This window comes from Neisseria montereyensis (assembly GCF_024834045.1).
GTDB lineage: Bacteria > Pseudomonadota > Gammaproteobacteria > Burkholderiales > Neisseriaceae > Neisseria > Neisseria montereyensis.
Genome location: NZ_JANUXW010000014.1, coordinates 1 through 43,672 on the forward strand (window position 1 = coordinate 1; position 43,672 = coordinate 43,672).

General features: G+C 46.3%; 30 protein-coding genes, 3 tRNA genes and 1 pseudogene. 14 read left to right on the forward strand and 20 right to left on the reverse strand.

All coding sequences use genetic code 11. The features are described 5' to 3' along the window. The coding region (locus NXS09_RS10380) for a right-handed parallel beta-helix repeat-containing protein (protein WP_259292449.1) at nt 1-2,756 on the forward strand (2,756 nt) is incomplete at its 5' end. A gap of 258 nt (nt 2,757-3,014) precedes the next feature. Here NXS09_RS10380 and dsbD read toward each other — a convergent pair. The 3 genes from dsbD to rsmA all read right to left on the reverse strand — a co-directional run bounded on the left by dsbD (nt 3,015) and on the right by rsmA (nt 6,567). Then, nucleotides 3,015-4,838 carry a protein-disulfide reductase DsbD gene (dsbD, locus tag NXS09_RS10385; protein WP_259292450.1) on the reverse strand — a complete coding sequence of 608 codons (1,824 nt, stop codon included), beginning with the start codon at nt 4,836-4,838 and terminating at the stop codon, nt 3,015-3,017. 196 nt (nt 4,839-5,034) lie between these two features. After that, the gene (locus NXS09_RS10390) at nt 5,035-5,763 is read right to left on the reverse strand and encodes an amino acid ABC transporter ATP-binding protein (RefSeq protein ID WP_259292451.1); all 729 of its coding nucleotides are present in this window, start codon (nt 5,761-5,763) and stop codon (nt 5,035-5,037) included. A gap of 24 nt (nt 5,764-5,787) precedes the next feature. Then, nucleotides 5,788-6,567: a 16S rRNA (adenine(1518)-N(6)/adenine(1519)-N(6))-dimethyltransferase RsmA gene (rsmA, locus tag NXS09_RS10395; RefSeq protein WP_259292452.1), complete on the reverse strand. Its 780-nt coding sequence runs from the start codon at nt 6,565-6,567 to the stop codon at nt 5,788-5,790. A 213-nt stretch (nt 6,568-6,780) separates the two neighbouring features. Here rsmA and NXS09_RS10400 point away from each other — a divergent pair, with 213 nt between their 5' ends. Next, complete coding sequence (locus NXS09_RS10400) at nt 6,781-7,287, forward strand: hemerythrin domain-containing protein (protein WP_259292453.1); 507 nt, start codon at nt 6,781-6,783, stop codon at nt 7,285-7,287. A 25-nt stretch (nt 7,288-7,312) separates the two neighbouring features. Here NXS09_RS10400 and NXS09_RS10405 read toward each other — a convergent pair whose 3' ends face one another. Continuing rightward, nucleotides 7,313-8,104, reverse strand: a complete 792-nt coding sequence (locus tag NXS09_RS10405; protein WP_259292454.1) for a Cof-type HAD-IIB family hydrolase — start codon at nt 8,102-8,104, stop codon at nt 7,313-7,315. A gap of 61 nt (nt 8,105-8,165) precedes the next feature. Further along, the gene (locus tag NXS09_RS10410; protein ID WP_259292455.1) at nt 8,166-9,560 is read right to left on the reverse strand and encodes a 3'-5' exonuclease family protein; all 1,395 of its coding nucleotides are present in this window, start codon (nt 9,558-9,560) and stop codon (nt 8,166-8,168) included. Between the two features lie 102 nt (nt 9,561-9,662). Between NXS09_RS10410 and NXS09_RS10415 the strand changes: the two genes are divergently transcribed. From NXS09_RS10415 to NXS09_RS10425, 3 genes are all read left to right on the forward strand, one after another. Further along, nucleotides 9,663-9,739 (forward strand) — tRNA-Arg (locus tag NXS09_RS10415). Between the two features lie 17 nt (nt 9,740-9,756). Beyond that, a tRNA-Glu gene (locus tag NXS09_RS10420) sits at nt 9,757-9,831 on the forward strand. 147 nt (nt 9,832-9,978) lie between these two features. Further along, nucleotides 9,979-10,470: a c-type cytochrome gene (locus NXS09_RS10425; protein WP_259292456.1), complete on the forward strand. Its 492-nt coding sequence runs from the start codon at nt 9,979-9,981 to the stop codon at nt 10,468-10,470. Nucleotides 10,471-10,574: 104 nt separating this feature from the next. Here NXS09_RS10425 and NXS09_RS10430 read toward each other — a convergent pair whose 3' ends face one another. Then, on the reverse strand, nt 10,575-11,522 hold the full coding sequence (locus NXS09_RS10430; protein ID WP_259292457.1) for a CysB family HTH-type transcriptional regulator: 948 nt from the start codon (nt 11,520-11,522) through the stop codon (nt 10,575-10,577). Nucleotides 11,523-11,977: 455 nt separating this feature from the next. Here NXS09_RS10430 and NXS09_RS10435 point away from each other — a divergent pair, with 455 nt between their 5' ends. The 4 genes from NXS09_RS10435 to apaG all read left to right on the forward strand — a co-directional run bounded on the left by NXS09_RS10435 (nt 11,978) and on the right by apaG (nt 14,862). Further along, the gene (locus tag NXS09_RS10435; RefSeq protein ID WP_259292458.1) at nt 11,978-12,718 is read left to right on the forward strand and encodes an OmpA family protein; all 741 of its coding nucleotides are present in this window, start codon (nt 11,978-11,980) and stop codon (nt 12,716-12,718) included. Between the two features lie 299 nt (nt 12,719-13,017). Next, the gene (gene thiL / locus NXS09_RS10440; protein ID WP_259292475.1) at nt 13,018-13,977 is read left to right on the forward strand and encodes a thiamine-phosphate kinase; all 960 of its coding nucleotides are present in this window, start codon (nt 13,018-13,020) and stop codon (nt 13,975-13,977) included. Next, entirely contained in the window at nt 13,970-14,464 is a 495-nt protein-coding gene (locus NXS09_RS10445; protein ID WP_259292459.1) for a phosphatidylglycerophosphatase A family protein, read from the forward strand. Before thiL ends, NXS09_RS10445 begins: the two co-directional genes overlap by 8 nt. 29 nt (nt 14,465-14,493) lie before the next feature. Then, nucleotides 14,494-14,862 (forward strand): Co2+/Mg2+ efflux protein ApaG, encoded by a 369-nt coding sequence (gene apaG, locus NXS09_RS10450; protein ID WP_259292460.1) that lies wholly within the window; start codon nt 14,494-14,496, stop codon nt 14,860-14,862. 91 nt (nt 14,863-14,953) lie between these two features. Here the strand turns inward: apaG and NXS09_RS10455 are convergent, their stop codons facing one another. Next, complete coding sequence (locus NXS09_RS10455) at nt 14,954-15,814, reverse strand: IS3 family transposase (RefSeq protein WP_353617960.1); 861 nt, start codon at nt 15,812-15,814, stop codon at nt 14,954-14,956. Then, the gene (locus NXS09_RS10460) at nt 15,754-16,101 is read right to left on the reverse strand and encodes a helix-turn-helix domain-containing protein (protein ID WP_259292461.1); all 348 of its coding nucleotides are present in this window, start codon (nt 16,099-16,101) and stop codon (nt 15,754-15,756) included. The genes NXS09_RS10455 and NXS09_RS10460 overlap by 61 nt, the downstream gene beginning before the upstream one ends. 309 nt (nt 16,102-16,410) lie before the next feature. Here NXS09_RS10460 and NXS09_RS10465 point away from each other — a divergent pair, with 309 nt between their 5' ends. Then, nucleotides 16,411-17,790: an alanine/glycine:cation symporter family protein gene (locus NXS09_RS10465; RefSeq protein ID WP_259292462.1), complete on the forward strand. Its 1,380-nt coding sequence runs from the start codon at nt 16,411-16,413 to the stop codon at nt 17,788-17,790. Between the two features lie 140 nt (nt 17,791-17,930). Then, nucleotides 17,931-18,173 carry a DUF1289 domain-containing protein gene (locus NXS09_RS10470; RefSeq protein WP_259292463.1) on the forward strand — a complete coding sequence of 81 codons (243 nt, stop codon included), beginning with the start codon at nt 17,931-17,933 and terminating at the stop codon, nt 18,171-18,173. Between the two features lie 98 nt (nt 18,174-18,271). On the opposite strand, the gene NXS09_RS10475 is transcribed toward NXS09_RS10470, so the two are convergent. The 11 genes and pseudogenes from NXS09_RS10475 to NXS09_RS10525 all read right to left on the reverse strand — a co-directional run bounded on the left by NXS09_RS10475 (nt 18,272) and on the right by NXS09_RS10525 (nt 39,742). After that, the gene (locus NXS09_RS10475; protein ID WP_259292477.1) at nt 18,272-18,658 is read right to left on the reverse strand and encodes an OmpA family protein; all 387 of its coding nucleotides are present in this window, start codon (nt 18,656-18,658) and stop codon (nt 18,272-18,274) included. 21 nt (nt 18,659-18,679) lie between these two features. After that, nucleotides 18,680-19,099: pseudogene (locus NXS09_RS10480) on the reverse strand (outer membrane protein assembly factor BamE); the annotation flags it as partial. Between the two features lie 54 nt (nt 19,100-19,153). Then, nucleotides 19,154-30,736, reverse strand: coding sequence for a YadA-like family protein (locus NXS09_RS10485; protein ID WP_259292464.1), 11,583 nt, complete (start codon nt 30,734-30,736; stop codon nt 19,154-19,156). A gap of 973 nt (nt 30,737-31,709) precedes the next feature. Then, complete coding sequence (oppF, locus tag NXS09_RS10490; protein ID WP_259292465.1) at nt 31,710-32,696, reverse strand: murein tripeptide/oligopeptide ABC transporter ATP binding protein OppF; 987 nt, start codon at nt 32,694-32,696, stop codon at nt 31,710-31,712. Continuing rightward, nucleotides 32,693-33,679, reverse strand: coding sequence for an oligopeptide ABC transporter ATP-binding protein OppD (gene oppD / locus NXS09_RS10495; protein WP_259292466.1), 987 nt, complete (start codon nt 33,677-33,679; stop codon nt 32,693-32,695). Before oppD ends, oppF begins: the two co-directional genes overlap by 4 nt. A 73-nt stretch (nt 33,680-33,752) precedes the next feature. Continuing rightward, nucleotides 33,753-34,667 carry an oligopeptide ABC transporter permease OppC gene (gene oppC / locus NXS09_RS10500; protein ID WP_259292467.1) on the reverse strand — a complete coding sequence of 305 codons (915 nt, stop codon included), beginning with the start codon at nt 34,665-34,667 and terminating at the stop codon, nt 33,753-33,755. A gap of 79 nt (nt 34,668-34,746) precedes the next feature. Next, nucleotides 34,747-35,667 (reverse strand): oligopeptide ABC transporter permease OppB, encoded by a 921-nt coding sequence (oppB, locus tag NXS09_RS10505; RefSeq protein WP_259292468.1) that lies wholly within the window; start codon nt 35,665-35,667, stop codon nt 34,747-34,749. A 227-nt stretch (nt 35,668-35,894) separates the two neighbouring features. Beyond that, nucleotides 35,895-37,556 (reverse strand): ABC transporter substrate-binding protein, encoded by a 1,662-nt coding sequence (locus NXS09_RS10510; protein ID WP_259292469.1) that lies wholly within the window; start codon nt 37,554-37,556, stop codon nt 35,895-35,897. Between the two features lie 252 nt (nt 37,557-37,808). Beyond that, nucleotides 37,809-38,216, reverse strand: coding sequence for a hypothetical protein (locus NXS09_RS10515; protein WP_259292470.1), 408 nt, complete (start codon nt 38,214-38,216; stop codon nt 37,809-37,811). Nucleotides 38,217-38,249: 33 nt separating this feature from the next. Continuing rightward, complete coding sequence (gene lpxB, locus NXS09_RS10520; protein ID WP_259292471.1) at nt 38,250-39,431, reverse strand: lipid-A-disaccharide synthase; 1,182 nt, start codon at nt 39,429-39,431, stop codon at nt 38,250-38,252. A 235-nt stretch (nt 39,432-39,666) separates the two neighbouring features. After that, a tRNA-Lys gene (locus NXS09_RS10525) sits at nt 39,667-39,742 on the reverse strand. Nucleotides 39,743-39,935: 193 nt separating this feature from the next. Here NXS09_RS10525 and NXS09_RS10835 point away from each other — a divergent pair. Both NXS09_RS10835 and dnaJ read left to right on the forward strand, forming a co-directional pair. Then, complete coding sequence (locus tag NXS09_RS10835; RefSeq protein ID WP_353617959.1) at nt 39,936-40,475, forward strand: hypothetical protein; 540 nt, start codon at nt 39,936-39,938, stop codon at nt 40,473-40,475. 295 nt (nt 40,476-40,770) lie between these two features. After that, nucleotides 40,771-41,916, forward strand: a complete 1,146-nt coding sequence (gene dnaJ / locus NXS09_RS10535) for a molecular chaperone DnaJ (RefSeq protein WP_259292472.1) — start codon at nt 40,771-40,773, stop codon at nt 41,914-41,916. A 185-nt stretch (nt 41,917-42,101) separates the two neighbouring features. Here the strand turns inward: dnaJ and NXS09_RS10540 are convergent, their stop codons facing one another. Further along, a complete protein-coding gene (locus NXS09_RS10540) occupies nt 42,102-42,533 on the reverse strand; it encodes an META domain-containing protein (RefSeq protein ID WP_259292473.1) in 432 nt (143 codons plus the stop codon). A 170-nt stretch (nt 42,534-42,703) separates the two neighbouring features. Between NXS09_RS10540 and murU the strand changes: the two genes are divergently transcribed. After that, nucleotides 42,704-43,411 (forward strand): N-acetylmuramate alpha-1-phosphate uridylyltransferase MurU, encoded by a 708-nt coding sequence (gene murU / locus NXS09_RS10545; RefSeq protein WP_259292474.1) that lies wholly within the window; start codon nt 42,704-42,706, stop codon nt 43,409-43,411. Nucleotides 43,412-43,672: the final 261 nt, after the last annotated feature.

Below are 43,672 nucleotides of genomic sequence, written 5' to 3' on the forward strand. Positions count from 1 at the left end.
CCAATAAACAGCCGGAAGAAAACCAGGCTGTTCAACCACCGTTAGAAACTGAAAAAAACGATACAACCGCAGAACAAACCGAGCCTGCTGTTTCTGCTAAATCTGAAGATAAAACAACCAATCAATCCTCAGATACAGAAAATGTACCTGAAACACCTGATACAAAACAGGAAAATACTACACAACAGCCGTCTGAAACCAATAAACAGCCGGAAGAAAACCAGGCTGTTCAACCACCGTTAGAAACTGAAAAAAACGATACAACCGCAGAACAAACCGAGCCTGCTGTTTCTGCTAAATCTGAAGATAAAACAACCAATCAATCTTCAGATTCAGAAAATGTACCTGAAACACCTGATACAAAACAGGAAAATACTACACAACAGCCGTCTGAAACCAATAAACAGCCGGAAGAAAACCAGGCTGTTCAACCACCGTTAGAAACTGAAAAAAACGAGACAACCGCAGAACAAACCGAGCCTGCTGTTTCTGCTGAATCCGAAGATAAAACAACCAATCAATCTTCAGATTCAGAAAATGTACCTGAAGCACCTGATACAAAACAGGCAAGTGCTGCACAACAGCCATCTGAAAATATCGTAGAAACTCCTGTTGCAAATACTGAAGAAGCAGCCTCTACACCGACCTATCAAACCGGAAACTATGGCGACTATTATCTATATACCCATCCTGTATACGGTAAATATATTGATGCCGCCCAATTCGGTACCGATCCCACCGGTCAGCAAGATAGTCTGCAAGCCATTAATGCCGCCCTTGATGCCGCCCACAAAGAAAATGCCGCCGTACATTTAAGCGGTCATCTTTATATTTCTGATCAAATTGTATTGAATCAGAACAATTCCGGTGTTACCGGTTTGTTTGGCGACGGCATGGGTAAAACAGAGATTTCTTTCGATAAAGCACAAAAAGGTATCTTCAACTCCAACTCTAATGAAGACGATATACGCGAATATGCAGGTATTCTGATTGACGGACAAAACCACAAAACCATTGCCGACCTGTCCGTCAAATATACTAATCCTGACTTTTACAGAAAAGGTGAGAGCTATTTCGGCAAAGTCAGCGGTATTTTGGTCAACGATGCCGACTATACTTTAATCAGCAAAGTAGAAGCATCGGGTGCCAATCGTGCCGGTGTTCACTTCACATCAACCCAAACGTTGGAGTCCGATCCCCATAGCAATACCGGCAGAACCTATAAAGTTAGGCTCATGCGCAATGAAGTAGACGAACATTATGAACATCTGCCTTTGGGAGAAAACAACCGCATTATCGATAGCTACCTACACCACAACCGTGTAGCAGGTGCCTTAATCGCATATCAAAAAGACTTTATTGTCGATGGCAATACGCTCTCTTGGAACGGCCATAAAGCAGACGGAGGAACAGGCTATGGCGTTTCAAGCATGGCCGGCAGCTATAACTATGGCGTCACATTTAGCAACAATACAACCGACCATAACTACCGCAAAGGTCTCGATGTACATGATGGCGATAATATTCTTATTGAAAACAATACATCAATCGGCGACCGTCTATATGGCATTGCCGTTTACAACCGCCAATTCAACATGGATACGGTTAAAATTATTAATAATACTATTACACAAGATACCTCTTTCCGTTTACCGGAAGATGATAACCCCAAATTATCACCCCGCTACCACGGTTATTCCGGTATTCAATTGCAAACCAATACCCAATTGAGAGACTTTCATCATGCAGAAGACGGATCATTCAAAATCGAGGGCAATACTATTAAAAATCTAGAAGTCTATAAAGACTCATACCAAACATACGGTATCGAATTCCGAAACCACGAAAATAAAATGGACTACCAGCTTGATATTACGGGAAATACTATTGAAGGTACTTCTAGTAAATATGCTATTGCAACTATCAGCAATACCCAATCAAAAACCGGTGTAAAAGGCAGCGGCACAGCCCTAATCAATATTACCGATAATGATGTCAATATCGGTGAGATTGTCACAGGTACCATGCCCATTTTTATTAACGACTACAACCATGATGGAAACCTACGTGGCTCGGTAACCGTTAGTAACAATGACATTAAAATAGCGGAACATTCAAACGGAAGTATTGAAGGAATCCAAATGATTGGCAATGCGGAATCTTATCTGGTTACTAATAACCGCTTCGAGCTGCATGGAGAAATGAATAAGGCTATTGTCAGTTTGCTTGGTCGCGATCTCAACGATACCCCCGACTTACATGTAACCGGCAATGATTTTTTTACCGATTTAACAGGGCCCTTGTATAAAAACTGGATTGAACGTAAAAATGCCAACGTATATGCCGAAGATAATACCCACAATACCCAAACACTACCTCAAGAAGGACAGGCTGCAAAACCTTCTGCAGGTACTACGCCGAATGATGAACATACGGATTCGGAAACAGATTGGGATATCGGCACGGATACCATTGCGGGAAAACCGCTAAATACCGAGCATGATATCCACACTATCGACCGTTCTGAATCTGTTGTATTGCAACAAGCTGATAATGATCATATTTTCGATACGGATGCGGTAAACACCCCAGCTTTAAATGATTTATTATCAGCTCCGGCTTTGGAATTATCCGGTGTATTGGGTGTGCCCGCTCATAATATTCCTTCTAATGATGCAAATATAATAACATACGCGCAATCATGGGATATTCAGGATGAGTATATATCTAATGAAGCACCTGCATACATTATGTAGTCTTGATGGTTAAGTTATTATAGTAAAGGTCTTAGGCCGTCTGAAAACCACTTTCAGACGGCCTTTCTTCATCATTTCATATTCATATAGACAGATAAATCCCATCTAGCTCAAACCATCATTATCCTGCTAGTCAATAAAGCTTTTCCAAACTATCGCTAAATACTTATCGATACATATCCCATAAAATTAAGCCAAACGGAAATCCCGTTTGGCTTAGGTAAATAAAAGCATGAAAAGTTACTTCAAAAGTCCCCTTTACTGCTCGTTTTGCCGATACCATTGCACAAAAGCATCCGGTTTCACGAAGCCCAATAACGCATCACTACGGCTGCCATCGGCATGAATAACAAAAATTCCCGGCGGCCCGAATAAGCCATACTCTTTTAACAACGCCTGATGTTCGGGGGTATTATCCGTTACATCGATTTGGAAAAAACGGCTCATATCTACTGCATCCTGAACCTGGGATTGATTCAAAGTATATGCGGCCATTTCTTTACAACTAATACACCAATCTGCATAGAAATCAAGCATAACAGGTTTATCGGGATTATTTTTCAAAGCTTGCTGCATAGCTGCTTTTAATAACGAAGCATCGGCATAGATATTTTCATGCTTATCCCCTGCAACCGTTTCCGAAGCAGGCGGGATTAATGTTAGAAAATGATGCAATGTAGTCGTCTGCCGTTCCGCACTTTGATATGCAAACCACACACTACCCACAAGTAATACCCCGCCCAATACCGCAGATACCGCTTTCAGACGGCCTGATGATTTTGTCACATTCACCAACAACCATACGGCAGGTACTAACATCAGCAATGTATAAAGCGCAATCACAAAGCCATATGGAAGATAAGGTGTGGCCAAATAAACCGCTACTGCCAATAAAATAAAACCAAAAGCATATTTAATACCGTTCATCCAACTGCCCGCTTTAGGCAGAATATGACCGCCAAAGGTACCGATCAACACCAACGGCACACCGGTACCCAACGCAAGCATATATAACGCCAGCCCACCCAATACTCCGTCACCGGTTTGGCCAATATAGCCCAAAGCAAAAGCCAATGGCGGCGCCACACACGGGCCGACAATCAGAGCGGAAAGCATACCCATCACAAAAACCGATGCCATTTTACCGCCGCGGAACTTACTGCTCCGCTCTTGAAAATAGCCTTGTATCGTCGCAGGCAACTGCAAAGTGAACACACCGAACATCGACAATGCCAACACAACCATAATCGCCGAGGCGGCAAGCACAACCCACGGCTGTTGCAACCATACCGTCAACAACGCACCGGTTAACCCGGCGAAAACACCCACAATCGTATAAGTTAAGGCCAAGCCCTGAACATAAACCATAGAAAGCGCAAATGCACGGCCTTTACCGGCTTTTTTATCACCGACGACAATACTGGAAACAATAGGCAGCAAGGGATACATACAAGCAGTAAAGCTTAAGCCTATCCCTGCTAGAAAAAACGCCAACAAATTGGCGTTTAAAGTATCCCACGAAAGTTTGAAACGATTTTGAATCGAACCACTACTTTCAGTAGGATTATTATTGAGGCCGTCTGAAACAGAAGACATTAGAAAGGGGTTATTTGCACCATCCTGCGTATCAACAGCCGGCTGGTATAAGCCGCTACTATTGATATTAAAGGTTGTTTCTGTAGGCGGATAGCAAACCCCCACTTCCGCACAACCCTGATATTGTACAACCAAACGGTAATTGCTTACCGTTTCCGGATGGCGATATGGCCAGTTTACTTGAGCGGCATGGTGATAAACCATTTGCTTACCGAAAAACTCATCTTCTTTCTCTTCGCCCGGACTAAATTGGCCGTTACCAAACAATCCATCCGGATCCGTTTCCACCATGATTTTCGATTGATAGAGATAATAGCCATCGGCAATAGCAAACTGAACATTAATACCTTCGTCGGCAACATTAACCTGCGGTATAAAAGCCTTTTCGACAGGCAGCAGTTTAGATGCATCTACTTCGGCATAAGCATTGCCGACCAGCATCAGCATTGAGAATAGTGTGGTTAGAAAATACAGTATTTTTTTCATTTTATTATTTAACCCTTTTCAGACGGCCTATACATCACAACCTAGCTGAAGCAGGTATTTCTTTTCAAATCCAGATAAAATTATCACATATACCATAACACAGTAGAAGTTATTCATACTATAAAATGTGACAATCTTATCCTTAATGAATATTTTGTCTATTCAAAGCAACATTACCCTGAGTCTACTCATCCGTTTAATGTTTCATCACCTGCTGTAAAAATTGTTTGGCACGCTCATGTTTCGGGTGTGTAAAAAATTCTTCCGGTGTCGCTTCTTCAATAATCTGACCATGATCGACAAAAATCACCCGATCGGCCACTTCACGCGCAAAGCCCATTTCATGAGTCACGCACATCATAGTCATACCGCTCACGGCCAAATCTTTCATCACTCTCAATACTTCGCCGACCATTTCCGGATCCAGCGCCGAAGTCGGCTCGTCAAACAACATCACGCGTGGTTCCATCGCCAAGCCGCGGGCAATGGCAACACGCTGCTGCTGACCGCCGGAAAGCTCGCCGGGCATGGCATCTTTTTTATGTGCCAACCCTACCCGCTCCAATAGTTCCATCGCTTTCTTTTCCGCCTGCTCACGGCTTTGCTTTTTCACTTTCATCGGTGCCAGAATAATATTTTCCAACACACTCAGATGCGGATAAAGATTGAAACTTTGAAACACAAATCCGACTTCCTCGCGCACTTTATTCAAGTCGGTTTTCGGGTCGGCCACATTCATACCGTCCACCCAAATTTCACCGCTTTCAATGCTTTCAAGCTGGTTAACGGTACGGATCAATGTAGATTTACCACTGCCGGACGGGCCGCAAACCACCACAACCTCGCCCTGCTTCACTTCCAAATTCACCCCGTTAATCACATGCAGGTCTTTAAAGTGTTTATGTACGTTTTTAAATTTAATCATAATGGTTTATCTGTTCCGTTTTTTTCAGACAGCCTTTGCAACAAGATGATTGCTCAAAGCCACATATAACTCAGGTGCAATATGTTCCGCACGATCTTGCGGGGATATACCCACCGCCTGCAAATCATCTTCACCGGCCAATTCTTTTAAATTATTGCGTATGGTTTTTCTACGCTGATGAAAAGCCTGTTTCACCAATTTGGCAAAATGGTCGAAATCATGCGCCACACCGATACGGTGCTTCACCGGAATCATCCGCACCACCGCCGAATCCACTTTCGGTGCCGGGCTAAACGCTTCCGGCGGGACATCAATCAATAATTCCATATCAAAGAAATATTGAAGCATCACACTCAAGCGGCCATAATCATTGGTTTTAGGCTCGGCCACCATACGCTCGACCACTTCTTTTTGCAGCATAAAGTGCATATCCGTCACATCATCGGCCACTTCACTCAGGCGAAACAACAACGGCGTGGAAATATTATACGGCAGGTTTCCCACAATTTTCTTTTTACCCGCCACACTATGAAAATCAAATTGCAGCACGTCACCCTCATGAATCACCAATTTATCGGCAAAAGGCAAAGTTTTCAGACGGCTCACAATGTCTCTGTCTATCTCAATCACATGCAGCGTATTTAACTTCGCCGCCAACGGCTCGGTTATCGCGGCCAAGCCGGGGCCGATTTCAATCACCACATCATCAGGCTGCGGGCGGACGGCGTTCACAATGTCATGAATAATGCGCGTATCCTGTAAAAAATTCTGCCCGAACCGCTTGCGTGCTTTGTGTTCTCTCATATACTGCTTCTATCATATCCGCTCTGTTTTAAGCGCGTATTGTAACGTAAAATGCAAACCCTGCGGACAGTATCCGCTACCCGTTCATTGTTTTCAGACGGCCTTATCTATAATCCACAAGTTCAAATAAAACATTAACAAGGTTTCACCTGCATAGAGTCGGCAACACTTCAAAAAAGGACTATCATCACCCTAAAGATAGAGGCCATCCATATGAATCCATTCGACACAAAAAGCGCTACTTTTGACGAACCCATCGAAATGCTCTATGCCTGCCACGGCAAAGTACGCCGTTTCTGTAGCCAAATAGACAAGCTGCCCGAATACATCGACGAAAACGGCCGCAATAAGGTCGCCTTACAAGCCGTCCATCAAATCAGCCGCTATTTCAATATCGCCGCTCCCCTACACCATCAAGACGAAGAAGAAGATTTTTTTCCATTATTGCTACAACACTATCCGCAGGCCAAACCCAATATCGAACAACTATTACAACAACACGATACCCTACATAACAACTGGACAGCAGTATCACAAGAATTCGCCAAACTTGAAGCCGATCCAAGCTACCGTTTGCAAAAGAATATTTTGCAGCGCTTTTGTGCCGACTATGATACCCACCTCAATATAGAAGAACGTTTATTTGAAATGGGCAAGCATATTCCACAAGAAGAATTGGCTGCTATCGGCAAAAGAATGGCCGACCGCAGAAAAGCGTAATTTAATGTAAACGATAATGCATCGCCTATATCACACCTAGCGCCTTTAACCCGTTATATACCCCATCTTCTTCCACCGTCGGACAAATATAATCAGCAATGGCTTTGACTTCAGGATGCCCATTACCCATAGCCACACCAAATCCAACTGCCTGAAGCATTTCAATATCATTCAACCCATCGCCAAACGCCATCACTTCGCTCATATCTATCCCCAAACGCTGCACCACCGTACGAATACCGCGCGCCTTCGAACCTTGGGTGTTCAATACATCCACAGAAAACTTATGCCAGCGTACGGTTTTACAGCCATACAACGCCATCTGAGCAGCAATTTCCTGTTCATGTTCAGCATCATAAAAAGCCAACATCTGAAAAACATCATGCGAATGGAAAAATGTTTTATCCACGCTATAACCAGAAAAAATATGCGACATAGACTCGGTAACGACCGGCGCATTTTCCGAAACCACAATCTGATCATCGGCAACAAAAGCATATGGAACCGACCGACTCTCTAAATAAGCACATATCTGTTCAATTCTGCCCTTATCCATCGGGTTCTGTTCCAACACTTCACCACGATAACGGATAAACTGCCCGTTAATCGTGAGTAACAATTCCATACCGGCAGCCGACACCACTTCACGCACTTTTTCCGGCACCGCCACATATGCCCGACCGGTCGCAATAGCCGAAATAATACCCTTTTCTTTCAATGCACGAACCGCATCGAATACCGAAGGCCGCAGCGTATCGGTATATTTCCGATACAAAGTATCATCAATATCAAAAAAGACAATTTTAGGGTTTTGCATAAACATCTTTCATTTTTACAAGTTGCGCCCACATATCAGGCCGTCTGAAATAGCCACTGTTTCAGACGGCCTCTAATACCTGCACAGCTTTTGCACCTTGCTTGAATTTGGTTTTCAACAAGGCAGGTAAGCTTTCATCGAAATACCAAGATCCATCAGGTAAAGCCAAAGCACCCGCCTCACAACACATAGACACAGAACGCCCGGACACCTGATCGGTTTCCACAATTTCCACCCGTCTTGCACGCCCCCAATCTACCACAGGCAAACGGCTAGCCTCTGTCAAAATACGCTGGTTTTGAATATCAACACTTTCATCCGTCGCACAATCACCCTCGCATTTACCCACCACATGAACCGGACAAGGTTCATTTTTTGCAAGAGTACCCGGCAAGATATCCAAAGATGAAGGACACAGCCCACTTTCCTGAGCCCACACCGATAACGCTTTTTTTGCTGATTTTTTATGCAGAAACAAACCATTGGGCGGATTTTTCCGATTGCCGCAAGCCACGGGCACAATCCGAGCTTGTAACCGTTGTTGTTCGTCCGGCACAAAATCCACCGTTAGATACTTTCCTCTACTTTCAGACGGCCTCAAACCATATTCGGTCATCAATTGTGCTTTTAGCCATACAGCATGCAGCTCACCCACTGCCGACACAAAAACCAACCTGTCCACACCACACATAAACAAACTGCTCTTTGCCTGTTGGGCGTGTGCCGCAATCTCAGAAAAAGCTTTTTCATGCACACGGATATCCAAAGCCTTGCCCTTGCCATCCAACCAAACAGAAACACCATGCGTATCCGGCAGAGCATAAATTTGTTGTACCAGCATAGGAGGTAACCAAGCGGGCAGCATCTTCGGATTCATCAGTGCATGATATTGTTTTTCCCATTCACTACCCTTCTCTATCAAGCTTTTTTCCAAAAAATCCGTTAAAGCCACCACATCCGCCATAGCCCGATGGCGGCTTTCCACTTCAATCGAAAACCGTTCGATAATGCTATCTAGATTATGCTTATGAAAATGGGGATATAACCGACGGGAAAGCTGTACCGTACATAAAGCCGGTGCGGCAAAATCTATACCAGCCCGATGGAATTCATGACGTAAAAAGGTGTAATCAAAGCGGCTGTTATGCGCCACCAAAATCGTACCGCGCAGCAAAGGCAACAGTTCGTCAGCTACATCGGAAAAAACCGGCGCATCCGCCACCATCTCATTACTAATGCCGGTCAGCCCCGTAATAAAGGAAGAAATCGGCTGTTGAGGATTCACCAACCACTGATAACTTGCCACGCTGCCATTATCAAAGCGCAGCAAAGCCACTTCCGTAATCCGATCCTGATAAAAATGACCGCCTGTCGATTCGATATCCAATACCGCCACAGGCATCCCCAACCGGGCAAAATATGCCGCCGACCGCGGCCAACAAGAGGCTTGCGCCATAACACTTTCCGAATTTATTCAAATAACAAGCGGCATTCTACACTTTTTCACAAGAAAACGCTTGACAGCCTTTTACACCGTTCCTATAATTCGAATCTTTCCGCACCCGTAGCTCAGTTGGATAGAGTATCTGGCTACGAACCAGAGGGTCGGGCGTTCGAATCGCTCCGGGTGCGCCAAACAATTTAAATTATCCGCGCCCATCGTCTAGCGGTTAGGACATCGCCCTTTCACGGCGGTAACCGGGGTTCGATTCCCCGTGGGCGTGCCAAATAAAATAAAAAGCCTTTACATTTAAATGTAAAGGCTTTTTATTTTATTTGGTGTTTATAGTAAATTAAACGCAGTAACACCTGAAAATCAACCATAAGATTTCAATATAACTAAAAATAATTTAAACAACAAAGGAACAACCACTATGAGAAACCTTTTCTATATAACCATCCTTCTTAGCCTGCTGTCAGCCTGTGGCGGCCAGTCTGAAGAGTCTGCCCAAACATCTCCACCCGACACGGCTACCGCCCAACAAAATTCTGAAACCGATGTCGATAAGCGTATCGCCCTAATGAAATCATTCAGAAAAAATATCGGTATCATGACAAAAATGGCCAACGGCGATACTGCCTATGACGCCAATGTTTTTCAACAAGCCGTAGATGATTTAAATATCAATTCAACCCAACCGTGGCAATACTATACACAGGAAAGCGCAACCGACGAACAATCGGAAGCACTGCCCGAGGTATGGAGCCGCCCCGATGAATTCAAAAATAAAATTGATAATTTCACATCTGCCGTCGCCACACTCAAAACAGCGACCGCTTCGGGCAACTTAGATAATGTTAAAAAGCCACTAGCCGATGTAGGACAGAGCTGTAAATCCTGCCATCAAACTTTCCGCGAAGATTAAGCCATTCTCTTAAATAACTAAATAACCATTATATAAATAAAGGATAAGGCCGTCTGAAAAATTTTCAGACAGCCTCTTTCTCAGGTAGTTTATATACCGCAATATTAAATTGAAAAATCTTCCTCAATAGGCGCATACAAAATGGTATCGATTTTTTCTCTCGTCAATTCCGGAGCAAATAACCGGATAAAGTCATAAGTATATCCACGCAGATAGTTATTAGGGTGCAAAGCAATATAAGTAAGGGACGAACCAAACAAATGAGAAGCATCTATCATTTGTAAACCTTGATCTACCTCTGCATCGTAAGCTATTTTCGCCATTAAACCAACACCTAACCCCAATTTGACATAAGTTTTCAATACATCCGTATCTGTTGATGACAAGGTCACGTCAGGCAGATTCAACCGCGCTTTTTGAAATGCCCTGGCAATATTATTATTTTGATTAAAGGCAAAATCATAAGTCAGCAGGGGGAAAGAAGCCAAATCCTCAATTCCCAATTTATCCAAATCCAACAGCGGATGTTTTTCAGGCACAATAACAGCATAAGTCCAATCATTACATGGCAATTTTCGTAATGTCCCATTATCCTCCGACAATTCCGTTGCAATAGCAAAATCAACTTCTCCGCTCATGACCATATCAGCAATATCACAAGGACTGCCTTGTTTGATGTGCAATTGTACTTTTGGATAACATTTTACAAATTCGGCAACCACACTCGGCAAAGCATAACGTGCCTGAGTATGTGTTGTTGCAATGGTTAACGACCCCTTATCCTGATCTGTAAACTCATTACCGATATTTTTAATATTCTGAACATCACGCCAAATCCGCTCTGCAAGTTCCAATACTGCCTTACCCGGCTGAGAAACCGAAACAACACGTTTACCGCTACGGATAAAAATCTGTATACCCAACTCCTCTTCTAAAAGACGAATTTGTTTGGAAATCCCAGGTTGCGAAGTAAACAAAGCATTCGCTGCTTCGGAAACATTAAGATTATGACGGTACACTTCAAGAACATAACGCAATTGCTGCAGTTTCATAATAAAATCAAAAAATAATAAGTTTGTGGATTCTTTACGACATTCCATTGCAATGTAGCATATTTTATAAAAATCTGTCTGAGTGTTTTACCTAATCCCTCCAAAGTTTTTGTTTTTTAATACACAATCGTCTAAACATGATTAATATAGATATAACACCATTGTGTCTTATTGTGGTTTTTGCGCAACTCAAAAAGACAGATAGCTTGGTTTTTACCGTAAATAAATGACACAGGGTTGATTTTTGGGCATGATTTCCAAACAGGAAGCGGGTCTTTGCCATTGTATACAGGCGGTACGCTATTGACAGTTTGCCCTCGGCTTCTTTATAGTGCAAACTGATATATCCAATTTGCCGCCGTTTACAATTTTAAAACAGTGGCCTGTATATTTGGTGATTTGTAGCGGTTGCACTTTGTATCCGTTGCACTAACAATCTTTGATGAGGGAATAAAATGACCAAACAGCTGAAATTAAGCACCTTGTTTGTTGCCTTGGTTGCTTCAGGTACCGCAATGGCCGCTGAGCCACATACCAAAAGTGGTTACACTGTCGATCGCGAACAATCTATAACCCGTAACAACTACGGTGAATGCTGGAAAAACAGCTTTTTTGACAAAGACACTGAGGGCCGTATTGAGTGTGGCGATGCCACTCCGGTTGCCACGGCTCCTCAATATAGCGATGAAACTGTAGCTTTGTCTGCCAACACATTGTTCGGCTTTGATAAAGACACTCTACGTCCAGAAGGTGCAGAAACATTAAGCGCTTTAGCCCAACGCTTGAGCAATACCAATGTTGAAACTGTTCGTGTAGAAGGTCACACAGACTTTATGGGTTCTGAAGAATATAACCAAAACCTGTCTGAACGCCGTGCCAATGTTGTCGCTAACTACTTAGTAGGCCAAGGCGTACCTTCTAACAAAATTTCTGCAGTCGGCTTAGGTGAGTCTCAAGCTCGCATGACTGCTACTTGTGAAGCTGAAGTGGCTAACTTGGGTAGCAGAGTTTCTAGCGCTAGAAAACGTGCTGCTTTAATTGCATGTATCGAACCTGACCGTCATGTAGACGTTAGAATCCGCACTTTGGTAACCAGACAAGTTGCCCCAGGTGAAGTTCAAGGTGAACGTCCTGCAGTTGACAATGGCTGGCACCCAGGACCTGCATCTCCTTATCATGGTTATACTCGTCCGTAATCAAGTATTATTAGCATACAAAAAAGCCCCGCAAGTTTGTGGGGCTTTTATTTTTCTTTTGCTTTACCTTAAAATAATTATTTTTATAATAATAGACTTACCTAAATCCTTTTCACAATACATATAAAATTATCGAGCTCTAATCAAAAAATAGTTTCAAATAATATAGAATCAGTTTAAATCCGTACTTATTACACACCCGTTTGATGAAATCCTATCCTGCTGATTTTCTAATTAATGAGATAATAAATATTTCACAATCGAATACCTATCCCTTACCCTCAGATAACTTGATTCCCATGAAAGAATTTGATTTTATTCGGCAATATTTATACCACCAGAAAAACGATAACAACATATTACTCGGTATCGGTGATGATGCAGCAATTATTCGCCCCAAACCAAACCATGATTTATGTTTTAGTAGCGATATGCTGATTAACAACCGGCATTTCTTCGCTAATGTTGCACCTTCCGACTTGGCTCATAAAGTATTGGCAGTCAATATTTCAGATATGGCCGCAATGGGCGCCACTCCACGCTGGGTTTTACTCAGCGTAGCCCTACCCGAATTAGAAGAAACCTGGCTTACTGCATTTTGTGACCACTTTTTTGCATTGGCAAAACAATTTGATATCACCTTAATCGGCGGTGATACAACCAAAGGGGACTTTGCATTCAATGTTACTATTATAGGAGAGCTACCCGAAGGTAAAGCCTTACGACGTGATGCTGCACAAACAGGAGATGATATTTGGGTATCAGGAAAGGTTGGCTTAGCAGCAGCTGCATTAAATCATCACTGGGGCAAAGTGGCATTACCACCAAAAATATTTGATACTTGTGAACAGTCACGCCTGAGACCCACACCACGGGTTGCTCTTGGGCAGGCCATTCTTCCATTTGCTCATGCAGCCCAAGATATTTCAGACGGTCTTGCTCAAGATTTAGGACATATTTTAAAGGCTTCTGAGGTTGGTGCCGATATTTTCGCAGATTCTTTACCGACTTTACCGGCTTTATACGATGTATTAGAAAAAACGTTAGTGTATGATTATACTTTAGCCGGCGGCGATGATTACGAATTAGTATTTACTGCACCGGAAGCTTGTCGGAATGACATACTAAACGCTGCCCAAATAAGCCATACGCCGGTGACACATATCGGTAAAATCACACAAAGCGGCCATTTGAATATTTTTGATGCAAACGGCGAACCAATACAGCTTAACTCTTTAGGATTTGATCACTTTGGCTAACTTCACACCTGATTTCAAATGGCTGAAAACACGACCACTTTGTTTTTTAGGGTTCGGATTCGGTAGCGGACTCGCCCCAATTGCCCCTGGTACTTTCGGCACGCTGCCTGCATTGCCTATTGCTTTTATTTTATACTTAGTAGGCGTTTCCGGCTGGTGGCTGGCGGCATTAAGCATGGTACTATTTATATGGGGCATCAAAATTTGTAACCATACCGAACACGAACTCGGTATTCAAGATTACGGCGGTATTGTATGGGACGAAATCGTCGCCATGTTACTGGTATTGGCATTTGTGCCTTTCAGGTGGAAATGGTGGTTAACGGCATTCATTTTATTTCGCCTATTCGATGCGCTTAAACCGTGGCCTATAAAATGGTTGGATGCACGGATACACGGTGGCTTTGGAATTATGTTGGACGATGCGGTTGCTGCTTTATTTACGATTTTAGTGCTCAAAATTACCACTTGGCTGGTAATATTATAAAGGCCGTCTGAAAAGAAATGGATTCAAAGATGAATGAAATTGAAATTATTGTAGAACCCTGCTTTTTAGTTGAAGAAAGCAATATTGCCAAAGACAACTATGTGTTCGGCTATGATATTACGATTCACAATCATAGCGACGAAGTAGTTACTTTAAGAAATCGTCACTGGGAAATCACCGATGCACATGGCGCAGTGGAAAAAATATCCGGCGTTGGCGTAGTGGGCGAACAACCCGTATTGTATCCGGGTGAACGTTATAATTATAGCAGCGGCACACGCCTAACTACACCTTGGGGCTGTATGGAAGGCAGTTATGAATTTGAAGACAGCTACGGCGATCGTTTTTTCGTACCGATTCCGAAGTTTGATCTAAAAGCCGATGTTGTTGTTCACTAGCTATTAATATATTGATTTATTTATAAAATCAAACAGAGGTCGTCTGAATATTGATCTATCCCCCAAATCTTGGACAAACATAAAAGCCTTTTCAGACTGCCTTTTCGAGCTGGGTTCTGTATGCCACGGGACTCAGCTTTTTCAATTTCAAACTACATCTGTCATGATTGTAGTACCGGATATAGTCGTCTATTGTCTGCATCAGCTCTGTTGTCGAAAGTCTGCCTTCCTGATAAAAGCATTCCGTCTTCAGTATCGCAAAGAAGCTTTCCATCGGTGCATTGTCCCAACAATTGCCTTTACGCGACATACTCTTCACTATGCCGTGTTCCGCCAATGTGCGGCGGTAGGCTTCCGTACGGTACAGTACACCTTGATCGGAATGCAGCAGTACTTTATCTGCCTTTGTCAGCTTACAGACTGCATCATTCAGCATTCTTTCCACCATCCCGCTGTTCGGCCGGCGGCTCATCGAGTAAGCGACGATTTCCCGGTTAAATACATCCAATATCGGTGACAGATACAGTTTGCCATTGCTGCACTTGAATTCGGTGGCATCAGTCAGCCATTTCTCATTGGGTTTTTCCGCTTCAAACCGGCGGTTCAGAATATTATCCGACGGTTCGCCCATTGCTGGATGGCGGTAGGCTTTTTTCGGACGCACTTTGGCTTTCAATTGCAGCAGTTTCATCAAACGGGCAACCTTTTTCTTATTCCATGACAAAGTGGCGGCAATCCGCCTGTATCCGTAACGCCCTTTGTGGCGGGCATAGACTTCGGCAACGGCGGCTTTGTCCCGTTCGTCCGGGTCGGGGCGGCCGTGGTGATAATAAAAACTGCTTTTGGGTAGAGCGGCACTGTGCAGCAGGTATTTAAGCGGATGTTTGGCCCTCAGTGCTTGGACGGCTTCGCTTTTTTGGCGGCCGCTTCTTTCTGCCTGAGGGCTTTTAATTCCTTTAGATAGTCGTTCTCCGCCCGCATATAGCGCAACTCTTCGATCAGTTCCGCCTGTGTTTTTTCGTGGTCGGGTTTATCGACGATAAAGGGGTTTTTACGTTTGATGGTCATAATGGCCTGTGGATGCTCCAGTGCGCGGATGCCGCCTTGGTTGTATGCGGCTATCCAACGGCGTAAATGGGTACGGGAGATATTAAAGTGATCGGCGGTACGCTGTTGGCTGCGTACGTGCTGATAATATTGTACGGCTTGGTATTTAAAGTCTAATGTATATTTGCTCATAAGAAAACTGCACCTTAATGGGTTGGAGGGGTGTCCAACTTTTGGGGTGCAGTTCATTTTTCAGACGGCCTCTTTACTAGATTACAACTGTTTAATAAAACATTAAATTGACTGACTTGTATAAATCATTCAAATTCTATATAAGATTTTGTTTTAATTATATTAGAACCTAAACATAGCAACTTAATCTAATTATTAAGTTTTCCACCGCCTCATACTGATTACAGGCTAATTACTCAGACTTGCAATTCTTTACGCCTTATGCTGAAATGCACATATCAGAACAAATATTAACAATCAGGAGTAAGTATGGAAGAAGTATTGAATCGGTTCTTCACGACTGTTGACAATTGGGTTTGGGGTCCAGTGATGCTGATACTGCTCGTCGGTACCGGTATTTTATTAACCATTAGGTTAAAAGGCCTGCAATTCTCTATGTTGGGGTTTGCCTTAAAACAAGCATTTATGCCCCACCGTAAAAAAGCAGATGGCAGTGATCATGATGGTGATATTTCACATTTCGGCGCATTGATGACTGCCCTTTCCGCAACCATCGGTACAGGTAATATTGCCGGGGTGGCCACCGCGGTTGTAACCGGCGGACCGGGTGCCATATTTTGGATGTGGATTACGGCCATATTCGGTATGGCAACCAAATATGGCGAAGGCGTGCTGGCTGTCAAATACCGTGTTACCAATCAAAGAGGGGAAATGTCGGGCGGCCCCATGTATTACATAGAGCGCGGCTTAGGCAGCAAGTGGAAATGGATGGCTTATGCTTTTGCTTTATTCGGAACTGTAGCCTCATTCGGTATCGGTAGTTCTGTCCAATCTAACTCCGTTGCCCAAGCCATTCAAACCAGTTTTAATATTGATCCGCTTTATACCGGCATTGTTTTAACCATCTTAACAGCCATCGTTGTATTAGGCGGTATTCGCAGTATTGCCACTGCTTCTTCATTTATTGTACCGATTATGGCTGTGTTATATGTTGCCGGCGGTTTGGTTATTATTTTCCTTCACCTAGACTTATTGATACCCGCTGTCAAACTGATCGTTAGCGATGCCTTTACCGGCCAAGCTGTTGCCGGCGGCGCTATCGGTAGTGTTATCCGTTATGGCGTCGCGCGTGGTGTTTTCTCAAACGAGGCCGGTATGGGTTCGGCACCTATTGCCGCGGCTGCAGCCAAAACAGACCACCCCGTACGCCAAGCTTTGGTATCTATGACCGGTACGTTTCTAGACACCATTATCGTATGTTCGATTACCGGTATTGTTCTAATTATGGGATTAATGGGTACCAGTGGTGAGTTTATTAAACCCGAACTAACCGGTGCCGCACTCACAACCACCTCATTTGATCATTTACTACCCGGCCCAGGTGGTTGGATAGTCACCATTGGTTTGATTTTCTTTGCTTATTCAACCATCTTAGGTTGGTGTTATTACGGCGAAAAATGTGCGGTTTATATTTTCGGGGAAGGATTTGCCAATATCTACCGTGCCATTTATGTTGCCAGCGTTATGATCGGAACTGTTATAAGTTTGGATCTGGTATGGCTGGCCGCCGATGCCTTTAACGGTTTAATGGCACTTCCCAACCTCATAGCCCTACTTCTCCTATCTAGCGTTATTGTCAAAGAAACACATGACTTCAAGGCTAAGCGGCAAAGTGGCGAATTACACTAATATATGTTTATTTTCAGACGGCCTGAATATAATGTTCAGGCCGTTTTTATAAATACTTATATAATAAAACGTAACGGAAAAGATTGTAGAAGCCTTCTTTTTCAAGCAGAATAGAATTCCTAAATCCATTCTCTAAAATAATGGAACAACTCGAGTTTTTCACCATCCCCAGCCCCTGTATCGGCGTTTGCGAAGCCAATAACAAAGGTTATTGCAAGGGATGCCTGCGCAGTCGTGAAGAACGTCTTTATTGGCAGAATATGACTGATGCCCAAAAGCACCAAGTCATACACCTGATTGCATTGCGTCGTGCCAAACTGAAACGGATACCGATAGACCCACGCAACCAATCGGATTCACCGGAACAGATAGGATTATTTTAATGCCTGTTTCATTACATTAGTTAATTCATTTGACAAAGAAGCCGTCTGAAACACCCTTTCAGACGGCCTTTTATAATAACTATTTCAAGTTTATTATCTTACAAGTTTGTTGCTTCCACTTCGATTTCAACACGGCGGTTCGGTGCCAAGCAGTCAATCAATGCCTGATGATCCGCACTTTGCATACACTGTTTCACCGGCTGCGACTCACCTGCTCCCGTCGCCCGAATACGGTTTGCATCCACACCTCTTGCCGACAGATATTGGCGCACGGCATTGGCACGTTGTTTGGACAACATCTGATTATAGCTTTCCGCACCCAAATAATCGGTATGGCCGATTACATTAATCCGATTATAGTTGACCGTTTTCAACTTATCCGCCAATTCATCCAATTCGGCTCTACCTTCTGAACGTATATGACCGATATCACCCCGATTAAAATCAAATAAGGCATCAGCCGATAATGTATAACGTTGCGGCATCACCTCAACCTGATCAGATACAGGGCAAGATGCATTTTCCGGATCAACGGCTTTCCAATAGAAACTGCGTGCATACTTATGCGAATCAAACAAGATTTTGAATTGGCACGTCGTTACATCATCCGTACCTTGTCCGGGCGTATGGAAATGAAAGACATAGTCCCATTCACGCACATTGAACATACCTTCATTAAAATGAGGACGGCCGAGCAGTTTATAAAACTGATCTTTGGTCATACCTTCTTTAATCTGAGCCAATTCGTCAGATGTCGGGAAAGTACCTTTTTGGTGTCTAAACGAATACGACACTTTATCTACCGACGGGAAAACCGGATTGTCGGTCGTACCGTCTCTTTTAACATTACTCTTCGTGGCACAAGCAGCCAAAACGGCTACCAGCAACAAGCTTGCACCTTGCTTCATGATTGTTTTTGTTTGCATATCGGATTTCCTTGTTGTTTCAGACGGCCTATTTCAGGCCGTCTGAAAGTTAAATTACCACTGATAACCTACACCGGCAGTCGCACCATAGTGACCACGTGAATTACCGGTTGCCGTACCTTTAATGACCCAGTTTCCATTATCGGAAATGCTGGAATAACCAACGGCATAAGCACTTTGGCCGCGATAGCTACTACCTGAAATCGCCATCATGCTCTTACCGGGTAAGTAAGCTTGCGGCAAGCCTGCAACGGCCATAGCAGATGCCGTACCCGCATTAGCTCGTGTTTCCACATCCTCGATTTTCTGGTTCAGCTGGTTACCCATATTCACAACATGATTACCTACGGCATTAATCGCAGCATTGGTGTGGTACAACTGACTACCGTTAATCGCATCGGTTGAATTTTGCGATACGACACCGGCGGCAACATTCTGTACCTGACGGGTTTGGCCTTCGGATCCTACACTCACAACGCCTTTAACATCTTGCACACCGGCAACATTGGCATCATTGACACCTGCATAAGTGTAGTTACCGCCTTTAGCCGTCGTATGAATCTCAGTTGCAGCCGATTGATCTCCCAATACCACCGAGTTATCCATCGTTTGCGTCACGTTATTACCCAACACAAAAGTATTGCTGCTGTTTACCTTATTGTTGTTACCAACAGAGTAAGTATTTTCTCCATTGATAATCGACGGGTCACCGATAGCGCCTGAGTTTTTACCGTTTACGATATTGCCTGTACCGATGGCAATGGTATTGGTTTCATTGGCTTGGGCACCGCTACCGATAGCAACCGCATTCACACCGATAGCTTGGGTACGTTGTGTCTGAGCCTGACCGTTACTGTCTTGTACAACATTGCCATTCTGATCCACAACAGTATAGGTATTACCCAAAGCCAACGATCCTTTACCGCTTGCTGAGGTTTGATAACCAATGGCTGTCGCATAAGCACCCGAAGCACTTGAATCTTCCTGATTGTTACCCTGTACAACAGGCTTCACTTCACCGTCGTTGGTATGGAAGAACTTAATACCCTGTTCGTTCATCTTACCGATAGCTTGAATCACATCATTGGTAACGTATGTATTTTGTCCTTCTACGTTATATGTGGTCAGCGTGTATTCATTACCACCTTTATCTGTGGAAACGGCTACTTTTTGGTTGGTTTCCGTTGTCGTGGTTTGGGAACCGTCAGGATTGGTTACCACTGTGGTCACCGTACCTGCAGGTGTCGTACCGTTTGGCCCGTTACCGGCAGGCGCATCTTTGGTATTGATAGAAGTGTTGCTACCACCTAATACCTGATATGCCTGATACAGTTGGCTACCGTTTACAGCATCTTTGCTGGTTGCCGAAATTTCACCATTTGCCACATTGGTAACTTTTTTATCTCCTGCATCCAAACCGTTTACCGTAACACTCGGACCATTAGCAATGGACAATCCGTTGTCGTTCACTACGGTATTACCCGCTGTCACACTATCAACATTCAAGTCTTTGGCCGTAGAAACCACATAATCAGTAGCACCACCGGCTTTCACGGTTTTTTCCACAACGATATTGTCACCTGCGGATACGGTTTCTTTCGTTCCGGCAACCGTACGGTTCAACGACTGAATGGCATCATTGATATTGTTTGCACCCGTACCGCCGATATCGGTCATATTCACGCTACCATCCGGTGAAAGTTTCGCGTTACCGCCTAACAGTTTGGTAACAGAATCCGCAGTTTGATACAACTGGCTACCATTAACAGCATCGGTGCTGTCTTCGGCAATATCACCTTTAGCAACATTCACGACTTTTTTATTGTTGGCATTCACACCTTTATCAGACAGATAGGTATTACCACCCACATTAACGCCTTTGTTATCCAGCAATACTTGGTTATCACCCTGTCCGGCCGTAACACTATCAAATGCCACATCATCGGCCGTTGCCACGTTATAAGTTAAGCTGCCGTCGGCATTTTTAACTTCTTTGGCAGTCAGGTTTTTGCCTACGGTCACTTTATTGCTGGCTGCAGCTTGAACAGCATCAAGCTGGGCTTTATTAACCGCATCAGTCGCATTCTCACCCGCTTTCACACCGGTGATTTTCTTATTGCCTGCATCAATACCTGCATAAGTGATATTCACATCACCTGCTTTCAGGCCGTCTGAAGTCAATGCCACGTTATCGCCCACTTTCACACCGTCGTTATTCAATACGGTTTGACCTGTGGTTACGCTACCGTTGCTGCCCAAGTTGATATTCTCAGCCAGCTTCACTTCAAGGCTGTTGTCATCTGCATTACCGGCAACACCGATATTGTTGTCGGTTAACGTACCGGTTGCACCACCTTTAACCGCCAATTCGGTATCCAGTTTACGCTCTACCTTAACGTCGTTATTATCGCCGACAAAGACTAACGGTTTATTGATTTCATCATTCAATAAGCCTAATGCATCGCCGATATTGTTAACGGTTTCATTGCCACCGTTGTTTTTGGTGATGTTATATACCGGATCTTTAATACTACCGTCCGGGTTAACTTCGGCACCACCGCCCAACGATTTCACAACATTTTTCAGCTGGCTCACATTAACGGCATCGTTGGCATTCTTACCATCGGCAATATTACCCACTACGGTAGGTACCGCAGTTTGCGGATCAACCGGATTCAAGGCAGAAATAGTAATGTCTTTTTCGGTATATTCGGAACCGTCTTCTACCTTAACAAAGTGTTCGTTACCTTGGTTATCCACTTGGCGGGCAAGCAATTCGCCTTTCGAGTTCACATAAGAGAATGGTGAATTAGCATGTACCAACAATTGCTGCGTAATAGCTTGATTTTCCAAAGCACGTTGTAATTGGGCAATATTCACGGCATCGCCGGCATCTTCACCATCTTTCACGCCGGTAATTTTCTGGCCGCCTGCATCTAATCCTTGCGCGGTCAGCTTGCCTTTAAAGGTTGGCGCATCTGCCAGCAACACTTGAATATTGCCAGTGCTGTCGGCAACCGTGCGGATATTGTCATCGGAAGCTGCCGCCGTATTATCCAAGCCGCCTTTAACGGTTACCCGTTCACCCAATTTACGGTTGAAGTTACCGCTATTACCGGCAAAATCCAAACCACGGTTTAAGGCGTCGGTATTAGCCGCAGCTTTCTGATCTACAGCAAACAGCTGGTCGCCGTTTACTGCTTCTTGGCTACCTTTTTCAACCAAGCCGTTGGCCACACCTGAAATCACCTTACCACCGTTATTCAAGCCCTTATCCGTCAGACTGACGGTTTGGCCGCTTGCAGCATCTTTGATGGTGAGGCCGTCTGAAGTCAGTGCGGTATTGTCGCCGACTTTAACGCCGTCATTATTAACCGTCGTATCGCCTGCAGTCAGACTGTCCACTTTAACGGCTTTAGCCAAATCAAAGGTAACATCATCGCTGTCCGCTTTTTTGGTGATGACAATATTGCCGTCGGCATTATTTAAATCAACCGTGTCGTTAGGTGCCACATTGCTTTCATTCTGACCTTGTGCCGTCAGATTCCAGCCGGCCGTAGCAGAATCTCTCACCGCAGCAATAGCGTCATTGACATTGTCTTCACCGGTGCCGCCAATATCGGCATTGGTATAAGTACCGTTATCAGGGTTATAAGCCGTTTGACCACCGATAATACTTTCTACGCCTTTACCTTGTTTATAGAGTTGGCTGCCATTAACAGCTTCTTTACTGCCTGCTGCAACAGTTGCCGCTTCCAAGCCGCTAATCTTACCGTTATCGTTAATCGTGACATTACCGAAGCGCGGGGCTTCCGCCAATTCGATAGACATGGTTTCGCCATCTATTTTGGTACGGATATTTTTATCGGAAGCAGCCGCACTATCGCTTAAGCCACCTTGAATATTCAATGTTTCATCGCCTTTACGCGAAACGTTGCCGATATTGCCGGTGAAATGAATCGGTCGTCTAACTTCAGTACCGATATGGTTCAACGCTGCCTGAACAGTATTCACACCATCGTAAGATGTACCATCAACTTTCGATACCACAAATGAAGGTGCACTTACTGTTCCATTGTTAGGATCAACGTTCATACCCAAAGCCTGAACCATAGGTTTCAATTGGGATACGTTAACGGCATCGGTATTGTTTTTACCGGACGCTACGTTGGTAATGGCATTATTGCCGTTATCCAATCCATTAGCCGTCAGCTTAACGGTTTTACCGGCTGCATCATCTTTAACCGTGAGGCCGTCTGAAGTCAGTGCGGTGTTATCGCCCACTTTAACGCCGTCATTATTAACCGTCGTATCGCCTGCGGTCAGACTGTCCACATCAATCTCTTTGGCCAAATCGAAGGTAACATTATCGCTGTCCGCTTCTTTGCTGATAACGATATTGCCGTCTTGATTATTCAAATCAACCGTATCGTTCGGCGCCACATTACTGCTGTTTTTGCCTTGTGCGGTCAGGTTCCAACCGGTATTGGCGGTTTCGCGTACCGATTTAATCGCGTCGTTGATATTGTCCGCGCCGGTATCACCGATATTGCTCATGGTAATGTTACCGTTGGTGTTTTCCGCATTGCCGCCTAAAACGGTTTTCAGATTATCCTGAGCCGTATTCAATTGCTCTTCGGTCGCCGCACGTTTGTTTTTAGCAAAGGTATCGCCGCCTAAGCCAGTGTTTTTCAGACCGACAATATCGCCGCTGTCTTTATCGATAACGGTATCGCCCACCGCTACGCGGTTAAACTCGACTTCGTCTTTCGTCTTAACGGTATAAGTGGTGCTGCCATCCTGATTGGTCGCCTCTTCCACTGCAATGTTTTTACCGGCCGCAACTTTATTGGCCGCTTTCGCTGCCGCTTTATCCAATTGGGCTTTATTGACTGCATCAGTATCGTTGACACCTTCCGCTACGCCGGAAATCACGTTGCCGCCATTGTCCAGACCGTTGGAAGTCAGGCTTACCGGTTTGCCGTTAGCAGGGGTAATGGTGATGCCGTCGCCGCTCACCTTACTGCTGTTACCCGCTGCATCGACAAAATCGGCACTGGTCAGATTCGTCAATTCTTTCGACAGTTTGATATCCAAAGTATCGTTGCCGTCTGAAATCACACCGATATTGTTGTCGCTCAACTTGGTCTTGTCGGCGCCGCCTTTCAGATTCACTTGGCTGCCCAGAGTACGCTCGAATTTATCGGCGTCGCCACCGTCACCGGCAAAGGTAATCGGTTTCTGAATCTCAGCACCGATATTATCCAATGCGCCTTGAATGGTCGGGGTACCGTCATATTTGCTGCCGTCCGCTTTGGTCACCACAAAGGAAGGATCTGTAACCGTTCCGGTTGTCGGATCGATTTGCGTACCCAATGCTTTGGCCAACGGCTTCAGCTGGGATACGTTCACCGCATCGGTATCGGCTTTACCAACCGCTACATTGGTAATGGCATTATTGCCGTTATCCAATCCGTTAGCCGTCAGCTTAACGGTTTTACCGGCTGCATCATCTTTAACCGTGAGGCCGTCTGAAGTCAGTGCGGTGTTATCGCCCACTTTAACGCCGTCATTATTAACCGTCGTATCGCCTGCGGTCAGACTGTCCACATCAATCTCTTTGGCCAAATCGAAGGTAACATTATCGCTGTCCGCTTCTTTGCTGATAACGATATTGCCGTCTTGATTATTCAAATCAACCGTATCGTTCGGCGCCACATTACTGCTGTTTTTGCCTTGTGCGGTCAGGTTCCAACCGGCATTGGCGGTTTCGCGTACCGATTTAATCGCGTCGTTGATATTGTCCGCGCCGGTATCGCCGATATTGCTCATGGTAATGTTACCGTTGGTGTTTTCCGCATTGCCGCCTAAAACGGTTTTCAGATTATCTTGAGCCGCATTCAACTGCTCTTCGGTCGCCGCTCTGCCCGCGTTGGCAAATTCCGGTTTACCCAATGCAGTGTTTTTCAGACCGACAATATCGCCGCTGTCTTTATTGATAACGGTATCGCCCACCGCTACGCGGTTAAACTCGACTTCGTCTTTCGTCTTAACGGTATAAGTGGTGCTGCCATCCTGATTGGTCGCCTCTTCCACTGCAATGTTTTTACCAGCCGCAACTTTATTGGCCGCTTTCGCCGCTGCTGCATCCAATTGGTCTTTATTAACCGCATCGGTACCTTTTTTACCTTCCGCTACGCCGGAAATCACGTTGCCGCCATTATCCAGACCGTTGGAAGTCAGGCTTACCGGTTTGCCGTTAGCAGGGGTAATGGTGATGCCGTCGCCGCTCACCTTACTGCTGTTACCCGCTGCATCGACAAAATCGGCACTGGTCAGATTCGTCAATTCTTTCGACAGTTTGATATCCAAAGTATCTTGGCCGTCTGAAATCACACCGATATTGTTGTCGCTCAACTTGGTCTTGTCGGCGCCGCCTTTCAGATTCACTTGGCTGCCCAGAGTACGCTCGAATTTATCGGCGTCGCCACCGTCGCCGGCAAAGGTAATCGGTTTCTGAATCTCAGTGCCGATATTATCCAATGCGCCTTGAATGGTCGGGGTACCGTCATATTTGCTGCCGTCTGCTTTGGTCACTACAAAGGAAGGATCTGTAACCGTTCCGGTTGTCGGATCGATTTGCGTACCCAATGCTTTGGCCAACGGCTTCAGCTGGGATACGTTTACCGCATCGGTATCGTCTTTACCAACCGCTACATTTTTGACAACCTTGTCGTTCGCATTCAATCCGTCTTTATCAATATAGGTGTTGCCGCCTACCTGTACACCGTCATTACCGATAACAACCGCACTGTCTCCCGTTCCGGCAGTCACTTGGTTTACGGTGATATCATCAGCCAACTCGAAAGTGACATCGTTGGATTGATCTGTTTTACTGATTACGATATTGCCATCGGTATTCTTCAAATCAACCGTATCGTTCGGCGCCACATTACTGCTGTTTTTACCTTGTGCAGTCAGGTTCCAACCGGCATTGGCAGTTTCGCGTACCGATTTAATCGCGTCGTTGATATTGTCCGCGCCGGTATCACCGATATTGCTCATGGTAATGTTACCGTTGGTGTTTTCCGCATTGCCGCCTAAAACGGTTTTCAGATTATCCTGAGCCGCGTTCAACTGCTCTTCGGTCGCCGCTCTGCCCGCGTTGGCAAATTCCGGTTTACCCAATGCAGTGTTTTTCAGACCGACAATATCGCCGCTGTCTTTATTAATAACGGTATCGCCCACCGCTACCCGGTTAAACTCGACTTCGTCTTTCGTTTTAACGGTATAAGTGGTGCTGCCATCCTGATTAGTCGCCTCTTCCACTGCAATGTTTTTACCAGCCGCAACTTTATTGGCCGCTTTCGCCGCCGCTTTATCCAATTGGGCTTTATTGACGGCGTCAGTATCGCTAACACCTTCCGCTACACCGGAAATTACATTGTCACCGTTATTAAGGCCGTCTGAAGTCAGACTTACCGGTGCAGAGCCGTCGGCAGGGGTAATGGTGACACCGTTGTTATCGACTTTAGTTTCACCGGTTTGCACACTGCCTGTATCGCCTAAATTAATGTTTTTAGCCAATTTAACGGTTAGACTGTTATCAGCGGCGCTGCCGACGACACCAATATTGCCTTCACTCAAATTATTTTGATCAGCACCGCCTTTAACGGCTAATTGCTCGCCCAGCTTGCGGGTAACCGTTTCGGTATCGTTGTCACCGACAAAACTCAACGGATTTTTAACTTCGTTATTCAATAATGTCAGTGCGTCACCCACATTACCAACTTGCTCCGTATTGCCATCGTTTTTAACGATGTTATATACGGGCGCTTTAACCGAACCGTCTGCATTAACAGCCGCTTCACCGCCTAATGCTTTAACCGCTTCTTTCAATTGGCTGACATTTACCGCATCTTCATCTTGCGTACCAGCCGCTACATTGCTGACGGCTTTATCATTGGCATTCAATCCGTCTTTATTGATATAAGTAGCGCCACCTACTTGTACGCCGTCATTACCGATAACGACAGCATTGTCTCCTGTTCCGGCATTCACTTGATCTACAGTGATGTTTTTAGCCAGATTGAAAGTAACATTATTGGAATCTGCCGGTTTGCTGATATCTATATTATTGTCTGTGTTGCTTAAATCGACTTTGCCTTTCGGTGCCACATTGCTTTCATTCTCACCTTGGGCAGACAAATTCCAACCTGCAGCGGAAGATTCGCGTACCGATTTAATAGCGGCATCAATACTGTCTTCACCGGTTCCTCCGATATTAGACATAGTGATGGTGCCTTGGCCTTGATCATTAATAACGGCATTGCCACCTAGCTTGTCAACCAAGCTGTCACCTAAATTTTTAGTATGATTTGCAACTGTTTTTAATTGAGCTACATTGACAGCATCGGTATCGTTAGTACCTGCTGCCACAGCGGTAATCTGACGGGTAATCCCACCTGCTACATCGCCCACCGCTACGGCGGCAGTGGTAGCAGTCCATTCATTGCCGGATTTATCCACAGCAGCCGAAAGAGGATCTGCACCGATAACGCCTTTATTGACTTCGGTTCTACTCATAGAACCGATTGCCGCACCATCTTCCAATGAGGCAGAGGCATTTTTACCGACGGCAACCGTACCGGTATGAGTGGAACTACTGTCTGTTCCCAATGCAACACTATCGCCACCAGATGCCGCACTATTTTTACCAATGGCCAGCGCACCTGTTTTCGTTGTGGCTTGGGCACCATTACCGATGGCAATATTACTTTCCATACTGGCTCTGGAGGATTTACCTTCGGCAATAGCATTACTAGCGCTTGCCTGCGCACCATGCCCTAAAGCGAGTGACGACAGACCTGAAGCCTGAGTATCTACCGAACCGATAGCCACGGCATAATGAGCAGTAGCTTGAGTTTTATTATTGACATTTTGTGCCGCACCAATCGCAATCGAAGAAGTACCCGTTGCCTTTGCCGCATAACCTTGCGCAATCGAATAATTACCGCTAGCCTCCGAACTGGCACCGATTGCATTCGAAATACGGCCGAGGGATAGTGTACGGCTACCGATACTGACTGACGAATCTTGATAAGCAATGGCGCGACTACCCAAGGCAACGGCATTGTTTGCCGATACTTTTGTTCTATCCGTTAGCTTCACATCAGCGGGAACACCGCTTAAACCGGTAGGACTATTGGCATAGGTACCAATCACCACATTAAAGGTACCTTTGGATTCTGCTGCGGCATCCGTACCCATAACGATATTATTATTCGGTGCATCCGCCTCCCGCAATGCACCGTCACCAATAGCAATATTGCGCCCCTCCGATGCAACGTTCACCACATTCAAACCAGCACGGCGACCTATGGAAATATCCCAATCCGAATTGGCTGTCGCTTGCTGACCGATAGCAATCGCCTGATTATCCAAAGCTTGGGCACGGTCACCCAAGGCAACTGCCGAACCGGACATCGCTTTCGCATCGGAGCCTGCCGCCAAAGAAGCATCGCCTGCCGCCTGAGCGTTTACACCGGCAGCTACCGCATAAAGGCCGGTGGCGCCTGCTTTATCGCGGTTGTTACCTAAGTTTGTGGTTGCATCACCATCGGCTTGCGTACCATGCGCATTGCCTTCGTTTACATGGACATAACCTTTCAGCTGATCTTGTGCTTTTTGTATTTGTGCCTGTGTTCTTCCGATAACAATCGCCAATTGCGATCCATTGATGGCATCGGTGGAATCTTTACTAATATTGCCGGGTGCCACATGTTTGATTTGACGCTCAAAGCCTACAGAGCCAACCGAAACCTGATCGCCAGTACTCAAGTTTTCGCTTCCTCCGGCAAATCCTTTATAGGAAACCGTACCAACTACTGTGCCATCCTCATCCAAGCTTTGAACGGTGGCATCTTGTATATATACGGCATCTTCTTCTGTTTTCGAACCCGCACCCAAAGCAACCGAGCCGTCTTTTAATGCTTTAGCACCGACACCTAAGGCAACTGATGCAATACCTTTTGATTCTGAAAATGTACCAAATGCTGTCGATAAATGCCCTGTGGCCAATGTTCTCACACCCACCGCAACCGCAGCATCTCCACGGGCTTCAGTATTGGAATATTCCCCAGATTGAATTTCCACACCCGTTAAATCATTTAATTTTTGAGTGGCTTCTGCATTCTCAGTAGCAATCTTATCCAAATCATCACCACCGATAGCAATACTTGAATTACCATTGGCATCAACGTTACCACCAATGGCGATTGATTGGTCGCCTCTGGCATTGGCACCTGTTCCGGCTTGATTTCCGCTACCGACCGCTACACTTTGATTACCTTTCGCATAAGCATAAGATCCCAATGCGGTTGATTTACCTCCTTCTGCATTTGCTTCATCACCTAAAGCCGTTGCATCACCAACAGTTCCGGTTCTTGCTCTACGGCCAATAGCAGTAGCCCTATACCCTCCGGCATGGGCTTGAAAACCTACTGCCAATGCTTCCGCATGAGTCGCATTAGCACCTGCACCAAAGGCAGATGCATTTGCCCCTGCTGCACTGGCATCTGCACCAACAGCAATGGTTTTAACATTAGTGGCTGCAGCAGCATTACCTATAGCAACGGCGTAATCCCTAGTTGCTCGTGCGGTCGAACCTTGGGCAATCGTACGCGATGCTGTTGATTCTGAAGCAACACCAAAAGCCATTGCATATTCACCTGTAGCACGGGCACCATTTCCCACCCCTATAGCACGCTCTCCTCTTGCTGCAGCCCCATCACCAATAGCGATTGCACTTAGGCCGCCTGTGTTGGCATCATTACCTAAAGCAACCGTACTACCGCCATAAGCCACGCTTCCATTACCGATGGCAACATCGTTTAGGCCTGTTTGCACCTGCCCCGCTTTATTAACACCTGCTCGTGAAACATTACCGATGGCGATACTGTTTGTTCCCTTTGCATTGGATTCAACACCGGCAGCAATTGCATTTTCAGCACTTGCAATCGCACGGCGGCCAATTGCAATCGCTTGTTCAGCGGTGCCTTCCGCCGCATTACCAATCGCCAGGCTATCATCACCTGATGCCTTGGTGGCCACATTACTGGCACCAATGGCTATTGAAGCCACACCGTTATTTGCTTTTTCGCCCAAAGTAGCTTCCGAGCCAATAACAAATTTGCCGTTATTATTGGCCGCACCACCCAAACCAAGTTCGCCATTGGTAACATGCAGTGGGCCGCTCATGGTCATGCCGACTTTGCCGTCTTGGTTATAAAACAATGCCTGGTTTGTTTGGTTTGCCTTATTAGCGGGGGAGCAATTCGCAGCACTATTTTTACCAGCAATATTGCCACTGTTGCCATTTTCATTAATATATACACATGAGTTATCATCATTATCATTAAAATAAACATTCGTATTGCCCGCAAAAGCTTGGCTGCCAATAGCCAATAACATAAACGGAAGCATACGCAAAGTTGCTTTCAGCCCTATACCACTCCCTCTACGGGCAGCACCTTCTTCCCGGCTACCGGCCGGCTTCCCTTTGGCATTTTCAATTTCGGAAACCGCCACCCATGCACCTAATGATTCATTCCAAATACTGCGATAACTTTTATTCATGATTCTTCTCTCTGTGATTAAAGATTGCTATGCTTTCCCTATTTATTCAAAAAGTGATTATCTGCTACATGACAAAACTGACAATTATTGTCACTTGTAAGCAAAATACGTCTCATTGAAATAATTTTAAAAAATATAGTAAACACAATTACACTAATCATAATTGTTAAGAAAATCATATATTTATGAATATATCATTATATTTTTAAAACTATTTTTAACACTAATTAAAAAAACATCTATGCTATACCATGCAATTTATATGCCTTATTTTATTTTAAATAATAATTTTTATAATTAATATTTTGATAGGAACCATAAAAATTATGAATAATATTTAAAAATCAAATAGATAAATTTAGCCACATAAAATATTTGAAATATATATGCCGAAATTCATGTAATAGGCCGTCTGAAAATATTCAGACGGCCTATTACATAAAATTTAAATAAATTAACAATAATCTTAACCTACTCTGATATGCATCACCCGGAATCAACACGCATAGGTCGGATACTGGTATCCGACAAAACGGTTGGCATGATGGGAATATTTAAGCATGGTGATGATGTACCCATGTCGGATTCGAGAATCCGACATGGATTTTCGCAAAGTTCTCTTTATCTGAAATTGATCAACCCGTATCGTAATAAACACATAGCCAAACAGCTTTTAAAATACACTACGGTTACATACAGTCATCGCTTCCGATTATTTATCTTCCAATCAATCGTTTTTTTTTAAGTGCACTATAAATAGCGTTTAAACGGTTTCAGACGGCCTGCACCGTTGAATTCCGATGCGGATTGAGGGGTAGCGGTTGTATCCGAATATAAAAACAGGCGGATAGATTCCGCCTATGTATAAATGGATGGGATGGCAGGCGGAATAGGCCGCGGTTGCGGATTACCGCCTGTATTGAAAGTTTGTGATTAAAAATGCGTTTTCAGACGGCCTGTCGGCCGCCGTTTATTATGCCGCTTTGTTTTTCAAACAAGCGGTAAAGTGGGAGCCCTGCCCCAACCATTGCGGCTTGCTTTGCGCACAATCGCCGTCGGCCTGCGGGCAGCGGGTGCGGAAAACGCAACCGCTGGGCGGATTTATCGGACTGGGCAGGTCGCCGGGCAAAAGCTGTATTACCTTATTGCGCTCTGCTTCAGGGTCGGGCAGCGGTACGGCCGACATTAACGCGCGGGTATAGGGATGGGCGGGCTGTCCGTAAACTTCGCTATCGGTACCCAACTCAACGGCATTGCCCAAATACATCACCAACACCCGATCGGAAATGTGTTTCACCACCGATAAATCGTGGGCGATAAAAATCAGCGTCAGCCCCATTTCTTGTTGCACTTCTTTAAGCAGATTAACCACTTGCGCCTGTATCGATACATCCAATGCCGATACGGGTTCGTCGCAAATAATCAGCTTCGGCTTCAGTATCAGCGCGCGGGCAATACCGATACGCTGGCACTGGCCGCCTGAAAACTCGTGCGGATAACGGTTAATCAAATCGGGCAGCAGGCCGACTTTTATCATCATTTCCTTAACCAGCCGCTCGGTTTCGGCTTTGCCGTATTGCGGGTGAAACGTTTTCAGCGGCTCGGCAATGATTTCGCCGATGGTCATACGCGGATTGAGCGACGCCAGCGGATCTTGGAATATCATTTGGATTTCACGCCGTTTTTCGCGCAAAGCCTTGGCCGAAAGCGTGGTTAACTCTTCGTTTTCCCATAAAATACTGCCGCTTTTGGCTTTCACCAAGCCGATAACGGCACGGGCAAGCGTGGATTTGCCGCAGCCGGATTCACCGACAATACCGAGCGTTTCGCCGGCTTTTAAATCAAACGATACGCCGTCCACCGCTTTTAACGCCGCCGGTTTTTGCCAAAACCAAGCATTATCGGGTTTAACATCGAAGCTTACTTTTAAATCGCGTACCGATAACAAGGTTTCGCTCATGCGCTTACTCCTTCCAAAGTTTCAGACGGCCTATGACAGGCGCGTTTGCGCTGCCCCGCCCAATTTTCCAATATCGGCTCTTCATGGCGGCAAATGTCTGCCACATAAGCGCAACGCTCTTGAAACGGGCAACCCGCAGGCAGGTGCGAAAGGTTGGGCGGATTGCCGGGTATGGTCGGCAGAATATCGGCATGGCCGTCCAAACGCGGCACGGCACCGAGTAGGCCGATGGTATAGGGATGGGACGGACGGTAGAAAATATCATCGACACCGCCGTATTCCATCGTACGGCCGGCATACATCACCAGCACTTGGTCGCAAATACCGGCCACCACGCCCAAATCGTGGGTAATCATAATAATCGTGGTACCGAAATCGCGTTTTAATTCTTCGAGCAGGGTCATAATTTGCGCCTGTACGGTAACATCCAGTGCCGTGGTCGGTTCGTCGGCGATTAACAGTTTCGGGCGGCACAACAAGGCCATGGCAATCATCACCCGCTGGCGCATACCGCCGGAAAATTCGTGCGGATACATTTTGATGCGCTTTTGCGCTTCGGGGATTTTCACGGCTTCGAGCATACGCACCGATTCCGCCCACGCTTCTGCCTTGCCCATGCCTTTATGCAGGCGCAGCACTTCGGCGAGCTGGTCGCCCACCCGCATATAAGGATTGAGCGAAGTCATCGGGTCTTGGAAAATCATGGCGATTTGGCGGGCACGGATGGCGTTCAAGGCTTTTTCGGTCAGGCCGAGAATATTGTCGCCGTTAAACCGCACAATCCCTTCCGCCTTACCGTTTTTGGCCAACAGCCCCATCATGGCAAAAGCGGTTTGCGACTTGCCCGAGCCGGATTCGCCGACAATCCCCAAGGTTTCGCCTTCGTATAAATCGAAGTTTAATTTATTGACGGCGGTCACCAATCCGTCTTCGGTTTGAAACCGCACTTCCAGATTTTCGACTTGTAATAATGGTGTGTTCATTCGGTTTTCCTGTTCAGACGGCCTTATCTTTTAAAAAGCCAAAAGGCCGTCTGAAAACATAATATAGAAAGGTTTAGCGGTCTTTCGGATCGAGCGCATCGCGCAGGCCGTCGCCGATAAAGTTGAAGCAAAACAGGGTAATCACCAAAAACACCGCCGGCACCAACAACTGCCACGGCGCAATCTGCATGGTATTGGCGCCGTCTTGTAATAATGCGCCCCAGCTGGTCATCGGCTCTTGCACGCCCAAGCCCAAAAAGCTGAGAAACGATTCAAACAGAATCATGCCCGGCACCAGCAGCGAAGCATACACAACCACCACCCCCAACACATTCGGCACAATATGGCGGAACACAATGCGGATATCCGACACCCCGCCCACATGCGCCGCTTCGATAAATTCTTTACGCTTCAGGCTTAAAGTCTGCCCGCGCACAATCCGTGCCACATCCAACCACGACACCATGCCGATAGCCACAAAAATAAACGCAAGGTTACGACCGAAAAACGTTACCAGCAAAATCACAAAAAACATAAACGGAAAAGCATTGAGAATTTCCAAAAAGCGCATCATCAGCATATCGGTTTTGCCGCCGAAAAAACCCGACACCGCGCCGTAAACTACGCCAATCACCACCGCCACCCACGCGCCGGCAATGCCGACCATCAGCGAAATGCGCCCGCCGATAGCCACACGGGTGAGCAAATCGCGCCCGAGCGAATCGGTGCCGAAATAATGTCGGTTTTCAAACGAAGGCGGCGACTGCATCGAGCCCCAGTCGGTATAGTCGTAGGCAAACGGTGCCAACAGCGGCACGATAATGACAAACAAACAGATAAACAGCAGAATCAGGCCGCTGGCCAAAGCGGCGCGGTTGCGGCGGAAACGCCGCCACGCATCCTGCCACAAGCTGCGGCCTTTAATATCGGGCGCGGCGTTGTCGAGTGCGGCAGCCAATGCGGCGGCCTGCTTTTTTTTGAACATCATGGTTGTGCCTTTAAACAATATTATTTTTTTATATACGGCAGAGGCCGTCTGAACACTTTTCAGACGGCCTGATTCATTATTAATACCGGATTTTCGGGTCGATAACCGCATAAAGAATATCGACCACCATATTAAAGATAATGGTGAGCACGCCCACCAAAATGGTTAGGCTCAACACCATGCCGTAATCGCGGTTGAGGGCGCCGTTTACAAAAAGCTGGCCGATACCGGGCAGGCCGAAAATGGTTTCAATCACAATCGAGCCGGTAATAATGCCCACAAAAGCAGGGCCGAGATAGGAAATCACCGGCAGCATGGCCGGGCGCAAAGCGTGTTTCCACACAATATAGCGGGTAGACAAACCTTTGGCGCGGGCGGTGCGGATAAACGGGCTATTCATCACTTCAATCATCGAACCGCGCGTAATCCGTGCGATGCTGGAAATATAGGCAAAGGCCAACGCCGCCACCGGCAACACCAGATTGGGCAACGCGCCGCCGTTCCAACCGCCGGCCGGCAGCCATTTCAGCCACACCCCAAACACCAACACCAGCAACGGCGCTTTCACAAAGCTGGGAATCACCACCCCTGTCATGGCCACGCCCATGGTGATGTAATCCAGCCATGAATTCTGCTTTAACGCCGCCAACACCCCGAGCGACACCCCCACCACAAACGCAATCACAAACGCATAAAAACCGATTTCGAGCGACACGGGAAACGCCTGCGACAGCAGTTCGTTCACGGTATAGTCTTTATATTTGAAAGAAGGGCCGAAATCGCCGTGCGCCAATTGCTTGAGATAGTCGGCATATTGCAGCCAGATGGGATCGTTGAGGTGATATTTGGCTTCGATATTGGCCAATACCGCCGGCGGCAGGTTGCGCTCGCCGGTAAACGGGCTGCCCGGAGCCAGCCGCATCATAAAAAAAGACACCGTAATCAATACCAGCAGCGTGGGAATGGCTTCCAGTATGCGGCGGATAATAAATCGGAACATAACAACCTTCGGCAGTGAAAAAACCTTTACATCGCCCTATTTTGCCGTGTGTCCGGCGGCACGCTTATCTTGGCGTTTGTGTTGAAAAAGGCGGTTCGGGTTTCGGTTTGTGTGTTTAAACGATTTTCAAACAACCATTAACTTATCATGGTTTTCAGACGGCCTATTTAGCAATTCAACAGTAGGGCGTTTGGCTTTACGCCCCACCGTTTTCAGACGGCCTGATATTAATGCTTCAGGATTTTCCAGTTTTTCACCTGCCAGTTGTCCAGCGGGTCTTTCAAGGAATAACCGTCTACATGCGGTTTCACCAAGCGGCCGTTAACATAATGATAAACAAAAATCGTGGCGGCATCCTTATCCAACACCGCTTCGGCCTGACGATACAATTCGCCGCGCGTTTCGGGGCTGACATCATTAGCCAATGTTTTCGTCATCAAGCTGTCAAACTCGGGGCTGCTGTATTTACCGTAGTTGCTGCTGTTGTCGGATTTGAAAATATTTAAGAATGCCGAACCTTCGTTATAGTCGGCACACCAGCCGCCGCGCGCCATTTGGAAACGCTGGTCGCGGCGCGTATCCAGATAGGTTTTCCATTCCTGATTCACCAGATTCACATTCACAAAACCCAAAGCCTCTTTCCACAATGCGGCTGCGGCGACGGCGTTTTTCTTGTGGTTTTCATTGGTGTTGTAGAGCAACTCAAACGTGAGCGGATGGGCTTCATCATATCCGGCTTCATTCAGCAATTGTTTTGCCGTTGCAATCCGCTGCGCTTTATCCTGCTGCTGCCATTCGGGGGTAAAGGTCGGCATGCCCTGCGTAGACGGCGGAGTGAATTGGTAGGCGGCGGTTTCGCCTCGGCCAACCACTTTTCCCGCCAAAGTTTCGCGGTCTAACGCCAATTGCAGGGCTTTGCGGACTTTCGCATTATCAAACGGCGGTTTGGTGTGGTTGAATTCATAGTAATAAGTGCACAAATAAGGTGACACTTTCATCTGATCGCCCATATCCCGCTTCAGGCTTTGAAACTGTTCGGACGGAATATCGTTATAGGTAAAGTCAGATTCACCGGCTTGGAAACGGCTTACATCGGTCGGCGGTGAAGAAATCGGCAACAGGGTAATCTGGTTAACAGAAGTAGCAGCATCATCGAAATAATTCGGGTTGCGTTCCAACACAATGCGGCTGTTCACCACCCAATCTTTGAGTTTATACGGGCCGTTAACAACTATATTTTCAGGCGCTGTCCATTTATTGCCGAACTGCTCAACCGTTTTGGCATGCACGGGTTTTACCGAAGTGTGAATCAGCATATCGGGGAAATAAGGCACCGGCTCGGTGAGCGTGATTTCCAATGTTTTCGAGTCGAGCGCTTTCACACCCAACGTTTCCGGCTGGGCTTTGCCTTCGATAACGGCATCGGCATTGGCCACTTTCGCATCCGCCAGATAGCTGGCATAAGGCGAAGCCGTCGCCGGATCAACCAAGCGGCGCATACTGTATACAAAATCATCGGCGGTTACCGGATCGCCGTTCGACCATTGGGCATCGCGCAAATGAAACGTCCATACTTTGTTATCGGCACTTTCCCACTTTTCAGCCATACCGGCAACGGTGTTGCCGTCGTTGTCGGTCGTGGTTAAGCCGACCAGCATTTGGCGCAGAATATTGGCTTCGGGCACGCCGGATACTTTTTGCGGATCCAGCGATTCCGGTTCCGCCCCATTGCCAATCACCACTTCCTGCTGTTCCGCCGGCTCGCTGCTTTGCGCCGCTTGGGTGTTGGAGTTTGCCGGTGCATCACCGCCGCCCCCACAAGCAGCCAAACCGAAAGCGGCCAAAGTCGCCAGCAATACCGTACTTTTTCTAAACAAAGTGCGTTCCATTCTTTCTCCTTATTACTTCAATATTGTTCAGACGGCCTCATACTTAAAAACGAACAAACCACAGCAATCACACCGTCAACCTTTCGTATTTTTTTGAATAAGCCTATTTTGTGTCAAGCAGTTTTTATATCGGGCAACTATGTTTTCACGCATTTTTTGTTCTTAAGCAACCCCGAATAAAATATAAATAGGCCGTCTGAATATGTTTCAGACGGCCTATTTATATTTTAAATGTTGAGAAGTTCGTTTTCATTACATTTCAAACCATACGCCATATAGCATTAAAATTGAACCAAAATAAAACAATAAACAATAAGCGGTTTTAATGTGCTCTCTATATTTTAATAATTTCGCAATAAAAGGCTTTGATTCATTCCCCTGTTTTATTTGAAAATCTAATTGCTTGTTTACCATAGAACTGGTAAAAACAATCACGATAATATAGAGAAAATAACAGATAAAAGTATCGTATATCGGTAACACCCAAGTCGGATTTACCGCAATATGCATCTTCTTTAGAACGAATAAAAAAGCCGTACTGACAACATATAAAAGAATGGCGGTAAACAATACTTTTTTACCAACCTTCTTTCTTTTCACAAAAAGAATAAACGAAACAACCACGCTTAAGGCAAAACACAATAGCTTCATATAACTCATAAACTACTCGATTAAAATATCAGGCTCTCATGTTTAAGCCGGTGCTGCCATGCCCGATTCTGCCAATACCGCTTCTGCCGCCAATGCCGAAGTATCTTTTTTCAATATCAGATGCAATTGGTGGAAATCCTGCTGCAATGCCGCCACATCACGCGGCGATTCATACCATTCCGCCACTGCCGCCGCCAATTTTTCCGGCCGGGCATCATGTTGCAATAATTCGGGCACGGCACCTTTGTTTAATAAAATATTGGGCAGCCCCACATGCGGCACTTTTACTTTGCGCTTCACATAAGCATAAGTGAGCGGCGAAATCCGATAACTGATTACCATCGGCCGCTTGCATAAAGCCACTTCCAAAGTTGCCGTGCCGCTGGTTACCAACACCACATCCGCCGCCGTACACGCCAAATCGGCATGCGCCGACATTAATTGAATAGGCAGTGCCCTGAATTCGCCCTGATTCAGAATTTTGACTATCTCGTATCGGGTCGCCACCGTAGCTACAGGCAATAAGAAGCGTGCGCTCGGATATCTTTGCAGCAACAACTTAGCAGTGCGGAAAAACAGCGGCGCCATATAGTCGATTTCGCTGACACGGCTGCCCGGCATCAGGCAAAACACTGTTTCCCACTGTTCGATTTTCATCTGTTTGCGGGCGGCTTGCCGGTCTGCATCTATGGGCATCGTTTGCGCTAAAGGATGTCCGACAAAATCCGCTTTCCCACCGGCCTCTTGATAAAGCGGCGGCTCCATCGGAAACAAACACAACACCCGGTTAACCTGATGCACAATCGTATCTACCCGCTCGCGCCGCCATGCCCACACCGAAGGGCTGACATAATGCAAAGTCGGAATACCGGCTTTTTTCAACTTTTCCGCCACACCCAAATTAAAATCGGGCGCATCAATGCCGACAAACACATCGGGGCGGATTTTCTTCAGGCGTTTCACCAACCCTCTGCGGATTTTTAAAATTTCCGGCAGCCGCTTCACCACTTCCGCAAAACCGCGCACCGCCAATTTTTCTTGGTCGTACAGGCTTTCAAAACCTTTAGCCAGCATACGCGGCCCGCCAATGCCGACAAAACGGGCATTCGGGCAGCGTTGCCTGAGCGCATCCATTAAATGGGCGCCAAGTAAATCGCCGGAAGCTTCTCCGGCACATAAGGCAATAGTGATATGACGGTTATCAGTAGGGTGGGTAGGATCCATAAATCAATAAATATTTAGAAATGCGCGGGCTATTGTACCGAACTTAATCGTTATTCGGCCGATTTTTGCCAATTAATAGTAAATTATGTTTTAAAATTATGATAAGAGACTAGAATGCCACCTAAAAAGTTCGGCATAAAATTCAATTTAAATAGAATAAAAGCCACCAGCTTATTATACGTTTGAAATACAGCCATGAAAAAAGCCTAAACACATGGTTTAGGCTTTTTAAATTTGGTGGGTCGTGAAGGATTCGAACCTTCGACCAACGGATTAAAAGTCCGCTGCTCTACCAGCTGAGCTAACGACCCGACTAAGCTGCGCATTGTATGCGCTCGATTTTGAACTGTCAATATATTTTATATTTTTTAGTTTTAAAGAATTTTTGTTAAAAAATAGCACCTTTTGTTTAACGTATTGTCTGATTATGATACTATTTCACTATGCCGACAAAATTCATGACGGCAATTTTTAAAAAAATCAAATAATTAAGGATTATTCAAAATGAAAAAATTTCTGGTTGCCGTTATGGCCGCAGCTGCATTGGCAGCTTGTTCGCAAGAAGCACAGCAAGAAACCCAAGAAGCTGCAAGCGCCATTGCTTCCGATGTACAAACTGATGCCGCAGAAATGAAAGACGATGCAGCTTCAGCAATGGATGATGCAGTTGATGCCGCTAAAGATGCCGGTGCAGATGCCAAAGAAGCCGGTGCTTCAGCTCTTGAAGCAGGCAAAACCATGGCAACCGATGCCGTAGACGCAACCAAAGACGCTGCTAAAGATGCTGTTGATGCAACTAAAGATGCCGCCAAAGATGCAGTAGACGCTGCCAAAGATGCGGGCGACAAATTGAAAGACGCGGCCGCTGCAACCACCGAAGCAGGCAAAGAAGCTGCCGCCAATGCAATGGATTCGGCTAAAGAGAAAATGGACGCAGCCAAAGAAAAAATGGATGCCGCCAAAGATGCCACTAAAGATGCCATCAATGCCGCTAAAGAAGCTGCCGATTCAGTGAAAAACTCAGCCGAAGATGCCGCTAAATAAAACGGAATTTTTCCGTATATGTGTATGCGGCTCTGCTTTGATATAAAAAAGTTTCCCACAATTTATTATCAATAATGCCCTATACACTTTCAGGCCGTCTGAACAGGTTTTCAGACGGCCTGATAACATTATCGGCCGATAAAAAAGCCAAACAACCGAATCCGGGCAGATAAAGCAGCCTAAACGGGTTTACGGTTCAAAATAATCGGCTAAAAACACCGCCCTACTCTTGAGTTTTTGCTTAACCGCCCTAACTTATATGTCAATTTTCACAATACTTCTACCTATATAAACTATGAGCAGCAAAGATTTTTACGAAACCTTGGGCGTGGCCCGCAGTGCAAGCGATGACGAAATTAAAAAAGCCTATCGCAAACTTGCCATGAAATACCATCCCGACCGCAATCAAGGCGATGCCGAAGCGGAAGAGAAATTCAAAGAAGTCCAAAAAGCCTACGATATTTTATCCGACAAAGAAAAACGCAGCGCATACGACCAATACGGCCATGCAGGCGTCGACCCCAATATGGGTGGCGGATTCGGCGGCGGTGGTTTCGGCGGCGGCTTCGGCGGATTCAATGGTGCGCAGGGCTTCGACTTCAGCGATATTTTCAGCCAGATGTTCGGCGGTGCCGCAGGTGGCGGCCGCCAACAAAACTATCAAGGCGCAGATTTGCAATACCGCGTCAGCATCACTTTGGAAGAAGCGGCCAAAGGCATTAAAAAACGCATCACCATTCCTACCTACGAAGAATGTGATGTCTGCCACGGCTCCGGCGCCAAACCCGGCACATCCGCCACCACCTGTTCCACCTGTCACGGCACCGGTACCATTCATGTGCGCCAAGCCATTTTCCAAGTGCAGCAAACCTGCCCGACCTGTCACGGTACCGGTAAGGAAATCAAAGAGCCTTGTGCGAAATGTCATGGCGAAGGCCGCGTAAAAACCACCAAAACCGTGGAAGTCAATATCCCTGCCGGTATCGACGACGGCCAACAAATCCGCTTGAGCGGCGAGGGCGAACCCGGTATGCACGGTGCGCCTGCCGGTGATTTATATGTGGTGGTGCATGTAAAAGAGCACAAAACATTCGAGCGCAACGGTTTAGATCTTCATTGCGAAATGCCCATCAGCTTTGCCACTGCCGCATTAGGCGGCGAAGTGGAAGTGCCCACCTTAGACGGCAAAGTCAAACTGAGCATTCCCAAAGAAACCCAAACCGGCCGCCGTATGCGCGTGAAAGGCAAAGGTATTAAATCGCTGCGTTCCAGCGCAGTGGGCGACCTATACTGCCATGTATTGGTGGAAACCCCGGTGAACCTCACCGACCGCCAAAAAGAATTGCTGGAAGAGTTTGAAAAAATCTCCACCGGCATGGAGCGCTCGCAAACACCGCGCCAAAAATCGTTCTTCGACAAAGTGCGCGATATTTTCGATTAATCCCATTTCATAACGAAATAGCTTTTCAGACGGCTTTAGGCCGTCTGAAAACCGCCCGAACACACACCAACAGCAAGCCCGACAATAATATTGTCGGGCTTTTTATTCGGATAAACCTTTATTCAGGGCCGTCTGAAACGTGTGCATCATTTCCACTCAACCGCGAAAAAACACACCTGAAACAGCTATTTATCTTTACGCACACCGCGAATCACGATGGCGCCGCGGCTGTCTGTCATTTCCAGATTATTCCCGTTAAAACGATAAGCGCGCACTTGCGGCAAAATATTCGCCAAGCGCTGCTCGGTTTCCATATCCGGACAGGCCATCATCGTAGAAGCCGCCTCATCAAAACGCAGCGTATTGTTTGTACCGTCGGTATAGCCGCCAAACAAAGTATTACAACCCGTTGTCGCACTAAACCGCTTATCGGCCTGATGAAAACTCAGCACCGCATCCGCCACATTCACCGGACGGCCGGCCGCTTCGGTAATCTGCCAATCCCCCTCTAAAGCTTGGGCAGTTGCCGCCGTGTTCGACGGCAGGGGAATGGGAATCGGCACCACACACGCACCAAGCAACACCGGAAACAACAACGACAATAATTTCATCTTCATAACAAAGCCTTTCTATGGCAGATCAATTTCATTCATTATACATGACCGTTGAAACACCGAGAAAGCACCGCAACCCATTTGCGCAAACAAGCACATTTTAGCCATTGCCCTATATTTTCAGACGGCCTTTGTTATACAATCCGACCCGTTCACACCGATACGGAACCCTTATGAAAGCCATGATATTAGCCGCCGGACGCGGCGAACGGATGCGCCCCCTCACCGACACCTGCCCCAAACCCCTGCTCAAAGCAGGCGGCGAACCGCTTATCGGCTGGCATTTGCGCCGCCTCAAAGCCGCCGGCATTGAAGACATCGTGATCAACCACGCATGGCTCGGCAGCCAAATCGAAGACACACTCGGCACCGGCGCAGCCTACGGCGTACGCATCACCTATTCCCCCGAAGGCGAAAAAGGCTTGGAAACCGCCGGCGGCATCGCCACCGCCCTGCCCCTGCTCGGCAGCGAACCGTTTTTAGTCGTAAACGGCGACGTGCTCACCGATATCGACTTTCAGACGGCCATTCACTACGCCCAAGCCCTCGCACAACAGCAAAAACTCGCCCACCTCTGGTTAGTGCCCAATCCCGCCCACAACCCCAACGGCGACTTTATTTTGCAGCAAAACGGCCTGATTGCTTCCGATAATGCCGCAGGCAGCGCACTCACCTTTAGCGGCACCGGCGTTTATCACCCCGATTTATTCCGCGACACCCCACCGCACCAAGCCGCCAAACTCGCCCCCTTATTGCGCCAAGCCATGCAGCAAGGCTTGGTTTCCGGCGAACAGCACAACGGCTTATGGCTCGACGTCGGCACCGTAGAGCGGCTGGCCGAAGCCGACAAAATCGCACAAAACTGGCTTAAACAGCCGTAAACATATCCGCCCCCAACCCATTGCTATTTCCCCTATTCAACCGAAAACCAAACACGATTAAAAACAGGTGTAGGGTGTGTGGCATAGCCACGCACGCGGTTTCAAAAAAACAACCAACGCATGCCGATTACCGAATACGGTTTCAACCATTGTAAGCCGTCTGAAAAGTTTTCAGACGGCTATTGTAGGGGCGGATTAAATATCCGCCCGCGCCCGCATCCCAATTCATGTTGCCATTATTCAAACATAGCCCAAACCCAA

Bases quoted from the DNA above. Each gene is read 5' to 3' on its own strand.
- NXS09_RS10510 (WP_259292469.1), bottom strand. From the start codon at position 37,556: ATGGAACGCACTTTGTTTAGAAAAAGTACGGTATTGCTGGCGACTTTG.
- NXS09_RS10465 (WP_259292462.1), top strand. From the start codon at position 16,411: ATGGAAGAAGTATTGAATCGGTTCTTCACGACTGTTGACAATTGGGTT.
- NXS09_RS10430 (WP_259292457.1), bottom strand. From the start codon at position 11,522: ATGAAACTGCAGCAATTGCGTTATGTTCTTGAAGTGTACCGTCATAAT.
- NXS09_RS10405 (WP_259292454.1), bottom strand. From the start codon at position 8,104: ATGCAAAACCCTAAAATTGTCTTTTTTGATATTGATGATACTTTGTAT.
- thiL (WP_259292475.1), top strand. From the start codon at position 13,018: ATGAAAGAATTTGATTTTATTCGGCAATATTTATACCACCAGAAAAAC.
- NXS09_RS10515 (WP_259292470.1), bottom strand. From the start codon at position 38,216: ATGAGTTATATGAAGCTATTGTGTTTTGCCTTAAGCGTGGTTGTTTCG.
- dnaJ (WP_259292472.1), top strand. From the start codon at position 40,771: ATGAGCAGCAAAGATTTTTACGAAACCTTGGGCGTGGCCCGCAGTGCA.
- oppB (WP_259292468.1), bottom strand. From the start codon at position 35,667: ATGTTCCGATTTATTATCCGCCGCATACTGGAAGCCATTCCCACGCTG.
- NXS09_RS10410 (WP_259292455.1), bottom strand. From the start codon at position 9,560: ATGGCGCAAGCCTCTTGTTGGCCGCGGTCGGCGGCATATTTTGCCCGG.
- lpxB (WP_259292471.1), bottom strand. From the start codon at position 39,431: ATGGATCCTACCCACCCTACTGATAACCGTCATATCACTATTGCCTTA.
- NXS09_RS10470 (WP_259292463.1), top strand. From the start codon at position 17,931: ATGGAACAACTCGAGTTTTTCACCATCCCCAGCCCCTGTATCGGCGTT.
- NXS09_RS10835 (WP_353617959.1), top strand. From the start codon at position 39,936: ATGAAAAAATTTCTGGTTGCCGTTATGGCCGCAGCTGCATTGGCAGCT.
- dsbD (WP_259292450.1), bottom strand. From the start codon at position 4,838: ATGAAAAAAATACTGTATTTTCTAACCACACTATTCTCAATGCTGATG.
- oppC (WP_259292467.1), bottom strand. From the start codon at position 34,667: ATGATGTTCAAAAAAAAGCAGGCCGCCGCATTGGCTGCCGCACTCGAC.
- murU (WP_259292474.1), top strand. From the start codon at position 42,704: ATGAAAGCCATGATATTAGCCGCCGGACGCGGCGAACGGATGCGCCCC.
- NXS09_RS10435 (WP_259292458.1), top strand. From the start codon at position 11,978: ATGACCAAACAGCTGAAATTAAGCACCTTGTTTGTTGCCTTGGTTGCT.
- NXS09_RS10475 (WP_259292477.1), bottom strand. From the start codon at position 18,658: ATGCCGCAACGTTATACATTATCGGCTGATGCCTTATTTGATTTTAAT.
- NXS09_RS10540 (WP_259292473.1), bottom strand. From the start codon at position 42,533: ATGAAGATGAAATTATTGTCGTTGTTGTTTCCGGTGTTGCTTGGTGCG.
- NXS09_RS10460 (WP_259292461.1), bottom strand. From the start codon at position 16,101: ATGAGCAAATATACATTAGACTTTAAATACCAAGCCGTACAATATTAT.
- apaG (WP_259292460.1), top strand. From the start codon at position 14,494: ATGAATGAAATTGAAATTATTGTAGAACCCTGCTTTTTAGTTGAAGAA.
- NXS09_RS10400 (WP_259292453.1), top strand. From the start codon at position 6,781: ATGAATCCATTCGACACAAAAAGCGCTACTTTTGACGAACCCATCGAA.
- NXS09_RS10485 (WP_259292464.1), bottom strand. From the start codon at position 30,736: ATGAATAAAAGTTATCGCAGTATTTGGAATGAATCATTAGGTGCATGG.
- NXS09_RS10390 (WP_259292451.1), bottom strand. From the start codon at position 5,763: ATGATTAAATTTAAAAACGTACATAAACACTTTAAAGACCTGCATGTG.
- oppF (WP_259292465.1), bottom strand. From the start codon at position 32,696: ATGAGCGAAACCTTGTTATCGGTACGCGATTTAAAAGTAAGCTTCGAT.
- oppD (WP_259292466.1), bottom strand. From the start codon at position 33,679: ATGAACACACCATTATTACAAGTCGAAAATCTGGAAGTGCGGTTTCAA.
- NXS09_RS10425 (WP_259292456.1), top strand. From the start codon at position 9,979: ATGAGAAACCTTTTCTATATAACCATCCTTCTTAGCCTGCTGTCAGCC.
- rsmA (WP_259292452.1), bottom strand. From the start codon at position 6,567: ATGAGAGAACACAAAGCACGCAAGCGGTTCGGGCAGAATTTTTTACAG.